The organism is Pauljensenia sp. C0170B5 (assembly GCF_056590195.1).
Genome location: NZ_JBWPVR010000005.1, coordinates 115,343 through 157,036 on the forward strand (window position 1 = coordinate 115,343; position 41,694 = coordinate 157,036).

Consider the following 41,694-nt stretch of genomic DNA (forward strand, 5'->3'; position numbering starts at 1 on the left):
GGGCTGAAACCGACAGGTGCGGGATCCTTTGCCGTTCCGTCACAGCCCAAACCGTCGTTGGCTCCGCGCCAGGCTCATCCCCAGGAAGCACCCGACCCACTGGCACAGCCTGAGGTGACACCGGCCCAGCCAGCCCAGCCCGATGGCTTCTCCGTTATCGTTCCACCAGCAGCGCCAGCGCAACCTGCTCCTGACGTGGCTCATCCGGAGCCGATTGCTTCAAATTCGGCTGCAGTTCCGCTGGCTAGCCAGTTTGCCGCCGGAGTCGAGAAGCCAGAGAATAGTGACGACACTTCTGCACCTGCACCGGAGGAGCAGCCGGATCGAGCCGGCACGCCGAAGCCTAACACGCAGCATGATCAGAAGAACGCTGAAATATGGCTGGTATTCGATTCAGGTGAGAAAGAAGCAGTGATTGGTACGACAGTCATTGGGCGCGCACCTGTCACGATGTCACCGAGTGAACGTGCTGTCACTGTCGAGGACTCAACACGCTCACTGTCTCGCACTCATCTGCGCTTGGGTCCTGCTCCCGGCGGAGTGTGGGTGGAGGATGCTTTTTCTGCGAACGGCACGTCGGTCACGTTACCTGACGGTTCAGTGTTTGAACTGGAGCGAGGAAATCGTCAGGCTGTCCCAATTGGCGCAACACTTCGTGCTGGAGAACGGTCGATCACCATCAACTCGCCCCACAGTCAACAGTGATGGCTCTAGTGGGGAGCACCCGGACTGTCTGACTGCCACTGCGGATCATCGGCTGACGTGGGCGAGAACTTCGTGTCAGCGGGTGCTATGAACGGCAGGTTCGGCAGTGACAGGAATGTCACTCGGGTAAGCGGCGCCCTCATCATCGGCAGGCATGACGAACCACAATATGAGGTAGAGCATGATGCCTGACCCAGGAAGCGGCAGCGTTGCGATAAACAGCAGGCGCACAAGGATCAGATCCCAACCAAGGTATCGGGCGATACCAGCGCATACACCTCCGAGAAAACGATGCTGAGTGTCTCGGCTGAAAACCCTGCGAGAGTAACCCGTTGTGACCTGTTCATTCATGGAACCATTCCACCTGATAACAGGCATTGAGCGCTATCGGGGAGGACCCTGAAATCTCCCTGAGGCACCCGAGCATTCGTCCACTTTCGCCCTGGCAGCCCCTTCGCAGATGCGCGGTCGCCCTCGCCAATGAGGAGCCGGTGGGCGAGGCGGTGAGCGGACGGAATTATTCTTCTGGCGAATTGTGGAAGCTTTCAGCGCTTTCAAGGCCTGCGCGCGGTGACCAAGGTCCCAGTTTTGGTAGAGTTGGCACGAAGGCGCCCGAGGACGGGTGCGTCACGAGAGAAACGAGAGATGAGGACCTCGATGGTCAAGTATGTTTACGATTTCTCCGAGGGCAACAAGTCCATGAAGGATTTGCTCGGGGGTAAGGGCGCAAACCTCGCTGAGATGACGCGACTGGGTTTGCCTGTTCCGCCTGGATTCACGATTTCCACCGAAGCCTGCCGGGCTTATCTGAAAGATGGAAGCGTGCCAGACACCCTCGAGACCGAGGTGACCGCAGCACTGCGTAGCGTTGAAGACACCATGGGCCGCCAACTCGGAGCAGGCGATGACCCGCTGCTCGTCTCGGTCCGGTCAGGCGCGAAATTCTCCATGCCCGGCATGATGGAAACAGTACTGAACATTGGCTTGAACGATGAATCAGTCGAAGGCCTGACAAAAGTTTCCGGATCAGAGCGTTTCGCATGGGACTCCTACCGCCGCCTGATCCAGATGTTCGGCAAGACGGTGCTGGACATCGATGGTGATCTGTTCTCCGACGCGTTGGATTCACTGAAGAAGGAACGCGGCGTTGAGGCCGACGTTGACCTGACCGCAGAGGACATGCGCACGCTGGTTGACACATTCAAGAAGATCGTGCGTGACGCCACCGGCGAAGACTTCCCACAGGACCCTCGCACTCAGATGGACATGGCCACCGAGGCTGTTTTCCGTTCATGGAACACGGAGCGTGCACGCATCTACCGTCGTCGCGAGCGCATTCCGGATGATCTGGGCACCGCCGTCAACATCTGCACCATGGTGTTCGGCAACATGGGTGACACCTCCGGTACGGGCGTGTGCTTCACCCGCGACCCTTCCACCGGACACTCAGGCGTGTACGGCGACTACCTGCCGAACGCTCAGGGCGAAGACGTCGTGGCCGGCATTCGTAACACTCTGCAGCTGTCAGCTCTGGAAGAGCGCGATCCCAAGTCGTACCAGGAACTGCGTGCCATCATGCGCAAGCTTGAAACTCACTACCGCGACCTGTGTGACATTGAGTTCACCATCGAGCGCGGCAAGCTGTGGATGCTGCAGACCCGCGTTGGCAAGCGCACTGCCGCCGCCGCCTTCCGTGTTGCCACCCAGCTGGTTGACGAGAAGATGATTACCCGCGACGAAGCCCTCGGCCGCGTTACCGGTGACCAGCTCACTCAGTTGATGTTCCCGCAGTTTGATGCGAGCGCACAGAAGGAACTGATCGCCCGCGGCATGCCTGCATCTCCCGGTGCGGCAGTCGGAAAGATTGTCTTTGACAACGCTCAGGCTGAAGCTGCGGCCCGCGATGGAGTGAAGTGTGTGCTGGTTCGTCGTGAGACGAACCCTGATGATCTGCCCGGTATGGTTGCCGCCGAGGGTGTCCTGACCGCCCGTGGTGGCAAGACCTCTCACGCAGCTGTTGTGGCACGTGGCATGGGCAAGACCGCTGTGGTGGGCGCTGACGCGCTGGATATTGATGCCGCCGCCGGAACCGTCAAGGTGGATGGTCGTGTTCTCACCTCTGAAGACACGATCGGCATCGACGGATCCACCGGTGAAATTTTCCTTGGTGACGTTCCGGTTTCGGATTCACCTGTGACGACCTATCTGTCGCACGGACTGGAGGCGGGCCTGGAGGTTGCTGGCGATGATGCGGATATGCGTGAGCTGATTGCAGCTGTTGACCGAATTCTGGTGCACGCTGACGAGGTACGTCGCCTGCATGTGCGCGCCAATGCGGATACTCCTGAAGACTCACGTCGCGCGCTCGAGTTCGGAGCGGAAGGTATCGGCTTGTGCCGCACCGAGCATATGTTCCTGGGTGATCGTCGCCCGCTGGTTGAGCGCGCCATCCTGTCTGAAGCCGGATCGAAGGATCGTCAGGATGCGTTCGATGAGCTGGAGAAACTGCAGAAGCAGGACTTCCTCGAGATGCTCGAGGTTATGGATGACAAGTCGATGACGGTGCGTCTGATTGACCCGCCGCTGCATGAGTTCCTGCCGGATTTGACCAGCATGGAAATCAAGTTTGCCGTGGCCAAGGCCAAGGGCGAGACGGTTGATCCAGCTGATGAGAAGATGCTGGCCACCGTTCGCCGTATGCATGAGGACAACCCGATGCTGGGTCTGCGTGGCGTCCGCCTGGGCATTTACCTGCCAGGCCTGTTCGAATTGCAGATCCGCGCACTGTGCGAAGCTGCCGCCGAACTTGTTGCACGCGGGCTGCACCCGCATCCGGAGGTCATGGTTCCGCTGGTCGCATCCGAGCGTGAACTTCAGCTGATCCGCGAATCGGCTGAAGAGATTATCGCAGCGGTGTCCAAGGACAAGAACGTTGACCTGTCGGGTGTGACAATCGGCGCCATGATTGAGCTGCCTCGCGCAGCCATGACCGCTGAGGATCTGGCACACGCAGCCGACTTCTTCTCATTCGGCACGAACGACCTGACCCAGACCGCCTGGGGCTTCTCGCGCGATGACGTGGAAGGCGTGTTCTTCCCCGAGTACATCGATGCCGGCATCTTCGGCGTCTCTCCGTTCGAGACAATCGACCAGCACGGTGTGGGTGCCCTGGTGCGTGAAGGCGTTGAGCGTGCCCGTTCCACCAAGCCGGAAATCAAGCTCGGCGTGTGTGGCGAGCACGGCGGCGACCCGGCCTCCATCCACTTCTTCTCGAAAGTGGGCTTGAACTACGTGTCGTGCTCCCCGTTCCGCGTCCCCGTTGCGCGTCTGGAAGCAGGCCGCGCCGCGGTGGCCTCCGAAGAGGACTGATCCGCGCCGCACCTGTTCAGGCAGCGCCGTCACGCCGGCCGCGTCGGCCGCGTCGGTGAGCTGTCTGTCGGTGCATCAGATGCAAGGGCTGTACCTGGTATCACTGCCGGGTACAGCCCTTCGCGTTTTCGCGTGGCGGTGTGGCGGGCCGGTGGTGTGGCGGGCCGCCGGGGTGCACGACTCACTAAAATTGGCCCTTTGGCCTGCACGACTCACTAAAATTGGCCCTTTGGCCTGCACGACTTACTAAATTTAACGCCCCGCCATTTCGGCCGATTTTCAAACACGCAGGTCACGGGGTATTTGGATTGTCGAGGGCGTCCCTATCCACTGTTGATCAAGGGGATTGTGCAGAAATTGGAGACTTTTTAGTGAGTTGTGCATGTGTACGCAGAGGATTAAGTAAGTCGTGTATGTGGGCGCAGAAGATTTAGTGAGTTGTGCACGTGTGAAGGCTGAATCCAGGGCATGGTGCGCTCCTTGTCCTGGAGTGACATGGCCGGGGGCGGGGCCAGCGGGCGCCCTCGTCGATGTGCCTCGACTGCTCAATGGTGAGCGAAGTCATGCCGGTGTGACGAAAAGACAAAAAATCCTGAAGTGTCGCAAAAATGGCTGTTCTGTTGCCAAAACGGAACCAATGAGACTGAGCACGATGCTAGTAAAGTTAGTGGCACCTAAGTTATACTGCGTTGAGCAGCAAAGAAGAAAAGTCAGGCACGTCGATTGGTCTTGTCGCCAGCGGTCGGAAGCTTAACTTACGAAATAAGGGAGGCTCACATCGTGAGCACAGCTCGACTCGAGCATCGCATTGAGCCACAGCGCCTAGTCGGTGTGGCATGCGTCGTAGCGTTAATGGCAATCCTTATGGCAATGCTGGCACTGCCCGCTCATGCGCAACCAGCCCCAGCATCCACACTCATCTCAGCAGAACAACCGGCACACGACTCATGGAGCTCCGTGGCCAAAGAGATGGGCTCGATTCTGGACGACGCAGTGGAGAAATACCAGGGAGGCGACGCAAAAGGCGGTAAAGACACCGTCAATGTGGCGTACTACCAGCGCTATGAGACGCTTGGCTTTGAAAAGCAGGTCATGGCGCGTATCTCCGGTGCACGCGTGTCGACAGTGGAGATGGAATTCTCGCTGCTGAAGAAAGCCATGAGTGACGGTGACGATGCGGGAGTGACTCAGCACACCGACACCCTCAAGACCATGCTGGTTGAAGACGCGGCAACCCTTGACGGCGGCTCAGCCGACGGCGAGTCATACAGCCCCGGACCGTGGGGCCAGGTCGCCAAGGAAATGAACGGCATCCTCGATGAGGCCGTGGACCACTTCAAGAACGGTGACATTGAAGCTGGCAAGGACACCGTGAACGTGGCGTACTACCAGCGATACGAAACTCTCGGATTTGAAAAGCAGGTCATGGCGCGTATCTCCGGCACTCGCGTGTCGACAGTGGAGATGGAATTCTCGCTGCTGAAAAAGGCGATGAACGATGGCAATGCTGACGTTGTCGACCAGCACGCCACCACGCTGAAGAACTACATTCGTGAAGATGCCAACACCCTCGATGGGTACGAAGGAACAGGTGCGACCGAAAGCAGCCCGTGGCTGTCCGCATTCCTGCCCGCCTTCCTCATCATCTTGCGTGAAGGCTTCGAGGCAATCCTTGTTGTCGGCGCTGTCATCGCCTACCTGATCAAAGCGGGCCACGGTGACAAGACCAAAGTCGTGTGGGCCGGCACCGGAGTCGCCATCGTGTGCTCCATTGTGCTGGCTGTGCTGCTGAGCAACATCACGGCACTTGCCGGACATAACCAAGAACTCATCGAAGGCCTCACAGCACTGCTGGCTGTGGCCATGCTCATCTGGGTGTCCAACTGGATGATCGGCAAGTCAAGCCAGGCGGCCTGGGATCGGTTCATCAAGTCGAAGACGGAGCGCTCCTTGTCGCAGGGCTCCCTGTTCTCACTGGCCTTCATCGCATTCCTCGCGGTTTTCCGTGAAGGCGCAGAAACAATCCTGTTCTACCTTCCTGTCATCGCCCAAGCTGGCAACCAGGTGCATTACGTGTGGGTCGGTCTGGGCGTAGGCGCTGTGTGCCTGGTCATCGTCTACCTGATGATCCGACTGCTGGCTGTCAGAATCCCGCTGCGACCATTCTTCATCGTCACATCGATTCTGCTGGCGATCATGGCGATCACATTCACCGGCTCCGGTATCAAGGAGCTACAGGAAGCTGACGCGTTCCCGCTGACACCAATCAACGGGGCGCCCACCATAGATCTTCTGGGAATCTATCCCAGAGTCGAGAACCTGGCTGCTCAAGGTCTCGTTCTCCTGATCATTATCGGCCTGTTCGTTTGGGGCTCCCGACGTAATCGGGCGCAGGCTGCAGCCGATAATGCCACCCCATCTGAAGATAAAACGGAGACAGTTCAATGAAAATTCGTTTACGTCAAGTCGGTGCTGCTCTGACTGCACTCGTTGTTGCCGGTACGCTCGGTGCCTGCTCACAGCAGGGATCAACCAATGAGAGCGGCGCCTCTGACAACTCCACCACTCAGTCCGCTGCAGGCGACGCTGCTGAAAGCGCTGGTGGCGACGCAGCGGCTGCCCCAGGTGAAGACGCAGGCTTCCAGGAAAACCCGCTCGGCGATGACATTTACCTGGACAACGACCGCGTGAAGGTCGGCGGCGTCTACTTCCAGCCCGTTGACATGGAGCCTCAGATGGGTGTTCCCAAAGAGGAATCATCCATGCACCTCGAAGCTGACATTGCAGCTGGTGAAAACGACCTGGGCTACGGCGTCGGCGACTTCATCCCCGGCCTGACCGTGACCTACAAGCTGTACAAGGCAGGCACCAAGGATGTCGTGCAGGAAGGCGCCTTCATGCCGATGGTTGCCAACGACGGCCCGCACTACGGCCTGAACCTGCCCAAGCTGGATGCAGGCACCTACGACGTTGAAATCACCATCGAGTCTCCTGAAAAGGACGGCTGGATGCTGCACGTCGACAAGACCACTGGTGTGACCGGCCGCTACTGGACTGAGCCGCTGGTTGCAACGTTCAAGAACTTCCAGTGGGATCCAACCGCTGTCGAATGGTGAGCCTGACCTGCACCATTTGTTAAACGTATGAGCTGGGGCAGGGTGCTTGCGCACCCGGCCCCAGCTTGGTGCGTCAATGAAAGGTTGATTGATGATTCAGCAGATTGTTGAAATAGTCTCCACCACTCTCTTGCTGGCACTCGCCCTTGGGGCTCTCAGCGCGGCAGTACCCAGCATGGGGGGAGGCCAAAAAGGCCGCAAACCTGGATACCGCTCCATTATCTGGGGTGCGCTTGCGGGAGTCGCCCTCGGCGGTGTACTGACCATCGTGCACCTGCTGATTCCGCGTCAGATCAACCGCCAGGACATCACGTTCTGGGCGCTGATTCCCACAGTCATCCTGGCCGCTGTGACCCTCGTGATGGTGTGGCGGGTACGGGGTCGTGCTCGAAAAGGCGTTGAGGCAAGCTCAACGCAGCGTCGCGCAGCGCTGTGGGTTGCTGCAGCATATGCAGCCATGGCGACCTTCCGGGTGGCCCCCACCGCGCTCCTTCAGATCCGAACCTTCGTCTCTCCCAACACGTCCCTGGTGTCCACCGACACCGTCAAGAACATCGTCGGATACCTCATCGGCGTCGCCCTGGTCGCCCTGCTGGCCGTGGGTGTGCGCAAACTGTGCGAACGCGGTGCCCTGCTGGCACCGATCATGTCAACAGTGGGTGTCGGCATCCTGACACTGACACACGTGATCCTTATCGTCCGCATCCTGCAGGCCAAGCGGATCATTCACCTGCCCGGCGCGATCTTCGAATCCATCGCGTGGACCATCAACCACGAAGATGCCATCACCCTGGTGGCCACCGCACTGGTCGCAGTGGCCTCAATCCTGGTGTGGATCCGGTCGCGATCGCTGCCCAAGGACGGTCCGAACCCTGCTGTGCGTCGCCTCCGCCTGGCTGAAGCAAAGTCGTGGCGCCGCCTGTCTGCCGGCTCCCTCTTGGCATGTGCGGCAGCAGGTGCCGTGCTGACTATTGGGGCTGCAATCAGTTCGGCAACCGTTGAACTGTCCCAACCTGAACCGTTTGAAGTGTCAGGTGACCAGGCAGTCGTGCAGCTCGATAAAGTCTCAGATGGGCATTTGCACCGATTCGCCTACACCACGTCAACAGGCATTGAAGTGCGTTTCATCGTCATCCAGAAAGCCGGATCCTCCTTCGGGGTGGGCCTGGATGCGTGCGAGATCTGCGGCCCGACCGGGTATTACGAAAAAGACGGCAAAGTCATCTGCAAGCTGTGCGAAGTGGCCATGAACATCGCCACGATCGGATTCAAGGGCGGATGCAACCCGATCCCGATTGACTATGAAGTGTCGAACGGCACGCTGTCGGTGTCCATCGCCCAACTTGAAGCTGCAGCGAGCGTCTTCGCATGATCTGCTGTTCAGCGCCCCATTGCGTGCACATAATTCGACATCACGGTGAACGAAGTCAGGATGTGACAACATGTTTCTGAGAATGCTCAAAGGAGCACTGTTCCGTCAGCGTGGCCGCCACCTCATGATTGCCTTGACTGTCGCGCTCGGCGCGTCGGTTGCGACATCCATGCTGTCAGTCATGTTCGACGTGGGCGACAAGATCAACCAGGAGCTGAAAAACTACGGCGCCAACATTGTGGTGCGCCCCAAAGGTGCGGCCGTGGTCCAGGATCTGTATCAGTTCGACACTCCGGTTGAACAGGAAGCATTCCTTCAGGAAGACGAGCTCGGCAACATCAAGACCATCTTCTGGACCTACAACATCGTTGACTTTTCGCCGCTGCTGTCCGTACCGGTGACAACAACCGGCCAGTCATCCACCGATGACAGCATTGAACTGACCGGCACATGGTTCAGTCACGATCTCAAACTCCCCACAGGCGACACGGTGACAACCGGCCTGACCAACCTGCGTGGATGGTGGACAATGGACGGCGCGTGGCCTCAGGACGGAGACGACAACTCCGTCATCGTCGGCTCGAAACTGGCGCAGACTCAAGGATGGAGCGTCGGGCAGACAATCCCGCTGTCAGCACGCGGACACAGCCAGGACGTCACCATTTCCGGTATCTTCACCTCAGATGGAGATGAAGACTCCCAGATTTACGCGCCCCTGCATCTGGCTCAGACATTCCTGGACAAGCCCGGCGCCGTCGGATCTGTTGAAGTGTCGGCTCTGACCACCCCTGACAACGACCTGGCACGAAAAGCCGCCAAGAACCCTGCATCCCTGTCGCTGACTGAGAGGGAAACCTGGTACTGCACCGCCTACGTGTCCTCCATTGCCTACCAGATCGAAGAAGCCATGACAGATGCCGTGGCGCGGCCGGTGCGTCAGGTCTCAGAATCTGAAGGCATCATCATGGAGAAGACCCAGATGCTGATGCTGCTGGTGACGGTTCTGTCACTGGCCGGATCGGCACTGGCGATCGCGAACCTGGTGACCGCCAACGTGATGGAACGGGCTCCCGAAATCGGCTTGCTCAAAGCAGTGGGAGCGAAAGACAACGCCGTTGTGCGCATGCTGCTGGCAGAAATCACGATCGTCGGCCTGGTGGGCGGCGTCGCCGGATACTTCGCCGGCATCGGATTCGCCCAGATCATCGGCCGAACCGTCTTTTCCTCCTCCATCGCAGTTGCGCCCGTAGTGGCCGGAATCGTTGCAGTGCTTGTGACGATCGTGGTGCTGGCAGGCTCGATTCCTGCCATACGCTTCCTGCTGGGACTGCGGCCGGCAGAAGTGCTTCACGGAAGGTGATAGTCGGTGAATAAGAGAAAAATGTACTGGCGCATGGTCACATCCTCGATCCTGCGTCGTCGATCCCGCGTGCTGATCGCAGTTCTTGCTGTTGCCATCGGCGCCACGACCCTGTCGGGACTGGCTGCCATCGCCATTGACGTGCCCAGCCAGATGGCGCAGGAAATGCGCCTGTACGGCGCGAACCTCGTGGTCGTCCCCTCCGAGAAGAACGACAACCTGACTGACCAGACCATCAACCGCATCGACGAAGTGGTGAAATCGTCGGGTTCAACGCTCGTTGGCTCAGCTGCTTTCGACTACCAGCCGGTGTCCATCAACGACCAGCCGTACGTGGCGGCAGGAACCGACATTGATGCTGTCAAGGCAATCAACCCGTACTGGTACATCGAAGGTGAATGGCCCTCAGCCGACGGGCAGGTGCTCATCGGCCGTGAAATTGCCTCCACCATTGATGCCAAAGTGGGCGACTCGATCACCGTGTCGCAGCTCGCCGAAGGCGCCTCCTCGGCTGCCCCCCAGTCCGGCGGGCAGGACGCATCGACCGCTCCGGGCACCACAGCGATGAGCGGGGCCCCTGAGATCCCCGAAGGCTCCCACATGATGCCCGACGGCACGATCATGAAGAACAGCGAGATGCCCGGATACGACCCGTCGAAGAACGTGGACGGAATCTACGTTGGAGACCAGCCGCAAAGCGCTCAGTCCGGTGCGCCGACCACAAAGAAGGACGCGATTGAACAGCTGACGCAGAACAAGCCGACCGCTCCGGTCGCCCCAGGCAACGGCAAGGGGCAGGCGCCCGATCCGGTCGACACACGCGACATCTCACTGACGGTGTCCGGAATCCTTGAAACAGGTGGATCAGAAGACGGCTTCCTGTTCATGAGCACCGCCGACATGTCGCAGCTGACCGGCAAGGACACAAGCTACGGCGTATCTGAATATTCGGTTGCCGGGCAGGCGGAAGCCGTCTCCGCCCTCGCCAAGCAGATCAATGACGCAGTCGACGGCGTGAAGGCCTCGACAGTGACCCGACTGACCCATTCTGACGAGGGCGTCCTGACGATGCTGCGCTCGCTGATGGGAATGATCACGATCATCGTGCTGGCTTTGACGATGATCGGCGTGTCCACCACGATGATGGCTGTGGTTGCGGAACGACGCAATGAAATCGGCCTGCGCAAAGCTCTGGGAGCTCACTCGAAATCAATCGTGCGTGAATTTCTTGGTGAAGGCGTCATGCTCGGCATTCTGGGCGGTGCGATCGGCGCGGTGCTCGGCTACCTTCTGGCGATCGTGATCTGTCTGAACGTCTTCCACCGGACAATCGCATTCCACCCGCTGATGGGAGTGGTTACTGTGCTCGCATCAGTGATCATCGCGACGCTGGCATGTCTGATTCCAGTGCGTCGTGCCCTCGACGTTGACCCTGCACTGGTGCTGCGCGGAGAATAAGGAGAAACAATGACATCACAGGTGAAGGACGACCTGCTCAGACTTGAGCACGTCTCGAAAATCTACGGCGACCTGCACGCACTGGATGACGTGTCGCTGAGCGTGCCGACAGGGCAGTGGCTGTCGATTGTGGGCCCGTCCGGGTCAGGCAAGACCACGATGATGAACATCGTGGGATGCATGGACCGCCCCACCAAAGGCACCGTGACGCTCGACGGGCGCGACATTTCCGAGCTGACCGCCTCCGAACTGACGACCGTGCGCTGCCAGACCATCGGCCTGATTTTCCAGCAGTTCCACCTGATTCCGCACCTGACCGCCCTCGAAAATGTCATGGTCGCCCAGTACTACCACTCGGTGCCCAACGAAAAGGAAGCGCTGGCGGCACTGGACCGGGTGGGACTGGCCGATCGCGCCACCCACCTGCCGCGACAGCTGTCCGGCGGCGAGCAGCAGCGCGTGTGCGTGGCCAGGGCCCTGATCAACTACCCGAAACTGGTGCTGGCTGATGAGCCGACCGGTAACCTCGATGAGCACAATGAACAGATCGTGCTGGATATTTTCCGTCAGCTTCATGCCGATGGAACCACGCTGATCGTGGTGACTCACGACGCCCTCGTCGCTTCGTGTGGCCAGCGGGAAATCCGCCTGGATCACGGTAAAGTCGCCAGGGAAACGTGGCACGACCACGACCGGGACAATGCGGAAGCTGCAGGCGCTGCGTCGGGGAACCTGGCAACGGGTCGCGACGTGAAAGAAAAGGTTCCAACCCCTGAACCTCGTGACGATGCGTCCTGAGGCGCCCGAACACTGTCAGCAATGAGATGAATCGCAGATGACTAACATGACGTCTTCACAGTTTTCACGACTTGTCACCATGGGGTCGCTCGGCGGGCTCGGCATGATGATTCTGAGCGCGTGCGGCCCGTCGATCCCACCGGTGGACATGTCACTTCCCATGAATGACGGAGAGTACACCGGGGAGTCCAATCCTGACGAACAGGGAGCCATCGGCACTGTTCATATCACGGTGGAAGGCGGCAAGATCACCTCCACCTTTTATGAAACCCGCATGAAGGACGGCGAGCTCAAGGACCAGAACTACGGGACGACCAGCGCCGGCGAAGTGGGCAACAAGGATTACTACAAGCGCGCCCAGAAAGCGGTGGAGGCGTTCAACAAGTATTCCGACGAGCTGACGGCCACGAACGACCCCAACGAAGTTGATGTCATTTCAGGCGCCACTGTTGCGCACAGCCAGTTCATGCAGGCGGCGATCCGAGCCATCCAGACCGCTCAGGGAGTGGAAACCCAGTCCGGGGAGGATGCGGCCGACCAGATCGACGTGCCGGGCCTGGACTTCAGCGACGATGACCAGCTCGACGAGTTCTCCAACTGATTCACCCGGCCCCGAGCTGCTTGTTGATCTGCGCGACTCATCGTGGCGCATGTCCTTTCCCGCGATGGGCACGCGCGTCGATCTCATTGTCGAGGGCGGCTCCGCCAGGCAGATGACGGAAGCTGTCTGCGAACTTGTTGCACGCCATGAGCGGCTCTGGTCGCGTTTTTCGGCGCACTCCGATGTGACACGGTTGAACACTGCGTGCGGACAGTGGGTGGATGTGGATCCGGCGACGTGCGCATTACTGGCACGCGTCAAGGACCTGATCGACGTCACGTCAGGCTGTTTCAACCCGCTGATTGAGCCGGTGCGTCAGCTGTGGGACCCGGCAGGTGCGCTGGCAGCTCTTGTCGCCAACGCAGGTGCTGCCACGAGCACGGAGAGCGCAACCACTCCGGGCAGCGACGCGCTGGCCGAGGTGTTGCCACTGTGCTCACCGGGGATGCTTGACGTTGACCCGGCGGCATCGTGGGCACGCCTGAAGGGCGGCGCACGCATTGACCTGGGCGCGATTGCGAAAGGTGCCAGTGCTGATCAGGCTCGGGATCTGTGTGCCCGACTTGGTGCCCGTGCCGCGCTCGTGTCGATCGGAACATCCTCCATTGCCGCCCTGGGAAGGCGCTCCGACGGCACACCGTGGCGCGTGGGGATACGCGACCCGCGCAGCAGTGAATCATCGTGGCTTGGATACGTGGAACTGCCTGACCGCATGTCACTGTCCACTTCGGGTGACAACCTAGGAGCACTCGTGGACGTGGCGCCCGACCATGCGCAGCGTTTCAACCATGTCATCGACCCGCGCAGCGGCATGCCCGCCCGGATCCTTGCCCGTTCGGCAACGGTGATCTGCGCAGACGGCATGACGGCTGAAGCGCTGTCCACCGGCATGCTCATCGGCGGACGGCAGGCGGTTGTCCTGCCACACACAGCAGATGGTGATGCGGCAGCGTCGCCCTCGTCAATCATTGTCGGCGGCGAGCGGGGAGTGATGGCAGGCGGGATTCGCGTCGATGCCAGGCCCGCGCAGATCTGGCATCCGCGTCAGGAATTGTCGGAATCTGATGGTGGGGCGGGTGTGTCGGGGCAGAATTCGAGCACGTCACCCACCTGACAGTCGAGCGCCTCGCACAGTGCGTTCAGAGTGGAAAAGCGGATGGCGCGGGCCCTGCCGGTTTTCAGGTTCGACAGGTTCGCCAATGTGATGCCGACGCGTTTCGACAGGTCGGTGAGCGTGATGCGGCGTTCCAGCAAGATGCGGTCCAACGTGACGTGAATACTCATGGCTACACCGTCAGCTGATTCTCATCCCACGCAGCAATCGCAGCGCGGAAAATGTGTCCGGTGACCAGGAAGAAAACAGTGCCGCCTGCGCTGAGCGTCACCATGAAGATCGCCATCAGAAGGATCGAGATGTGCTGGAGCGGACTGACGCACATGAACCAGATGGTCGCGCTCACGTAGTAGATCGTGGCGGCGATGCACACCCACTGCGCGCGGCCAATCAGCATTAATGCCCGGTGCGTGAAGACTGTGCGGCGCTCAACGAGCAATAGGAACTGGTAGGCGATGATCAGGATGGCGAGGAATGGAAGCGTGGCGATGATCGAGCCGACGAGGATCGGGTACTGCAGGTGTGCCATTTCCGGCCAGACGGCGGCGCTGTAGTCGCTTTCTGACCAGAGCAGCAGCCAACTTAAGACAATGCCGAGGCCGAAGATCACCAAAACCACGCGGGCAATGATGGTATGCGGTTTCATGAGTGTGCCTCCTTCAAGCATCACATAGTTATCGATAAACGATAATAATTTATCGATGATCGGCATGTCAATGGGTGTGGTGGCAGGACGGCACATGTGCTGATTGGTTCAGTTAACGTGACGCTGAGTGGCGAGGCGCAAAGCGGTTTTAGATCTGCGATGCCAGCAAGCTTGCCAGATGCATGCCGCCTCGGTCAGCGAGCTGCTGGGCCTGAGTGCGGCACGAGAAACCATCCGCCAGATACACGGCATCTGGATACGCGTTGAGGGCAGGGAGCAGTGAGGTGCGCGCCACCTCGACCGACATATCGTAGTGCCCCTTTTCCATGCCGAAATTACCGGCCAGACCGCAACAGCCATCCAGCTGGACAACGGTGGCACCCAGTGAATCCAGCAGCGCCCGATCTGCGCTCCACGTCATCACCGAATGATGGTGGCAGTGCGGCTGCGCCACAATTGTCGTGCCATGTAAGTCAGGCAGAACACGCTCCTCCTTCGGAACAGTGGCCAGCACTTCAGCCAGAGTATGCACAGCGCGCGACACGGGAACTGAGCGCCGGTCATCTGGCAGCAGATCCAGCAGATCATCACGCAGGACTGCCGTACATGACGGCTCCACGCCTACGATTGGAATGCCGGCTACAGCGAACGGTGCCAGAACGTCCAGCAAAGCCGTCAGTTTCTTCTTCGCCCCAGTCAGCTGCCCCGTTGTAATCCACGTCAGGCCGCAGCACGCATGGGGAGGGACGATCACCTCGAAACCGTTCTGACGCAACACCGCAACCGTTGCACGCGCGCCCCGGTCGTCAAGCGTCTGTGAAAACGAATCGGCCCACACCACTGCGAAGCGTCGGGCTTCAGAAGCGGACGAGGAAGCAGGCGATGCTGTCTCAGCAAGCCGCTCGGCACTCGACGGCACTGCTGACGGAGGCGCATCTGCAACCAGGTGCCGCCGCCTGGCCCATCGCTGGAAGGTTCCGGACTGAAGGGCGGGCATCGGTCTGCGCGCATCCATACCCAGCAGTGCGAATGCAGCCCGGCGAATCGCATCTACTCCCATCACTGCGTTGGCTAGGGCGGATGCACCCGGAATGCGGGCGCTCAGGCCCGTCCACAGGGGCAGGCGGCCCAGCGCATAGTGGGACAGTGGACGCAGGCGCCCACGGTACTTACGGAAGAGCACCTCAGAGCGGTACCTGGCCATGTCCACACCTGCCGGGCAATCCGACGAACAGGCCTTACATGACAGACACAGGTCGAGCGCTTCGAGCACCTCCGGTGAGGTGATTGACTGGACCAGTTGCCCATTGGCAGCGTCCTGGAGTGTGCGCGCGCGCCCTCGGGTCACGTCCTTTTCCAGATGCGACGCCTTCCACGACGGGCACATAAACGTGCCGTCAATCGTCGCGCGACACTTGCCCACACCTGTGCAGCGATGGACCGCCTGAGTGAAATCACCGTGGTCTTCCCCGAAGGCGAAGCCTCTCGCCGCTGGCAACGAGCGTGCACGAGGGCGCCGCAGGAAATCATCGAGCTTGTCGATCTGGTTGGTCGGTGAGGCCAAAATACCGGGATTGAGCAGGTCATCGGGGTCGAACAGGGCCTTGACGTTGTTGAACAGGTCAATCAGTTCCGGGGAGTACATGAAGCGCAGCAGTTCCGTGCGTGCACGCCCATCCCCGTGTTCACCGGAAACTGAGCCGCCATGCCTGGCGCACACCTGAGCCGCCTCCTCCAGGAAACGCCTCGAATGCGCCACCCCAGCCCCGGTCTCGAGTGGCATGTTCAGACGCACATGCACGCAGCCATCTCCGAAATGCCCGTACAGCAGCCCGTCAATGTCATACTCATCCATCAGTGCCGTGAAATCACGCAAGTAGGCTCCGAGGCGGTCCGGTGGCACCGCGGCATCTTCAAAACCGGGCCATGCCTGTTCACCGGTCGCTGACGTTTCAGATGGGGGAGTGCGCCCACCCAATCCTGCACCATCAGCGCGGATGCGCCACAGTCGCGTGGCATCATCCCCCGGAGGATAGACCGCCGCATCGACCGCATGAGATGCGGCCGCAAGTCTGCGAGCCTGTGCCAGCGATTCCTCTTCGCTTCCGGCCGACACCTCGCACATCAGCCACCCGTCACCCTTGGGAAGCGCCGGCACGGCTCCGGGTCCGCGGTGAGCTCGTACCACGTCCACCAGGCGCGAATCCATCCCTTCGACAGCCAGCGGCTCACAGCGCAAAATTGTGGGTACATCGTCAGCTGCAGCAATCATGTCCGGATACCCTAACGCCACCAGCACGGGCGCTCGCGGAATCTCCACCAACTTGACGGTGATCGACACGATTGTGGTCAGCGTCCCCTCGGTGCCCACCAGCATCGCCGCCAGATTGCGATGCTTCTCAGGGGTCAGATGCTCAAGCGAATAACCCGACACCTGCCTGCCGAAACGCCCCAGTTCCGTGCGGATGAGCGCCAGATTGGAATCGATCAGCGTGTCCAGTCCAGGCACCTGCGAGAGGTCAGAGTGGCTGGTGGAAGCGGTGAAGCGTCTGCCTCGTCCATCGATGACGTCGAGGGAGACGATGTTGTCTGACGTGCGTCCCCAGGCGGTTGCGTGAGGCCCGCACGCATTGTTGCCCACCATGCCGCCGATCGTTGCCCGGTTCTGGCTGGACGGATCCGGACCGAAACGCAGTCCGTACTTGCGGGCAGCTTCCTGCAGGGTGGATTCCACGCAGCCCGGCTCCACCACGGCCGTGCGCGCCTGCGGATCGATCGACAGCACTCGGTTCAGGTGGCGCGAAAAGTCAATGACGATGCCCGGTCCACACGCATTGCCAGCACATGACGTGCCACCCCCACGGTTGGTCAACGGAATGGAGAAGCGTCGCGACGCCTCGCACACCGCCAGGACGTCCTCGGTTGAACGAGGGAAGACAACGAACTGCGGCGGAACGCGATAGTTGCCGGCGTCTGTGGAATAGCGCGCACGGGTGCCTGTCGTACGATCAACCTCACCGTCGAGCACGTCAACCAGGTGCGCGTAGCAAGCTTCCACGTCGCGAGGCCGGATATCGGCGCGCTTGGGCAGGGGGGACGAGGCAGTCGCCGGCTCACTGCTGAGTGGGTGGAAGCTCATAGGCTGATTGTGCCACTTTTGATGCCTGCTCTGCGCCGCCATCAGGTATGCGAACTGACAGGTGTGGCTGTGTCGCGGACGTCAGCGAGTCAGCATCACCATGCGTGTGGGTGTCACAATCGCGTCTACGGCGACATCGTGAGGATCGACAGGCAAGGTGCCTGCATCCCACACCTCTTCATCGAACAGTGCGATGACCAGTGGAGCGCGGCGCCTCACAGGCAGTGCGCTTTCCTGCGGCGATCTCTCAGCGTGATGCGTGTTCCACTTACTTAAGGCCCGGTCATACCACCCGCCGCCCTGGCCCAGGCGCGTGCCCGAAAGGTCGGCGGCCAGGCCCGCAAGCAATACAATGTCGACGCTGTCAGGAAGTTCGGCATAGGGCGCATCGGAGAGATGAGGCTGGGCAGGCCAGCGTGCAGAAGGCTGGTCGAGGACTGCTGCCAGACGGTCAGTCGTCAATGATGACCAGGCAGATGTGCTGGCATCAGGAAAATCAATACAGCCCCACGCAGGTTCGTCCAGTGCACGCCCCTGCGCGTTCACGACAACAGGCAGGAAGCAGCGACCCGATTCAGCGACGATGGCTGAGACATCCGGCTCGGTGGTGGTTGGAACAAACAGTGCCGGGAGGTGAGGACACCCCACTCCGAGCGCGTTACAGGCCTGCAGCCACGAGCGGACCAGTCCGCGTTGCTCCCGCCGGCGCAACTCATCGGCTTCGCGGGCAGGGAGTGCATCCCACCGGGCGCGCCTGTCACGCCGCCGGGCGCGAATTCTGGCGCGAAGTGGAGCTTTTTCGTGCAACATGGCCCCTCCTGAGCACTGAACATCTCCTACTTAGGATACTGTGGCAGACATGAGCGAAACTGAGCCCACTCGTCACGCGCACGTGCGTCACGCCGTGATCCCAGCAGCTGGACGCGGAACGAGATTCTTGCCGGCAACGAAGTCTGTGCCCAAAGAAATGCTGCCGGTCGTTGACCGACCATCCATTGAATATATTGCGCGCGAAGCCACTCGAGCCGGCATTGAAGACATGCTGATCATCACTCGCACCGGCAAAGATGCCATCGAGGAATACTTCGACGCAGATCCCGGCCTGGAGGCGGCACTGGAGGCCTCTCACAAGGAATCACTGCTCAAGATCGTGCGCGAATATGAGCACCTCGCGCGCATGCACTCTGTGCGCCAGGGACATCCGCTGGGGCTGGGACACGCAGTCCTTCAGTCACGCTTCCACGTCGGTAACAATCCTTTTGCCGTCATGCTGCCGGACGATTTGATGCACCCAAAGTCCCGCCTGCTGGAGAAAATGCTCGCGATCCGCACGGCGATCGGCGGATCGGTTGTCGCACTCATGCGTGTCACACCCGAACAGGCAACAGCTTATGCCTCTGTTGACGTCACCCCGATGCCGATTCCGGAAGGCCTGCCCATCGACATTGAGGAAGGCACATTGTTCCGCCTCAACAAGGTTGTCGAAAAGCCCCCGGTCGATGAGGTGCTCAGCGAATACGCCGTGGTGGGCCGCTACGTCTTCAATCCGCGTATCTTCACGGAACTGGAAAATATCGAACCCGGTCACGGTGGTGAATACCAGCTCACCGACGCATATGCCCGACTCATCGACGTGCCAGCCGAAGAAGGAGGTGGCGTAGTTGGCCTGGTTCTGGATGACCGCCGCTTCGACACCGGAGACAAACTCGGCTACCTCACCGCCTCCATTGAACTGGCGCTGGAGGACCCGGAACTGGGACCCGGAGTACGCTCGTTCCTGGAAGAGCTCATGGCAACACAGCCGGGGGACGCCCTCGACAATTCTGACAGCACGTCACCCAAGCATCACTGAAAGGGACAACTTGAATGCGTTCGGTCGCAGAGTTTTACCAAGACTGCCTGTCAACTGTTGGCCAGCAGCCGCCGCTGGATGTCCAGCTCGCTGATGCCGTGTCGTGCGTGCTGGCTGAAGACGTGCAGGCCCGCTTCGACCTTCCCGTAGCGGATCTGGCCGGATGCGACGGGTACGCCGTGCGATCGTCTGACCTCGAAGGGGCGCGCCCGGACAGTATGGTGACCCTGCCGGTCACCGAGGAAGTCAAGGCTGGAGATGTTGACCCGGCCGCGCTGGTGCCGGGAACTGCCATCCGCATTGCATCGGGAGCGCCGGTGCCCACAGGTGCAGATGCGGTGATCGCACTGGATTTTACGGATCGCGGTATGGCTAAAGTGACCGTGCGCACCCAGCCGGCGCGCGGTGAGAACATCCGGCGTCGCGCCGAAGACGTGGTCGAGGGGGACGTGGTTCTGCGTCACGGCACGCGTGTAGGTGCACGCCAGGTAGCGCTTCTGGCCGGCGTGGGGCGCTCACGAGTGACAGTGCATCCACGCCCACGAGTGGTGATCCTGTCGATTGGTGACGAGCTTGTGGAGCCGGGTGAACAGGCACGACCCGGCACGGTGTTCGATGCCAACGGGCATGCCCTTTCCACCGCTGTGGCGGATGCGGGTGCTCAAACCTTCCGCGTGGCAGCCGTTGCTGATGGCCGTCAGGCACTGCGCGAAACGATTCAGGATCAGCTGGTTCGCGCTGACCTCATCATCACGACCGGCGGCATCTCGTATGGCTCAGGCGATACGGTGCGTGAAGTGCTCGGCGCGCTGGGCACGGTGCGCTTTGACAATGTGGCCGCATGGCCCGGGCATATCCTCGGAGTTGGAACCGTCGGTGACGAAGATGACGCGACTCCGATCTTCTGCCTGCCCGGTGACCCTGTATCCGCGCAGGTGTGTTTCGAAGTGTATGTGCGTCCTGCCCTTCGACAGATGCAGGGATGGACGACACTGAGCAGGCCGAGCGTGCAGGCTCGCGTGGATCGCTCATGGTATTCACCACGAGGGCGACGCGAATTTGTCCGCGTGCGCCTGACGGGGTCGCCTCGAACCGGATACCAGGCCAAAATCATGGGATCACCTGCAGCGCTATTGCTGTCCGCACTGGCTGAATCGAACGCACTGGCGGTCGTGCCCGAAGAGGTCACGAATGTGCGTGCCGGTGACGCCCTGCAGTGCATGGTGCTTGATTAATGCTGTTCGGCAGGCCGCGGATCTGGGGACGCCACCCCGATGAGCTGACGATTCGCATCGACGATCCTGTGGGTCGCGCTCTGATCAGGCCGCATGGCAGTGCCTCGAGAATCGGGGCGACGGGGAGCGCTGCGCGAACGGGGCGTGATAGCGCCGTGAAGCTCGGGGACAGTGTTGTGATCCGTCCGGCCTACGGTAGCGATCATCTTCGCATCGAGAAAGCGCGTGCCGAGAATTCTGCGTGGCTCAAACCCTGGGAGGCGACGCTGCCGGTCGGATCGACAGAGGAACTCCCCGACATCTGGACCTATCAGCGCCAGGTCGACAGGCAGCAAAAGCGCGGAACGAGCCTTGTCATGATGGTCGAATGCGACCGTCAACCGCTGGGTTTGATCACCGTCTCCAATGTTCAGTGGGGGGCGATGTGTCAGGGCGTCCTCGGCTATTGGATGGTCAGGAAAGCCGCTGGGGTGGGGCTGGGTGCGCTGTGCGTGGCTGGCGTCATCGACCTGATGATCGGTGAGCTGGGCTTGCACCGGGTGGAGGTCAACGTTCGGCCGGAAAATGATCGATCTTTGGGATTGTGCCGAAAAATCGGGTTGCGTGAAGAGGGCTACAAGATGCGTTACATGTGCATTGCGGGCAGGTGGGCTGATCACGTCAGTTTCGCTTTGGATACGGAATCCTGGCCCGAGGGTGGCATCGTCCAATCCGTGTGGAAAATGCCGCTGACGCTGACCTGATTCGCCTCTCATTTGGCGCCGGCGCGCGCGTCAGAACCTGTTTTTGGCAGCCCGTGCCGTAGCGTTAATACGTGGAGTACGGTGGAATCATTGTTGTGATGGCAATCGCGATCACGATCGTCGTGATTGTGCCGCACCTTGTTGACCGACGCACGGCGATCACTCAGTCCCGCGAGGCTGACCGATTCTCGCCCAGGATGCGTCTGATTGATGAGGAATCGGCACTGCGCCATCACAGTGGCGATACTTCATCCACCGCCAATTCGCACTGCGGCTCGACACCGTTGTTGGCGCATCAGGCGCTGCAATCCGGTGATGCTGCTGGAGCGGATGACTACCACGCGCGCCCGGCGCTGCCGGCCACCCAACAACCTGCTCACCTTCGTGGTCATCGAGGAGACACCATGGCTGACGAATCGCGATCCGCACGTCGACCCGACGGGACGACCCACGCGCAACGAGACTATGTGCGCACCCGCGAACTGTCGCGCCTGCGTGCACGCCGCGCGGCACGTATTGCCAGTGAGAAGGCAGCAGGTCAGCGCCGAATGATCCTCAGTGGGGTGTGTGCAGCAATCACTGTGCTGATGATGCTGATTGCAGCGCTGACCACGATGTCATGGGCATGGGTTCTGATTCCCGCGGCGGCACTTGCTGCTGGCCTTGGCGTGTCACGCTGGAGCGCCATTCGTTCCCAGCGCGTTGGTGAAGCCGAAGAAAAGCGGATTATGGAGCTGACGCGTGGCACCTCGGCACGCCGCAATTCCGCGCCTTCGCCCGTCGCCTCCGAGACTGTGGAGCATGCTCCTGCGTCTGAAACGGCAACCGACGAGGGGCCGGATGAAGCCCTTGGAGCCGACGCGTCGATCGAAATCCAACGTGTCGACGACGAGGCGCAGGCGTCTCACAGTGTTGATGACGAGGACGCACGACTCGACCAGGCGACCCGCGATGTCGCCCAGACGCAGCGCGCATGGTCCGTCCAGCGCATCCCTGCACCGACCTACGCATCACGCCAGGAGATTACCGGCCGAGTGGTGCACGCCGATACTGATTTGCGAGGCATCCCTCAGGTTCCTTCCGATGTCCGAGGGCGTCCTATCCACGCGAGCTCATCTTCCGGTCAGCAGATGCGTTCGACTGAAGAGGTCGCCGCTCAGGCGGATGTCGCGTTCGATCTGGACGCGGTTCTGGAGTCTCGTCGCGCTCAATAACGGTGCTGCTTCGGCGCTGCATCGCTCATGTTGATGTCGTCCTGGTAGCGCGTCGCGTCCGATGGAGTTGCCGATTCGGCAGTGCAGCGTGCCCGGCAGAGTCGCCCCGGCAAAGCCTGTTGAGTTTGCGGGTCTGAAAATCACGCTTGGCGTGCACAACCCCCTGGATCTAAACTTTCCAGCTGCACAATCCCCTAGATCTACGCTTCTTTTTGCACGAAGCCCTAGATCTAAGCCTCCCGTCTGCGTACTGTTTTCTGTTTTCGCTGGTCAGGACGCATGATGGAAATTTCGAGAGGCGTGGTGGGCTTTAGAACTAGGGGTATGTGCACGAAGATCCCGAAGATCTAGGGGAATGTGCGCAGACACCTGCTTGTCTTATACGGACGTATCCATCCTGGCGGTGCATCGCGCCATTCCTGTACAGCGTTACGCTATCCCGTCGCTGCATTGCAGCTAATCAGACCTCCCGCACTAGCGGTCGTACACCATGTGATAGAGGAAATCTATTGAAGTGGTAAGTTGCATTGGTTTGGTCTATACTGAGAGTGTTGTGAGAAACCGTTCGACATGCTCGTCATGTGCGTGAGCGGTTGGCGAAACTCGGATAGGAGAACCATGAACTTGATGAACACCCAGATCCGCCCCTTCAAGGCCACAGCGTTCAAAGAGGACGAATTCGTTGAACTGACCGAACAGGATGTCCTCGGCAAATGGGCCATTTTCTTCTTCTACCCAGCTGACTTTTCCTTCGTGTGCCCGACCGAGCTGGGCGACCTCGCAGACTACTACGACGAGCTGCAGAAACTGGGCGTTGAGGTCTACTCCGTGTCCACCGACACGCACTTCACGCACAAGGCGTGGCACGAAGCATCCGACACAATCGCCAAGATCAAGTACTACATGATCGGTGATCCGTCAGGTGAACTGACCAACAATTTCGAGAACATGCGCGAAGGCGTCGGCCTGGCTGACCGCGCCACCTTCCTCATCGATCCAGACGGCGTTATCCAGTTCTTCGAGGTTTCCTCGGAGGGAATCGGCCGTAACGCAGCTGAACTGATCCGCAAGGTCAAGGCAGCTCAGTATGTCGCCGCGCATCCGGGCGAAGTGTGCCCCGCGAAGTGGGAAGAAGGCGAAGAGACGCTGGCTCCGTCCCTGGACCTCGTCGGTAAGATCTGACCCGCATCACTGAACGTCACGCCATCCCGCACACGTAAGTTCTCGTCGCACGTGAGAACGCGTCGGTGCGGGATTGGCGCATCACGAGGGCGACACCTGCCCTCCCGCGTCCGCAATTTTGTGAAAGGCACGTAACGCCATGCCAGTTTTGAATGACCAGCTTTCCGCCCAACTGTCGCAGCTGCTGACCAAAGTAGTAGCGCCGATTGAACTCGCTGCAAGCCTGGATAACTCCGATCTGTCGGCGCAGGTACGGGAGCTGCTGGAGGAAATAGCTGCCAAGAGTGAGAACATTACCCTCACCGACGAGGCAAACCCTCGCACACCATCCTTCGCCGTTCGCCGCATCGGTACGGATGTCGAGGTGAGGTTCGCGGGACTGCCACTGGGTCACGAATTCTCCTCACTTGTCCTGGCGCTTCTGCAGGTCGGCGGTCACCCCGCCAAGATCTCCGACGAGCAACGCCAGGCCATTCAGCGCATCAAAGGCCCGCGCGAGTTCGTGACCTACATGTCACTCACGTGCCAAAACTGCCCGGAAGTCGTGCAGGCACTGAACACGATCTCCATCATCAATCCCTCGATTCGCCACACCGCAGTTGAAGGCGGCGCTTTCCAAAGCGAGGTCGAAAACCACGGAATCATGAGTGTGCCCGTCACATTCGAGGGCGACGAGATGTTTTCCTCCGGTCGCACGACACTCGACGACTTCGTTTCCATGCTGGACGAGGGCGGCGCCCAGGTCGCGGTTGACCAGATGAATCAGGAAGAACCCTACGACGTGGTGATTGTCGGCGGAGGGCCGGCCGCCTCGTCAGCTGCCATCTACACCGCTCGCAAGGGTATCCGCACCGCAATGGTGATGGATCACCGCGGTGGCCAGGTGGTGGAAACCGAGAGTATTGAAAACGCCATCTCTCAGGTGCACACAACAGGTTCTCAGCTGGCTGCTGATCTGACTGAACACATCAACCAGTACGACATCGATGTGTATGTGCCGCAGTGGGCCGATCGCCTTGAAATCGCTGCGGTCAGTGCTGACGACAACTCGCGAGACTATCCGCTGCATACCGTGGTGACACGTTCAGGTGGGCACCTGCGCGCCAGGAGCGTCATCGTGGCCAGCGGTGCGACGTGGCGAACTCTGGGTGTACCCGGCGAAGAGGAATACCGCAATAAGGGCGTGTCCTTCTGCCCGCACTGCGATGGTCCACTGTTCAAGAACAAGGACGTCGTTGTGGTCGGCGGCGGAAACTCCGGTATCGAAGCGGCTATCGACCTGGCCGGCGTCGCGCGCCACGTCACCGTAGTCGAATTCCTGGATCAGCTCAAAGCTGACCGAGTGCTACTGGATGCGATGGACGCCCTCGACAATGTTGATGTCATTGTCGGAGCACGCTCCACTGAAGTGATCGGTGACGGTCAGAAAGTGACTGCCCTGGCATACGAAGATCGTGCAAGCGGCGAGACGCGCTCGGTCGACACGGACGGCATTTTTATCCAGATCGGCCTGGTTCCGAACACGCAGTGGCTTCCCGAAGAGGTGGAACTGAGCGACCGGCGTGAGGTTGTGACAGATCGCGAAGGAAAGATCAACGTGCTCGGGATTTTTGCTGCCGGTGACTGCACAGATGAACCATACAAGCAGATCGTGACGGCATTCGGCTCCGGCGCCACCGCCGCACTGAGTGCGTTCAACTACCTGATTCGCGCCCCGCACCACGACTAGGTCGCGACCAGGCGGCAGCGAAAAATGTGATCACGATGAGCAGGAACTGAGCCAGGCGATTCGGGCTCGCCATGTTGGTGATGGGGATCCACCGCCTGCTCAGCGGATCACACATCAGGAAGGAGTGCGTCAAGGTGAGGAACGTTCGGGCCCTGGAGTATCTTGTCGCGTTGGATGAGGAGCGGAACTTCACGCGTGCTGCTCAGCGTGCTCACGTTTCGCAGCCGACGCTGTCAGCGCAGGTCAAGAAGCTGGAGGAGGAATTGGGAGCCCAGCTGGTTGAACGCGGAACGCAGCAGGTGCTGATCACCCCGGTTGGCCGTGACGTTGTCTACTATGCGCGTCGCATCCTCACTGACCTGGACCACATTGAGCAGGTCGGTCGCAGCGGATCGAATCCTCTGGCCGCCACCGTCACCATCGGCGTATTCCCGACGATTGCACCCTACCTTTTGCCGCGCTTTGCGCCCGAACTTGGGAAAGCGTTGCCAGACCTGACCGCCCATTTCGTCGAGGAAAAATCCCTCGCACTCATGGACGCGCTTGCATCCGGCAGAATTGACGCGGCTGTTCTGGCGGATACGTCTGCGGAGTCGGGCCTGACCGTGGCGCACCTTTTTGACGAGGATTTCGTGCTAGCAACCTCGAGCACGTCAGCCCTAGGCGAGCAAACCACGCCCGTTGACTTGGGCGATTTGGCCGATCATGAGGTGATTCTGCTTGAAGAAGGACACTGCATGCGTCGCAGCACGGTCAGCATCTGCGAAAAAGTCGGTGCCCGCCAGTCAGCCTTCCGCGCCACGTCGCTCGAGACGCTGCGCTACATGGTCGCAGCCGGGAGCGGAGTGACGCTGCTGCCTCGGCTGGCGACGATCCCTCCGATCGCGCAACCCGACGGTCTGGTTCTTCGCGAGTTCTGCCCGCCGCGCCCCTACCGCTCCATCAACCTGGTATGGCGTCGATCCAGCCCGCTGGACGAGCTCAACGCCACCATTGCTGACCTGATCAGCTCACTGGTCGCACCTGTCTCTCATGCAACGGAGGAGCAGTGACATCGGCCGCTCCCTCGGCGCGAGCGCTTTTTGACGCGCTGTGCAGGCGCATTGACGCCGGTCAGTGGTGGCCGGCCGACACCCGCTTCGAGATCGTGGTGGGTGCTGTCCTGACGCAGAATGTGGCGTGGCGCAATGTGGAGTATTCTCTGGCAAATCTGCGCGAAGCCGGCCTGCTCGAGGCGCAGAAACTGGCGACCACTGCATCTGCCGACCTGCAGCGCCTGATCCGTCCCAGCGGCTTCATGCGCGCCAAGTCCGAAACCCTCATCCGTGCAGCACGCTGGTTCCTCGACGACGCGTCCCACACGCGGTTGCCGACCGACGAACTGCGCGCGAGCCTCATCGCCTTGAAGGGGATCGGCTCTGAAACCGCCGACGACATCGTGCTGTACGGCTATGAGCGTCCCGTATTCATCTGGGACCTGTATGCGCGCCGGTTCCTGAGCGCCGCCGGGTGGGCCGTGCCTCGCAGCTATGAAGCCGCGCGTCGCACTCTTCAGCCCCTCATTGACGAGGGTGACTTCACGACACCTGAACTGGCCCACTTTCATGGGCTCATTGTTGAAGCAGGCAAGAAGGCTCGATCCTGCGGCGGATGGGAGGCGTTCTATCCCACGCTTGAGGTGTCGCAGGGCGGTTGAAGCAGCGCAGGGCATGCGTGCTGGTGCTCGGATCCACGGTTCCCGTCACATTCCAGTACAGGTACGACGCATCCCAGGCGCCGGGAATGCGGGAGAAGTCCTCCGACGCTGTCACCGGATCGCCATCACCCACAACGCCGTCCTCAAAGAACGCGTCGAACGGTGTTCGGACGCGATCATGCGTGTCGCGGTCGTTGACGGTCAGAGGGAACTGGTCGTAGTACTCAGATTCAGGGGCGCGCGGGCAGCGCATCCATGTGTGCGCGTGCCAGCACGGGTTGCCCGTCACCGTTGGCAACGACGCTCACCACGCCGGTCGGGCCCACTCGGGTGGCATCAAGGCCCAGGGCGGTTACCTCGTCAATGATCGTCTGACTGGTGCGTTCTTCTTCCATCGACACTTCGGGATGGCGGTGAAGGTCAGCACGCAGGTCTTCTTGCCATTTGTGAATATCGGCGTACCGGCCGGCGATGTGCTGAACGTGAGACATATGTCCTCCTCTTTGCAGCTGGTGGCAGCGGCTCACATGCGCGGGACTCGTCGCCCGGATGCCTGCAAAGGCCTCTGAGTGCATTATCTGTCTGATCGCTGAGCGTTCCAACGTATCCGGGGCAGGTGCACGCTCGAGGCGTCGTGAGATTGACACGATGGGTCCCACGTTCTAATATTCACTTTTATTAGTGGCTTTCATAAGGGAGATGGGCGAACGTCCATCGCAATAATGCCCATGAAAGACGTGGCAATGAGGCAGTGAGGACGCAGTATGAGCACTCGGCGTAGTTCAGAGCGCGGAGACCGGCGTGCCCTGGACGTAATCAACGTGCTGCGTCAAGGCGGCGCCACCCATTCCCAACTCGCTCAAGCCTGCAGCGTGACGCGACCGACCGTGACGCCGATCCTGGAAGGCCTGGCAGCACGCGGAATGATCGTTGAGCAAAGCAGCGTCGTTGACGGTGGCAGGCCGGCACGCGTATTCACTCTGGCGCCCCACGCAGGATTCGCTGTGGGCGTGGATCTGCTTCAACGGACAATGGCCATCAGCGCGATCTCCATGTCCGGCTCCATCATCCAATCGCGTGTAGCTCAGCTGAAGGCCCAAAGCGGGCAGGAACGCTACCGCGAGGTAGAGGCGCTCATCACCCGCTTCATTGAAAAGCTGCGGCCCCAATGGGGACCCGTTCACGCCTGCGTCGTCTCCACCACAGGTGTCATTGATGCCCAGGGCACGATTGTTCGTTCAGACCTGATCCCATCGTGGGCTGGCTTTCCATTTGGTGATGCCCTGCGCCGCGATCTGGAATGCCCGGTTCGAATCGAAAATGACATCAACGCTGCGGCAATGGGTGAATTTGTGACTCGCGTCAGCGACGGAAAACTTGCCGCCGATGACGACCTGCTGTTCGTGAACTGCCAGTTGGGCATCCACACGGGGCTGATCCTCAAAGGACAACTCCACCGAGGCTGCTCATTCAATGCCGGTGAAATCACAGACGTGGTGGACGCGCCCCTCGTGGAGGAATCCGTTGCCCGCAATCAGGTCGGCACCCAGGATTCACCGCAGGACAGAGCCTCCCTCGAACGTGCCTACGCCCAATGGGGCGAACGACTGGCCGGCATAATCGGACCGCTGGGGGTGGTGGTCGATCCGCGAACCATCGTCATTGCAGGCCTTCCCGCCAACTCCACGCAAGTCATGGCAGCAATCAAGAGGAAACTTGCCAGTCTGCGCCCTGAATCCGCACCTGATCTTCGAATCGAAGAATCTCCCTACGGCACGGCCTGCGCCTCAATTGGCGCCGTCGCATGGGCACTGCTGGACGCAGATCGCCACCTCTTCGGGGAAGGGTCCTCGCAGTTGCCCACGCTCCATCACCTTCACTCAATTCTGTCAGCTCAACTCAACAGGAGGCATACGACGTTGACGACTCAGCACACATCCAGTTCATCTGCGCCACTGAGAGTCGGCGTTGTGGGGATCGGGGCCCGCGCCCCTCTGGCTCTGGGAGCCGAAAATGCCAGTGTTCCGGCGCAGATCGTCGCAGCATGTGAACCGCATCCGCAGCGCCGCGAACGCGTCGAGAAACAGCTCAAGCGGGACCCGGACTCGATTGCCGTATGCGAAGCAGTCGACGAGCTCATTGAATGCGACGTTGACGTTGCATTTGTGACATCACCAGATGACACCCATGCCGACATCGCGTGTCAACTGCTCAAGGCAGGAATCGACGTGTACGTTGAAAAGCCGCTCGCCATCCACCTTGACGATGCCACACGCATCCTGGAGACGGCATATGAAACTGGATCGAAGCTGTACGTCGGTCACAATATGCGCCACATGAACGTCGTGCGCACCATGCGTGATCTGATCCGCGCGGGGCGAATCGGTGAAGTCAAGACGATCTGGTGCCGACACTTCGTGGGCGCAGGCGGCGACTTCTACTTCAAGGACTGGCACGCCACGCGTGAGCACGGCACGGGGCTGCTGCTGCAGAAAGCCGCACACGACATTGACGTGATGCACTGGCTGGCCGACTCTCACACGACAGACGTCGTCGCAATGGGCGACCTGATGGTATACGACAAGATCACCGACCGCGGCGATCATTCCAACGAGCTCATGCACGACTGGTATTCCCTCGACAATTGGCCGCCCATGACCCAAAAGGGCTTGAACGCCGTTATCGATGTCGAAGACGTGTCCATGATGCTGATGCGAATGGAATCTGGTGTCCTGGCCTCATACGAGCAATGCCACTTCTCGCCCGATTACTGGCGAAACTACACGGTGATCGGCACCGAAGGGCGTCTGGAAAACTTCGGTGACGGCGAGGGCGGGCACATCAGCTTGTGGAATAAGCGCACGATCTATAACCCTGATGGTGACGAGCAGTTCCCCATCATCGGTGATGAGAAGGGGCATGGAGACGCCGACAAGCTGATTGTTGACGAGTTCCTCCGATTCGTTGCCCACGACGCGGTGACCGACACATCGCCTTTGGGAGCATGGTACGCGGTGGCTGCCGGCATCCAGGCAACGAGTTCGTTGCGCGAGGGGAACGAGCCGCGCCACATCCCCGAACTTCCTGAACACCTTGTTGCTTATTTCAATCACAACCAGGTGAAATAACGGCTACTGAACTGAGCCGCGCTATTATCCCAAGATCGTATATAAGTAATACTCACAACTTGTAGCGTGAAGAATCGACTACGTAACCCAAGGGAGGGTGCCGATGTCTCGAGAAGGAGTCGCTTCCGTAGAAGAAGTTGCCGCTGCGGAAAAGACACGGCAACGACACAGTCCAAGCGGGCTGGTCTATCTGCTCAAACGCCTGGGATTCTATGTCGTCACTGCTTTTGTGGCAGTCGTCTTGAACTTTGCCATTCCGCGCTTCATGCCCGGCGATCCGGTGGTCACGTTGACCCGCCAGATCGAACAACAAACGGGAACCAAGCTCAGTGCAGAACAGGTTCAGTCGATGTATTCCCTCTACGGCGATCCGCAGAAGAACATCGTGGAACAGTTCCTGACCTACATCTGGGACGTCCTGCACGGCGAATTCGGTATCTCCGTCATGCGATACCCGACCAGCGTGGGAGAACTCATCAGTGGTGCGTTGCCGTGGACCGTCCTGCTGGTAGGTGTTACAACTTTACTCGCCTGGCTCGTGGGAACTGCTCTGGGAGCCATCGTCGGCTGGAACCCGGGATCGCGCCTCGACAACATCCTCACTCCCGCTTCAACGTTGTTCTCATCATTCCCAGCATTCTGGGTATCGATGGTCGTGCTGTGGGTCTTTTCTTTCCAGTTGAACTGGTTCCCTGGTGCAGGTGGATATGACCCCGATGTTCCTTTCGACATCAATAACTTCTACTTCGTTATGAGCGTGCTGCGGTATGGCGCACTGCCCGCATTCACCCTCATCCTGATCGGTTTTGCCGGATGGCTTTTCTCGATGAGAAACATGATGGTGACGACGATTTCGGAAGACTACGTCACGCTGGCAAAAGCAAAGGGATTGCCCGAGCGAACCGTGCTGTTCCGCTACGCGGCGCGTAACGCGCTCCTGCCGAATATTACGAATCTGGCCATGGCAATGGGAGGCATCGTGGGTGGTGTCGTCCTCAGTGAAATCGTCTTCACCTACCCCGGGATCGGTTACCTGCTGCTGCAGTCGATCCTCGCGAAGGATTATCCAGTCATGCAGAACATCTTCCTCATGATTGTTTTTGCCGTCCTGATCGCTAACTTCGTTGCAGATTCCCTGTACGTGGTTCTCGATCCTCGAACGAGGGAGAACTGATGCTCAAGCAATTTCTCTCAAGCCGCAAAGTACAGGTCGGAATTTCTGTCCTGATCTTCTTCCTGATCGTTGCGATTTTCGGTGAACTGTTCATTACCACAGTGATGAACCTGGACCCGGCAGCCGTCGACTACGAAAACATGGGGTCAGCGCCAAGCAGCGAACACCTTCTGGGCACGAACCTTGCCGGACAGGACGTATTTGCGCAGACGGTGAAAGGCGCGCGCGGATCGGTATTCGTCGGTTTGATTTCCGGTCTTCTGGCAACGGTGATCGCTGTCCTGGTCGGAACATGGTCGGGATACTCAGTCGGCCTGATCGACAAGGTGACGATGGCTTTCGTGAACGTGCTGATGACCCTCCCAAGCCTTGCACTGATGTTCATCATCGCCGGCTACATCAACAATGCCGGGATCGTCATGATCGCCCTGATTATCGGCTTCCTGGAGTGGCCCGGTGGTGCGCGAGTCATCCGTTCGCAAACGCTTTCTCTTCGCAACAGAGACTTCACTGCGGCTCTGCGTTCAATCGGAGAAAAGAGGTGGCGAATCGTCATGGTCGAAATCGTGCCTCACCTGGGCGGCATCATTTCGGCAATGTTCCTGCGTGCTCTGGTGGCTGGCATTTTCGCTGAATCCTCCCTCGCATTCCTAGGTATTGGAAATACAAACGGAATGTCCTGGGGTATGCAGATCGGGCAGGCACAACAGCAGGGCGCATTGCTGCGCGGCATGTGGTGGTGGTTCCTGCCACCAGGTATCTGTATCGCCCTGATCGGCTTTGCGACGGCAATGGTGAACTTCGGTCTGGATGAAATCACGAACCCCTCACTGAACGCACGATTGACGAGCATCACCCGCAAGTTCAACAGGAAACGTGACCGAGAGATTCGATCCAGCGATCAGCCCGTGATGTGGAGCGCAGATACAGGGACGGTGACCTCATGACAGAGCCAGTGAAACTGCTGGAAGTTGACAGCCTGTGCGTCGACTATCTTGGTGTTGACGCCGATGCGCGGGCGTGCAACGACGTCAGCTTCACGCTGCATCGAGGCGAGATCCTGGGCGTGGCTGGTGAATCAGCTTCCGGAAAATCGACGCTTCTGACAGCGATCATGAGGTTGCAAAAACCGCCCGCCGTTATCGCATCTGGCGCAATTCGCTACTATTCCCCAGACGGAAAGGTCATCGATCTGGCGCGTGCCAGTGAGGACCAGATCCGCCCCCTGAGGTGGGTTGATCTGTCAATCGTGATGCAGTCGGCGATGGCCTGCCTGAACCCGGTGATGCGTCTGGGCAAACAGTTCGATGACGTGCTGGCAGTCCATAATCCCAGGATGGATAAGAAGGCTCGCCAGGAACGCGCAGTGTCGCTGCTGGAAGATGTTGGCATTGGCCCTGACGCCATGACACGTTACCCGCATGAATTGTCCGGAGGGATGCGGCAGCGCTCACTGATCGCGCTGGCGCTGGCATGCGATCCAGAACTGATCGTGATGGATGAGCCGACCACTGCCGTCGATGTCGTCATGCAGCGCCAGATCCTCGACGAGATTCTGGCACTTCAGGAAAAGCTGGGATTCTCGGTCATTTTCGTGACGCACGACCTGTCGTTGCTCCTCGAGATCGCTGATCGCATCGCAATCATGTATGCCGGCAAGCTCATTGAAATTGCTGATGGCGAGGACCTGGCAGATGACCCGATCCACCCGTATTCGCGTGGTCTGCGGGATGCTTTCCCCTCGTTGACCCAGCCCAAGCGGAAGTTCCACGAGATTCCTGGCACCCCTCCCGACCTGTTGAATCTGCCACCAGGCTGCCCCTTTGCGCCGCGCTGTGAATTCAGGGAACCGCGGTGCGAGGAAAAGCCGCCAGTTCTGATTGATCTCGGAGGCGGACGCTCAGTGGCCTGCCCCGTCATGGTGGAGAGGAGGAACGACCATGCCCGAAACTGAAGTGGTTCTCGCCGCTGAAGATGTGACCGTCACCTTTGAAGGCAAGGCACAATCAGGTGGACGCAGCACTGTCACTGCCTGCGATCATGTCAGCCTCGAGCTGCACAAGGGCGAAGTGGTCGCCCTCGTCGGTGAATCGGGTTCTGGAAAAACGACGCTGGCGCGTGCCCTTGCCCTCCTCGGTGACATCGATTCCGGGCAGATTTTGCTGCACGGCAAGACGGTGAACCTCAGCGGGCCGAACCGCATCAGGCCTATTGAGTACTACGGGCAGGTGCAGATGATCTTCCAGGACCCGTTTGCCTCGCTCAACAACCTGAAGACGGTGCGTCACATCATCGGCAGAGCGTTGAAACTGCATGGCCGCGCCACTAGTCGGCAGGAAGTTGAGCAGCGAACGTTGGAACTGCTGGAGATCGTGCATCTGACTCCTGCCTCAGAGTTCATCGACCGGTATCCCAGTTCCATGTCCGGTGGGCAACGGCAACGCGTCTCGATCGCGCGATCGTTGGCTGTGGAGCCGTCTGTGCTGCTGGCAGATGAACCCACGTCGATGCTGGACGTGTCGATACGAATCGGTGTGCTGAATCTGCTCGATGAGCTGCGTCATGAACGTGGCGTGTCCATCCTCTACATCACGCACGACATTGCCAGTGCGCGATACCTGTCTGACCGGATGGCCGTGATGTACCACGGGAAGCTGGTTGAAGTGGGCCAGACCGAACAGATTGTGCACGAACCTGAGCACGACTATACGCGGGTTCTGATTGGCGCTGCACCGGATCCGAGCAGGCGAGTCAAGAGAACGAAAAAGCGATAAAAGAAATCCAACTACGTACCAGAAAGGTCACACAATGATGAGGAGATGGAGACGAGCACTGGCAGTCGGCCTGTTGTCAGCGGTGACGCTGACCGGCGTCGGGTGCTCCTTCGACAAGGGAGACGGGGCATCGTCGAGTGCCTCCGGAGACGCATCGAGCTCCGAGGTCAAGATTGCCGGCTGGGGCGGAACCACCTGGAGTCAGAACTTCAACCTGTTCTCCCCGACAGCAACTGCGGTTACGCCGGGCACAGCGTTCTTTTACGAGCCGTTGGTTCGTCTTGATCGCACCAAGGCCGGTGAGGTTCTTCCCTTCCTTGCTGAATCATGGGAATTCAATGAGGATGGAACAGAACTGACATTCACCCTGCGTAACGATGCGACGTGGAGCGACGGTGAACCATTCACCGCGAAGGATGTGGCGTTCACCTGGCAGCTCGTGATCGACGGAAAGACCAAGGCGTACTACCCATTCAAGGAAGTCAGCGCTATCGACGACACTCATGTGAAGGTCGTGTACGACGAACCGGCGTTCGCTGACCTGGTTTCATTCGCAAAGCGCCAGATCATTCCGGAGCACGTGTGGAAAGACGAGGATCCGGCTACCTTCACCAACCCTGAGCCGATCGGGACGGGTCCCCTCGTCCTTGATTCCTTCTCGCCTCAGCAGCTGACACTGAAGATGCGCGACGACTACTGGGGTGACACATCCACTGACGTCAAGACCGTGAAGATCATGGCCATGAGTGCTGACGCCGCTAAGGACGCCCTGAAGAAGGGGACAATTGACTACGGCACGGCCGGGTGGGAAAACGCTGATGAAGAATACGTCAGCAAGGACCCCGAGCACTTCAGCTATACCTTCTACCCGGTGGGCACCAGCGACGGAATCGTCTTCAACACGATGAAAGCACCGTACGACGATCCCGCAGTCAGGCGTGCGCTGCGCGATTCGATTGACCTGGAAGCTGCCGCGAAGGCTGTCAACGTTGGATACTCAGTGCCGACGAAGGCTGGTCTTGACCCCCGCGTGTACGGAGATATCCTCGCGAGTGGTCAGGAAGCAAAGCTGGATGTCGAAGCCGCCAAGAAAGATCTGGCTGACGCCGGATGGGAGGTTGTCGACGGCAATCTGGTGAAAGACGGACAGTCCTACACGCTGCAATATGATGTCTACCAGCCCTACACCGAATGGGTGCTGACGGCGCAGATCCTAGCTGACCAGTGGAAGCAGAACCTCGGCCTGACAGTGGGAATCAACCAGCTGGCTGACCAGCCATTTTCTCAGCTGGTCGAATCGGGCGACTACGGCATGATGTCCTCGAGCCCGACGCAGGGTCTGCAGATCACGGACGTCGTTACGCACTTTGACTCGGCGCGCGTCGGAACGCCTGGAGAAAAGAATGACGGCAACGAGATGTTCTTCAAGAACGAGCGTCTCGATGAGATCGGCGTCAAGCTTGGAGAATTCCCACCGGGAAGCACGGATGATGAATTCAAGAAGCTGGCTGTCGAAGCACAGGAGATCCTGGCTGAGGAGGCCCCGTTCATCGCCACAGCAACTGCCGGCTGGAAAGCCGAGCTCAACTCGATGAGGTGGACAGGCTGGCCTGTTCAGGGAGAAACTACCTGGGTACCGAATAACACCTTGCCGGCAGACGCTATTCTCAATATTTTGAATCTGAAATCATCATGACGCGATCAACACTGGAAGTGCGGGGCGCGCAGTTCCTGCGCGGCAATGAACCGCATCTCATCATTTCCGGCGCACTGCATTATTTCCGAGTGCACCCGGATTTGTGGGAAGACCGTCTCAAGCGGCTGGCCCTGATGGGCTGCAATACCGTCGAGACATATGTGGCGTGGAACTTCCACGCCCCGGCTTCCGGGGTTGTGTCATTTGAAGGTGGCAGAGACCTCGGCCGCTTCCTCGACATTGCGGCGGAGCTTGGCCTGGACGCGATTGTGCGACCAGGGCCTTACATTTGTGCCGAATGGGAAAACGGCGGCCTGCCGTCGTGGTTGACGCACGACACATCCCTGCGGCTGCGCTGCCGCGATGAGAAGTTCCTGGCGGAAGTGTCCCGCTGGTTCGATCAGCTCATCCCGATTGTGGCGCAGCGCCAATCCAACAGGGGTGGCAACGTCGTTGCCGTCCAGGTGGAAAACGAATATGGTTCATGGGGGGATGACGCGCAATACCTCGCGATTATGCGCGATATGGTCACCGATCGTGGGATCGATGAACTCCTGGTGACGAGCGATGGTGGCGCTTCCCTGTGGCTATCTGCCGGAACCGTGGAGGGCGCGTATCCGACCGGTAACTTCGGGTCGCGAGCTGAACAGGTCCTCCCCGTGCTGTCTCAGTGGACAGACGGCGGGCCGGGGGTGTGCATGGAGTTCTGGAACGGGTGGTTTGACCATTGGGGAGAACCCCACCACGACAGAGACGCCCAGGACTGTGCGAACGAACTTGATTTCATGCTCTCGCACGGCATGAGTGTCAATTTCTACATGGCGCACGGAGGCACCAACTTTGGCCTGTGGGCCGGTGCGAACCAGGCGGAGGACTACCAGCCGACCACGACCAGCTACGACTACGACGCTCCCATTGCTGAAGACGGAAGGCTCACGGCAAAATTCCACGCCTACCGACAGACGATCGCACGCTACCGGGATCTTCCCGATTACGAGGCAGAACGCGAACGTCTGGGGATCACGGAAAATCCCACAATGCAGCCGCGCCTGGATCTGCAGCTCGAGCATTCCCACAACCTGCGCACACTGCCCTTGTGGCGCAGTGAAGGTGAAGGCTGGCCGTGGGTTCCCACCTTTGAAGAAGCGGGAATCGACCTGGGATTCCAGCTGCTCAAACGCGAGATCACGGTCTTCCCCTGGTCTGACGGCGCCATTGTGCCGCTTCGGTTCATGGAGCTGCACGACAGGGCCTACGTGTGGGGTAATGGGGTCTTCCTGGGAGTTGCTGATCGCAACGATCCTGACCAGGAAATATCGCTGGAGCCTGCGCTGGGCGATGTTGCGGAGAGGCAATCGCTCGAGGGGACAACGGTTGACCTGGAAATACTCGTCGAGAACCTGGGGCGTGTGAACTTTGGCCCCCACCTGGGCGATCCTAAGGGAGTCGTTCGAGGAATCTGGTACGGGGTGCGTTTCCTGAACAATTGGCAGGTTGTCTCGCTTTCGCCAGAATCGCTCCTTGCCGCATGTCAGGAAACGGATGTGGTAAATTCCCAGCTCAGCGCTTCGGCCGGGTTGCCAGTTCTTGCCTCGGCGGCATTTGACGTCGAGGACGAGGCGGACGCCTACCTGGACGTATCGCAATGCGGTCACGGCATCGCCTGGATTGATGACTTCTGCCTGGGGCGTTTCTGGAATATCGGGCCACAGCACGCACTGTACGTCCCGTCGCCGCTGCTCAAACCCGGCAGACATCGGATCACCGTGCTGGATCTGGAATGTGAGCACCCCTCGGTCTCACTTATCGACCATCCGCTGTTCACCACGGAGGACTAGAAGCACTGGAACCGTTGGTGCGGACACATCTCAGGCCCTGGCTCGGCGCAGCCAGGGCCTGAGTGCATGGAGAGGTGCCCGCGGTGGCTCTACGATGGCAACCATGGCACACCAGATTTCGGCACCTGTTCCTGCAGAGCCTGGCGACAAAGTGGCACTGCTGTCACCTGCGTGGGCGGCACCGGCTTATTTCCCGGAGGTTCACCGCCAGGCAGTCTCGCGCATGGAAGAGCTGCTGAATGTGGAAGTGGTTGAATACCCCACCACGGCGGCAATGAATGCGTCACCAGCTGATCGCGCTAGGGACTTCAATGCCGCACTTGCTGATCCGCAGATCCGCGCCATTTTCACCACCGTGGGCGGCGACGATCAGATCCGGATCACCCGGTTCCTTGACCCTGTTCTGGCCCGACGTGACCCGAAACCGGTGTTCGGATACAGTGACAACACAAATATCCTGAACTGGTTGTGGCGCAACGAAATCGCGTCATATCACGGTGGCGCCTCCATGGTGCATTTCGGAAGTGGCCCTGGTGTGGATAGCGAGCACCTGGCAACGGTGCGTGCAGCGCTTTTTGGTCAGGAAGACCTGCCCTTGCCCATGCCTGAAGACAGTGAGGACTACGGGTGGGACTGGTCGACGCCACAGGCACTGACTGAGCCTGTCCGACGAGAAAGCGCAATTCCCCTCGAGTTTATCGGCCCTGACGCACTTGTACGAGGGCGCACCTGGGGCGGCTGCATGGAAGTGATCGATCAGCTGGCGCTCGCGGACCGTCTGCCGGCGGCGCGTGAACTCGAAGGTGCGATTCTTCTGCTGGAGACATCCGAAATGCTGCCACCGCCGGATTACGTGGGACGCTGGGTGCGCGCGATGGGGGAGCGTGGGTATCTGGACGCCGCCGCAGGTCTGGTGTTCGCCCGTCCTGTGGTGCGTAATCGGGAGATGCCCGACGAGCCGGAAGCTGTGGTCACGGCTCGCCGCGAGGCCTACACCGAGTACCTTCTGTCCAACATCGTTGACTACACGCGCGACCTGCTGGTGTGTATCGGGTTGCCGTTTGGCCATACGCGACCGCAACTTGTCCTGCCCTATGGTGGTGAAATCACGCTTGACCCGTCAGCGGGCGCGGTGATTGCACATTTCGCATCCGTGTGAGTCGCCCTCGTCAAAATGCAGGTTGATGCCGCAGTCGATAGTCAGGGGAGTCACCACGTTAAGTGTTGGATTGGCAGGTTCGCCGGTGATCTGCTGAATGATGTCGCGGAGCTGCTCGGCGCTGTGCACCCCTGAGTTCAGCTGCTGACACAGAAGCCGGGTCTGGACTGCGCGGGCATGCATGAACTCCGTGGCTTCACTTCCGGGTGTGAGTGCCTGGCCAGCAGCCATCATTTTCAGGAATTCTGCTCGATTGATGTGGCTCCTCATCAAATTCCTACACCTGAAGTGATCCCGTATGCCACTGGGGTAACTATTCACAGCTGTTAGAACGAAAGAGGTCGAAAAGGTCTGCCTCGTTTCCGTCAGTTTCGTTGATTTCGATTTTCGGTCAAGGAGACGGAGATTACGGTTTAGAGGTTACCCTCGTTTAGTGGACACCCAAGTAGTACGGATGATGTGTCCGTAAGAGAGGATGTTCATTGTGAGTCAACAACGCAGGAAATAGTTGAAATCACGAGGGTGCTTCGTAAATACTTCCAAAGCGCTATGCCTCGGTTTCAATATGCGACGACGTTGCAGCGGTTGGTTTGTCCAGACCCGCTTTCGAACCGAGGTCAATACCGAGTTTCTCCTCAACCTTCTGCATAGAGTCCTCGCCTCCCTTCTTCGAAGCGAGCTTATACATCATGCCCAAAGTCGCCTTCTGGGAATCATTCAAAGCATCCGTCAGGCCCTCCAGACGATCCGCATACTTCGCAAAAACATCCTTCGGATCACTCGACACCTTCGACACACCACCCACAGCCCCAGGAATCCCAGACACACCACTCGAAGGCTGCTTAGCCTCATCAAGAATTCCCTGCCATTGAGCCTTGCCAGCCTCGTGAAAAGCAATGTAGCGTTGCGCCGCCGCGGATTGCATCCCTTTCTCAGCCACCGAACCGCTCGCACGGCTCGGAGAATACGCAAAAATCAACCGTTGTTCTTCCTTGTAATAGTTGCTGATTGCCAGCCCATTTGTAGTATCCGGACCGAGACACCCTCAACAGGCGTGCCATACGCTTGAAACTTTAATTCGCCTTCTCCTGCCACATTAGTTCGAACTTTTTCGTTCGCGTTGCTTCGCAGCGAAGAAGGGTATCGCTTTTGGCAAAAACTCGTTGTCCATCCTGGCCTCTGCCAACTCACGACGCAGACGAGCATTCTCAGCCCGAAGATCCGCCCCGCTCATCCCATCGCAGGCACCTCGGCACTCCCTCTCATTTTGACCCACTTGCCCAAAAGCCCAGGAGCGACACCAATTTCCCTCGCCACATGAGCAATCGGGCGCTGGGACTCAATCACTAGATACGCGGCCTCGCGCCGGTACTCCGGTGTAACCCCCTTACGTTGCTGACTCACAATGAACATCCTCTCCTACGGACACAACATCCGTACCAATTGGGTGTCCACTAAACCAGTGGTAACACTCACGTAGTGGTGTATCGTCGGTGTTGATAGAAAGGGGTGTAATGAAGCACAAAGCGATTTGGGCCATGTTTGCGGTCTGTGCAGTTTCTCTGGCCGGTTGCGCCGGTGGTGGAGAGGCAGCGCCGGAAGTACCCGACGGCTGGATGACTGACACAGTTGCTGGCAAGGTTGAGTTTGCCTATCCAAAGGATTATGACAATACGGAAGGAGAATTCTTTAACTGGAGCAATATCCACGCTTCAAAAAACCTGTATAACTATGTGGTCGGTAATCAGGATCCTAACGTAACTGAGATTCCACAGGCAGAAGGTACGTTCGTTTCCCAAGCGACCGGGTTTGAGTACAACCTACAGCCAGGTCGGGTGGAAAACATCAAAATGCAGGGACATGACGTGCGTACCCTGGACTTCACGATTAGTGATCAAAACCTGACGAGCCGTGCCTGGTTTATAAAGATTGACGACAATACGGTGGTTTCCATTGCTGCCATGTTCGAAAAAGAGAACCAGGCAAATCTGGATAAAGTCGCTAAATCTATCAAGATCCTTTAGATAGGAAAGTCCATGAATCGGATATCGAAACGACTGAAAAGCGAGGATGGCGCGGTTGCCTCGTTGGGGACGGTGGCTATGCAGATTACGCTGAAAGACACGGTTCCCAATACCGCCGTATCGAAGCTCTCGCAGAAGTAGACGGCCAGCTACGCTCACTGGACCTCAAACGCGAACATATACGCCAAGCCATCCGCCAAGCTGGGGAAGCTATAATGCTCTACGCCTCGGATCTCGCGCATGATTACCAGTAGAAAATAGAAAAAGGATCTAAGAAGTCTGTTCACTATACAAACCTTTTAGCGCCAGCAACACTTTTTAGCGGCTACTCCCAGGCACGCACCCACTAGCTGAAATCAGCCTCAGGCGCATCACCTCGGCGACCCCCGCAGACGCATATAGACAAGCGAGTAAAATCCACAAACCTGCGCTGACAAGCCAAACCGCCCCTCCGCGCAACACAAAAATAGGACGCTCACTTTGTATCAAAATGAAGGGTTACCGGACAATTTGTGTGTCTATTGGTGGCGTGTCGTGTTGTTTTAGGGTTTGTATTTGCCTGCCCAGCCTTT

The 41,694-nt window shown here is 59.3% G+C and carries 37 protein-coding genes (1 of these 37 running past the window's edge); 28 read left to right on the forward strand and 9 right to left on the reverse strand.

What is annotated here, in order from left to right:
* A protein-coding gene (locus AC1EJZ_RS07725) for an FHA domain-containing protein (RefSeq protein WP_480294463.1) crosses the window boundary here: on the forward strand, positions 1-705 show its end. The gene continues 729 nt to the left of window position 1, outside the view; 705 of the gene's 1,434 nt are visible here — the last part of the coding sequence; its start codon lies off the left edge, out of view; it ends in the stop codon at positions 703-705.
* A gap of 75 nt (positions 706-780) precedes the next feature.
* On the opposite strand, the gene AC1EJZ_RS07730 is transcribed toward AC1EJZ_RS07725, so the two are convergent.
* Entirely contained in the window at positions 781-1,056 is a 276-nt protein-coding gene (locus tag AC1EJZ_RS07730) for a PspC domain-containing protein (protein ID WP_480294465.1), read from the reverse strand.
* A gap of 306 nt (positions 1,057-1,362) precedes the next feature.
* Here AC1EJZ_RS07730 and ppdK point away from each other — a divergent pair, with 306 nt between their 5' ends.
* From ppdK to AC1EJZ_RS07775, 9 genes are all read left to right on the forward strand, one after another.
* Positions 1,363-4,074, forward strand: a complete 2,712-nt coding sequence (gene ppdK, locus AC1EJZ_RS07735) for a pyruvate, phosphate dikinase (protein ID WP_480294467.1) — start codon at positions 1,363-1,365, stop codon at positions 4,072-4,074.
* A 780-nt stretch (positions 4,075-4,854) separates the two neighbouring features.
* A complete protein-coding gene (locus AC1EJZ_RS07740; protein WP_480294469.1) occupies positions 4,855-6,522 on the forward strand; it encodes an FTR1 family iron permease in 1,668 nt (555 codons plus the stop codon).
* Positions 6,519-7,190: an iron transporter gene (locus AC1EJZ_RS07745; protein ID WP_058237786.1), complete on the forward strand. Its 672-nt coding sequence runs from the start codon at positions 6,519-6,521 to the stop codon at positions 7,188-7,190. Before AC1EJZ_RS07740 ends, AC1EJZ_RS07745 begins: the two co-directional genes overlap by 4 nt.
* A gap of 91 nt (positions 7,191-7,281) precedes the next feature.
* Positions 7,282-8,562 carry a Fe-S-containing protein gene (locus AC1EJZ_RS07750; RefSeq protein ID WP_480294471.1) on the forward strand — a complete coding sequence of 427 codons (1,281 nt, stop codon included), beginning with the start codon at positions 7,282-7,284 and terminating at the stop codon, positions 8,560-8,562.
* A gap of 70 nt (positions 8,563-8,632) precedes the next feature.
* The gene (locus AC1EJZ_RS07755; protein WP_082628661.1) at positions 8,633-9,922 is read left to right on the forward strand and encodes an ABC transporter permease; all 1,290 of its coding nucleotides are present in this window, start codon (positions 8,633-8,635) and stop codon (positions 9,920-9,922) included.
* Positions 9,923-9,943: 21 nt separating this feature from the next.
* The gene (locus tag AC1EJZ_RS07760; protein WP_371935802.1) at positions 9,944-11,380 is read left to right on the forward strand and encodes an ABC transporter permease; all 1,437 of its coding nucleotides are present in this window, start codon (positions 9,944-9,946) and stop codon (positions 11,378-11,380) included.
* Positions 11,381-11,389: 9 nt separating this feature from the next.
* The gene (locus AC1EJZ_RS07765; RefSeq protein WP_058237790.1) at positions 11,390-12,178 is read left to right on the forward strand and encodes an ABC transporter ATP-binding protein; all 789 of its coding nucleotides are present in this window, start codon (positions 11,390-11,392) and stop codon (positions 12,176-12,178) included.
* A gap of 37 nt (positions 12,179-12,215) precedes the next feature.
* Complete coding sequence (locus AC1EJZ_RS07770) at positions 12,216-12,779, forward strand: FMN-binding protein (RefSeq protein ID WP_480294472.1); 564 nt, start codon at positions 12,216-12,218, stop codon at positions 12,777-12,779.
* Complete coding sequence (locus AC1EJZ_RS07775; protein WP_480294474.1) at positions 12,751-13,893, forward strand: FAD:protein FMN transferase; 1,143 nt, start codon at positions 12,751-12,753, stop codon at positions 13,891-13,893. Before AC1EJZ_RS07770 ends, AC1EJZ_RS07775 begins: the two co-directional genes overlap by 29 nt.
* On the opposite strand, the gene AC1EJZ_RS07780 is transcribed toward AC1EJZ_RS07775, so the two are convergent.
* The 4 genes from AC1EJZ_RS07780 to AC1EJZ_RS07795 all read right to left on the reverse strand — a co-directional run bounded on the left by AC1EJZ_RS07780 (position 13,824) and on the right by AC1EJZ_RS07795 (position 18,488).
* The gene (locus tag AC1EJZ_RS07780; protein ID WP_285016020.1) at positions 13,824-14,063 is read right to left on the reverse strand and encodes a helix-turn-helix domain-containing protein; all 240 of its coding nucleotides are present in this window, start codon (positions 14,061-14,063) and stop codon (positions 13,824-13,826) included. The two genes, AC1EJZ_RS07775 and AC1EJZ_RS07780, sit on opposite strands and share 70 nt — an antisense overlap.
* Before the next feature lie 2 nt (positions 14,064-14,065).
* Entirely contained in the window at positions 14,066-14,539 is a 474-nt protein-coding gene (locus AC1EJZ_RS07785; RefSeq protein ID WP_480294475.1) for a DUF2975 domain-containing protein, read from the reverse strand.
* Positions 14,540-14,687: 148 nt separating this feature from the next.
* Positions 14,688-17,678 (reverse strand): FAD-binding and (Fe-S)-binding domain-containing protein, encoded by a 2,991-nt coding sequence (locus tag AC1EJZ_RS07790; protein ID WP_480294476.1) that lies wholly within the window; start codon positions 17,676-17,678, stop codon positions 14,688-14,690.
* Positions 17,679-17,759: 81 nt separating this feature from the next.
* A complete protein-coding gene (locus tag AC1EJZ_RS07795) occupies positions 17,760-18,488 on the reverse strand; it encodes a 5-formyltetrahydrofolate cyclo-ligase (RefSeq protein WP_480294478.1) in 729 nt (242 codons plus the stop codon).
* A gap of 49 nt (positions 18,489-18,537) precedes the next feature.
* Between AC1EJZ_RS07795 and AC1EJZ_RS07800 the strand changes: the two genes are divergently transcribed.
* The 8 genes from AC1EJZ_RS07800 (at position 18,538) to AC1EJZ_RS07835 (ending at position 27,329) form a co-directional block, all read left to right on the forward strand.
* Complete coding sequence (locus AC1EJZ_RS07800) at positions 18,538-19,530, forward strand: UTP--glucose-1-phosphate uridylyltransferase (protein WP_480294480.1); 993 nt, start codon at positions 18,538-18,540, stop codon at positions 19,528-19,530.
* A gap of 14 nt (positions 19,531-19,544) precedes the next feature.
* Positions 19,545-20,765: a molybdopterin molybdotransferase MoeA gene (locus AC1EJZ_RS07805; RefSeq protein ID WP_480294481.1), complete on the forward strand. Its 1,221-nt coding sequence runs from the start codon at positions 19,545-19,547 to the stop codon at positions 20,763-20,765.
* On the forward strand, positions 20,765-21,508 hold the full coding sequence (locus tag AC1EJZ_RS07810; protein WP_480294483.1) for a GNAT family N-acetyltransferase: 744 nt from the start codon (positions 20,765-20,767) through the stop codon (positions 21,506-21,508). Before AC1EJZ_RS07805 ends, AC1EJZ_RS07810 begins: the two co-directional genes overlap by 1 nt.
* Before the next feature lie 71 nt (positions 21,509-21,579).
* Complete coding sequence (locus AC1EJZ_RS07815) at positions 21,580-22,722, forward strand: hypothetical protein (RefSeq protein WP_480294485.1); 1,143 nt, start codon at positions 21,580-21,582, stop codon at positions 22,720-22,722.
* Positions 22,723-23,340: 618 nt separating this feature from the next.
* On the forward strand, positions 23,341-23,904 hold the full coding sequence (gene ahpC / locus AC1EJZ_RS07820; protein ID WP_070728220.1) for an alkyl hydroperoxide reductase subunit C: 564 nt from the start codon (positions 23,341-23,343) through the stop codon (positions 23,902-23,904).
* A gap of 139 nt (positions 23,905-24,043) precedes the next feature.
* Positions 24,044-25,633, forward strand: coding sequence for an alkyl hydroperoxide reductase subunit F (gene ahpF, locus AC1EJZ_RS07825; protein ID WP_480294487.1), 1,590 nt, complete (start codon positions 24,044-24,046; stop codon positions 25,631-25,633).
* A gap of 134 nt (positions 25,634-25,767) precedes the next feature.
* Positions 25,768-26,685, forward strand: a complete 918-nt coding sequence (locus tag AC1EJZ_RS07830) for a LysR substrate-binding domain-containing protein (RefSeq protein ID WP_285016027.1) — start codon at positions 25,768-25,770, stop codon at positions 26,683-26,685.
* Positions 26,682-27,329 (forward strand): endonuclease III domain-containing protein, encoded by a 648-nt coding sequence (locus AC1EJZ_RS07835; RefSeq protein WP_480294489.1) that lies wholly within the window; start codon positions 26,682-26,684, stop codon positions 27,327-27,329. Before AC1EJZ_RS07830 ends, AC1EJZ_RS07835 begins: the two co-directional genes overlap by 4 nt.
* A 230-nt stretch (positions 27,330-27,559) precedes the next feature.
* On the opposite strand, the gene AC1EJZ_RS07840 is transcribed toward AC1EJZ_RS07835, so the two are convergent.
* On the reverse strand, positions 27,560-27,820 hold the full coding sequence (locus AC1EJZ_RS07840; protein WP_058237802.1) for a hypothetical protein: 261 nt from the start codon (positions 27,818-27,820) through the stop codon (positions 27,560-27,562).
* Between the two features lie 273 nt (positions 27,821-28,093).
* On the opposite strand from AC1EJZ_RS07840, the gene AC1EJZ_RS07845 reads away from it, so the two are divergent.
* The 8 genes from AC1EJZ_RS07845 to AC1EJZ_RS07880 all read left to right on the forward strand — a co-directional run bounded on the left by AC1EJZ_RS07845 (position 28,094) and on the right by AC1EJZ_RS07880 (position 39,098).
* Positions 28,094-30,457, forward strand: coding sequence for an ROK family protein (locus AC1EJZ_RS07845; protein WP_350309984.1), 2,364 nt, complete (start codon positions 28,094-28,096; stop codon positions 30,455-30,457).
* A 103-nt stretch (positions 30,458-30,560) separates the two neighbouring features.
* Positions 30,561-31,631 carry an ABC transporter permease gene (locus AC1EJZ_RS07850; protein ID WP_285016030.1) on the forward strand — a complete coding sequence of 357 codons (1,071 nt, stop codon included), beginning with the start codon at positions 30,561-30,563 and terminating at the stop codon, positions 31,629-31,631.
* On the forward strand, positions 31,631-32,578 hold the full coding sequence (locus tag AC1EJZ_RS07855; protein ID WP_070728235.1) for an ABC transporter permease: 948 nt from the start codon (positions 31,631-31,633) through the stop codon (positions 32,576-32,578). Before AC1EJZ_RS07850 ends, AC1EJZ_RS07855 begins: the two co-directional genes overlap by 1 nt.
* A complete protein-coding gene (locus AC1EJZ_RS07860; protein ID WP_480294491.1) occupies positions 32,575-33,585 on the forward strand; it encodes an ABC transporter ATP-binding protein in 1,011 nt (336 codons plus the stop codon). Before AC1EJZ_RS07855 ends, AC1EJZ_RS07860 begins: the two co-directional genes overlap by 4 nt.
* Positions 33,572-34,405 (forward strand): ABC transporter ATP-binding protein, encoded by an 834-nt coding sequence (locus tag AC1EJZ_RS07865; protein WP_058237805.1) that lies wholly within the window; start codon positions 33,572-33,574, stop codon positions 34,403-34,405. The genes AC1EJZ_RS07860 and AC1EJZ_RS07865 overlap by 14 nt, the downstream gene beginning before the upstream one ends.
* A 34-nt stretch (positions 34,406-34,439) precedes the next feature.
* Positions 34,440-36,101, forward strand: a complete 1,662-nt coding sequence (locus AC1EJZ_RS07870; RefSeq protein WP_082628665.1) for an ABC transporter substrate-binding protein — start codon at positions 34,440-34,442, stop codon at positions 36,099-36,101.
* Complete coding sequence (locus tag AC1EJZ_RS07875) at positions 36,098-37,939, forward strand: glycoside hydrolase family 35 protein (RefSeq protein WP_480294494.1); 1,842 nt, start codon at positions 36,098-36,100, stop codon at positions 37,937-37,939. Before AC1EJZ_RS07870 ends, AC1EJZ_RS07875 begins: the two co-directional genes overlap by 4 nt.
* Before the next feature lie 103 nt (positions 37,940-38,042).
* The gene (locus AC1EJZ_RS07880; RefSeq protein ID WP_092649047.1) at positions 38,043-39,098 is read left to right on the forward strand and encodes a S66 family peptidase; all 1,056 of its coding nucleotides are present in this window, start codon (positions 38,043-38,045) and stop codon (positions 39,096-39,098) included.
* Here AC1EJZ_RS07880 and AC1EJZ_RS07885 read toward each other — a convergent pair.
* The 3 genes from AC1EJZ_RS07885 to AC1EJZ_RS07895 all read right to left on the reverse strand — a co-directional run bounded on the left by AC1EJZ_RS07885 (position 39,060) and on the right by AC1EJZ_RS07895 (position 40,511).
* A complete protein-coding gene (locus AC1EJZ_RS07885) occupies positions 39,060-39,368 on the reverse strand; it encodes a hypothetical protein (RefSeq protein WP_058237808.1) in 309 nt (102 codons plus the stop codon). The genes AC1EJZ_RS07880 and AC1EJZ_RS07885 overlap by 39 nt on opposite strands.
* 277 nt (positions 39,369-39,645) lie before the next feature.
* Entirely contained in the window at positions 39,646-40,038 is a 393-nt protein-coding gene (locus AC1EJZ_RS07890) for a hypothetical protein (RefSeq protein WP_141757434.1), read from the reverse strand.
* Positions 40,039-40,328: 290 nt separating this feature from the next.
* Positions 40,329-40,511 carry a transposase gene (locus AC1EJZ_RS07895; protein WP_082628667.1) on the reverse strand — a complete coding sequence of 61 codons (183 nt, stop codon included), beginning with the start codon at positions 40,509-40,511 and terminating at the stop codon, positions 40,329-40,331.
* Between the two features lie 101 nt (positions 40,512-40,612).
* Between AC1EJZ_RS07895 and AC1EJZ_RS07900 the strand changes: the two genes are divergently transcribed.
* Both AC1EJZ_RS07900 and AC1EJZ_RS07905 read left to right on the forward strand, forming a co-directional pair.
* A complete protein-coding gene (locus AC1EJZ_RS07900) occupies positions 40,613-41,122 on the forward strand; it encodes a hypothetical protein (protein WP_058237810.1) in 510 nt (169 codons plus the stop codon).
* Positions 41,123-41,134: 12 nt separating this feature from the next.
* Positions 41,135-41,263, forward strand: coding sequence for a hypothetical protein (locus AC1EJZ_RS07905; RefSeq protein WP_257525666.1), 129 nt, complete (start codon positions 41,135-41,137; stop codon positions 41,261-41,263).
* Positions 41,264-41,694: the final 431 nt, after the last annotated feature.

Bases quoted from the DNA above. Each gene is read 5' to 3' on its own strand.
- AC1EJZ_RS07845 (WP_350309984.1), top strand. From the start codon at position 28,094: ATGAGCACTCGGCGTAGTTCAGAGCGCGGAGACCGGCGTGCCCTGGAC.
- AC1EJZ_RS07855 (WP_070728235.1), top strand. From the start codon at position 31,631: ATGCTCAAGCAATTTCTCTCAAGCCGCAAAGTACAGGTCGGAATTTCT.
- AC1EJZ_RS07760 (WP_371935802.1), top strand. From the start codon at position 9,944: ATGTACTGGCGCATGGTCACATCCTCGATCCTGCGTCGTCGATCCCGC.
- AC1EJZ_RS07780 (WP_285016020.1), bottom strand. From the start codon at position 14,063: ATGAGTATTCACGTCACGTTGGACCGCATCTTGCTGGAACGCCGCATC.
- AC1EJZ_RS07875 (WP_480294494.1), top strand. From the start codon at position 36,098: ATGACGCGATCAACACTGGAAGTGCGGGGCGCGCAGTTCCTGCGCGGC.
- AC1EJZ_RS07880 (WP_092649047.1), top strand. From the start codon at position 38,043: ATGGCACACCAGATTTCGGCACCTGTTCCTGCAGAGCCTGGCGACAAA.
- AC1EJZ_RS07750 (WP_480294471.1), top strand. From the start codon at position 7,282: ATGATTCAGCAGATTGTTGAAATAGTCTCCACCACTCTCTTGCTGGCA.
- AC1EJZ_RS07905 (WP_257525666.1), top strand. From the start codon at position 41,135: ATGAATCGGATATCGAAACGACTGAAAAGCGAGGATGGCGCGGTTGCC.
- AC1EJZ_RS07885 (WP_058237808.1), bottom strand. From the start codon at position 39,368: ATGAGGAGCCACATCAATCGAGCAGAATTCCTGAAAATGATGGCTGCT.
- AC1EJZ_RS07865 (WP_058237805.1), top strand. From the start codon at position 33,572: ATGCCCGAAACTGAAGTGGTTCTCGCCGCTGAAGATGTGACCGTCACC.
- AC1EJZ_RS07895 (WP_082628667.1), bottom strand. From the start codon at position 40,511: ATGTTCATTGTGAGTCAGCAACGTAAGGGGGTTACACCGGAGTACCGG.
- AC1EJZ_RS07745 (WP_058237786.1), top strand. From the start codon at position 6,519: ATGAAAATTCGTTTACGTCAAGTCGGTGCTGCTCTGACTGCACTCGTT.
- AC1EJZ_RS07800 (WP_480294480.1), top strand. From the start codon at position 18,538: ATGAGCGAAACTGAGCCCACTCGTCACGCGCACGTGCGTCACGCCGTG.
- ppdK (WP_480294467.1), top strand. From the start codon at position 1,363: ATGGTCAAGTATGTTTACGATTTCTCCGAGGGCAACAAGTCCATGAAG.
- AC1EJZ_RS07805 (WP_480294481.1), top strand. From the start codon at position 19,545: ATGCGTTCGGTCGCAGAGTTTTACCAAGACTGCCTGTCAACTGTTGGC.
- AC1EJZ_RS07840 (WP_058237802.1), bottom strand. From the start codon at position 27,820: ATGTCTCACGTTCAGCACATCGCCGGCCGGTACGCCGATATTCACAAA.
- AC1EJZ_RS07900 (WP_058237810.1), top strand. From the start codon at position 40,613: ATGAAGCACAAAGCGATTTGGGCCATGTTTGCGGTCTGTGCAGTTTCT.
- AC1EJZ_RS07870 (WP_082628665.1), top strand. From the start codon at position 34,440: ATGATGAGGAGATGGAGACGAGCACTGGCAGTCGGCCTGTTGTCAGCG.
- AC1EJZ_RS07795 (WP_480294478.1), bottom strand. From the start codon at position 18,488: ATGTTGCACGAAAAAGCTCCACTTCGCGCCAGAATTCGCGCCCGGCGG.
- AC1EJZ_RS07755 (WP_082628661.1), top strand. From the start codon at position 8,633: ATGTTTCTGAGAATGCTCAAAGGAGCACTGTTCCGTCAGCGTGGCCGC.
- AC1EJZ_RS07860 (WP_480294491.1), top strand. From the start codon at position 32,575: ATGACAGAGCCAGTGAAACTGCTGGAAGTTGACAGCCTGTGCGTCGAC.
- AC1EJZ_RS07775 (WP_480294474.1), top strand. From the start codon at position 12,751: ATGACCAGCTCGACGAGTTCTCCAACTGATTCACCCGGCCCCGAGCTG.
- AC1EJZ_RS07785 (WP_480294475.1), bottom strand. From the start codon at position 14,539: ATGAAACCGCATACCATCATTGCCCGCGTGGTTTTGGTGATCTTCGGC.
- AC1EJZ_RS07790 (WP_480294476.1), bottom strand. From the start codon at position 17,678: ATGAGCTTCCACCCACTCAGCAGTGAGCCGGCGACTGCCTCGTCCCCC.
- AC1EJZ_RS07765 (WP_058237790.1), top strand. From the start codon at position 11,390: ATGACATCACAGGTGAAGGACGACCTGCTCAGACTTGAGCACGTCTCG.
- AC1EJZ_RS07730 (WP_480294465.1), bottom strand. From the start codon at position 1,056: ATGAATGAACAGGTCACAACGGGTTACTCTCGCAGGGTTTTCAGCCGA.
- ahpC (WP_070728220.1), top strand. From the start codon at position 23,341: ATGAACTTGATGAACACCCAGATCCGCCCCTTCAAGGCCACAGCGTTC.
- AC1EJZ_RS07810 (WP_480294483.1), top strand. From the start codon at position 20,765: ATGCTGTTCGGCAGGCCGCGGATCTGGGGACGCCACCCCGATGAGCTG.
- ahpF (WP_480294487.1), top strand. From the start codon at position 24,044: ATGCCAGTTTTGAATGACCAGCTTTCCGCCCAACTGTCGCAGCTGCTG.
- AC1EJZ_RS07850 (WP_285016030.1), top strand. From the start codon at position 30,561: ATGTCTCGAGAAGGAGTCGCTTCCGTAGAAGAAGTTGCCGCTGCGGAA.
- AC1EJZ_RS07770 (WP_480294472.1), top strand. From the start codon at position 12,216: ATGACTAACATGACGTCTTCACAGTTTTCACGACTTGTCACCATGGGG.